At 39.6% G+C, this 43,832-nt stretch carries 30 protein-coding genes; 17 read left to right on the top strand and 13 right to left on the bottom strand.

The annotated features are described in order from the left end of the window. Positions 1–175 precede the first annotated feature (175 nt). Entirely contained in the window at positions 176–631 is a 456-nt protein-coding gene (gene nrdR, locus AC1EKT_RS06210) for a transcriptional regulator NrdR (RefSeq protein ID WP_004119918.1), read from the top strand. A 61-nt stretch (positions 632–692) separates the two neighbouring features. On the opposite strand, the gene AC1EKT_RS06205 is transcribed toward nrdR, so the two are convergent. Beyond that, complete coding sequence (locus tag AC1EKT_RS06205) at positions 693–2,969, bottom strand: HelD family protein (protein WP_415687787.1); 2,277 nt, start codon at positions 2,967–2,969, stop codon at positions 693–695. Between the two features lie 112 nt (positions 2,970–3,081). Next, complete coding sequence (locus tag AC1EKT_RS06200; RefSeq protein WP_415686940.1) at positions 3,082–4,008, bottom strand: hemagglutinin; 927 nt, start codon at positions 4,006–4,008, stop codon at positions 3,082–3,084. Positions 4,009–4,260: 252 nt separating this feature from the next. Between AC1EKT_RS06200 and AC1EKT_RS06195 the strand changes: the two genes are divergently transcribed. Continuing rightward, positions 4,261–5,703 carry an MFS transporter gene (locus AC1EKT_RS06195; protein ID WP_481616016.1) on the top strand — a complete coding sequence of 481 codons (1,443 nt, stop codon included), beginning with the start codon at positions 4,261–4,263 and terminating at the stop codon, positions 5,701–5,703. Between the two features lie 159 nt (positions 5,704–5,862). Here the strand turns inward: AC1EKT_RS06195 and hrpA are convergent, their stop codons facing one another. Together hrpA and AC1EKT_RS06185 are read right to left on the bottom strand one after the other, a co-directional pair. After that, complete coding sequence (gene hrpA, locus AC1EKT_RS06190; protein WP_481616084.1) at positions 5,863–9,987, bottom strand: ATP-dependent RNA helicase HrpA; 4,125 nt, start codon at positions 9,985–9,987, stop codon at positions 5,863–5,865. A gap of 48 nt (positions 9,988–10,035) precedes the next feature. After that, complete coding sequence (locus tag AC1EKT_RS06185; RefSeq protein WP_415686938.1) at positions 10,036–10,737, bottom strand: class I SAM-dependent methyltransferase; 702 nt, start codon at positions 10,735–10,737, stop codon at positions 10,036–10,038. A 263-nt stretch (positions 10,738–11,000) separates the two neighbouring features. On the opposite strand from AC1EKT_RS06185, the gene hflX reads away from it, so the two are divergent. From hflX to AC1EKT_RS06165, 4 genes are all read left to right on the top strand, one after another. Beyond that, positions 11,001–12,455, top strand: coding sequence for a GTPase HflX (gene hflX / locus AC1EKT_RS06180; protein WP_481616083.1), 1,455 nt, complete (start codon positions 11,001–11,003; stop codon positions 12,453–12,455). A gap of 140 nt (positions 12,456–12,595) precedes the next feature. Then, positions 12,596–13,558, top strand: a complete 963-nt coding sequence (locus AC1EKT_RS06175) for an L-lactate dehydrogenase (protein WP_004107125.1) — start codon at positions 12,596–12,598, stop codon at positions 13,556–13,558. A gap of 124 nt (positions 13,559–13,682) precedes the next feature. Further along, a complete protein-coding gene (locus AC1EKT_RS06170) occupies positions 13,683–15,167 on the top strand; it encodes a sensor histidine kinase (protein ID WP_415686937.1) in 1,485 nt (494 codons plus the stop codon). Positions 15,168–15,354: 187 nt separating this feature from the next. After that, entirely contained in the window at positions 15,355–15,627 is a 273-nt protein-coding gene (locus tag AC1EKT_RS06165; RefSeq protein WP_415686936.1) for a WhiB family transcriptional regulator, read from the top strand. Between the two features lie 7 nt (positions 15,628–15,634). Here AC1EKT_RS06165 and AC1EKT_RS06160 read toward each other — a convergent pair whose 3' ends face one another. From AC1EKT_RS06160 to AC1EKT_RS06150, 3 genes are all read right to left on the bottom strand, one after another. After that, positions 15,635–17,458, bottom strand: a complete 1,824-nt coding sequence (locus AC1EKT_RS06160) for an FtsK/SpoIIIE domain-containing protein (RefSeq protein WP_481616082.1) — start codon at positions 17,456–17,458, stop codon at positions 15,635–15,637. 235 nt (positions 17,459–17,693) lie between these two features. Further along, positions 17,694–18,992: an LCP family protein gene (locus AC1EKT_RS06155; RefSeq protein ID WP_481616015.1), complete on the bottom strand. Its 1,299-nt coding sequence runs from the start codon at positions 18,990–18,992 to the stop codon at positions 17,694–17,696. A 113-nt stretch (positions 18,993–19,105) separates the two neighbouring features. Further along, positions 19,106–20,539, bottom strand: coding sequence for an LCP family protein (locus AC1EKT_RS06150; protein ID WP_481616014.1), 1,434 nt, complete (start codon positions 20,537–20,539; stop codon positions 19,106–19,108). A gap of 322 nt (positions 20,540–20,861) precedes the next feature. Here AC1EKT_RS06150 and AC1EKT_RS06145 point away from each other — a divergent pair, with 322 nt between their 5' ends. Then, on the top strand, positions 20,862–24,263 hold the full coding sequence (locus AC1EKT_RS06145; protein WP_481616013.1) for a glycosyltransferase family 2 protein: 3,402 nt from the start codon (positions 20,862–20,864) through the stop codon (positions 24,261–24,263). Beyond that, complete coding sequence (locus tag AC1EKT_RS06140; protein ID WP_481616012.1) at positions 24,250–25,836, top strand: DUF5719 family protein; 1,587 nt, start codon at positions 24,250–24,252, stop codon at positions 25,834–25,836. Before AC1EKT_RS06145 ends, AC1EKT_RS06140 begins: the two co-directional genes overlap by 14 nt. 76 nt (positions 25,837–25,912) lie before the next feature. On the opposite strand, the gene AC1EKT_RS06135 is transcribed toward AC1EKT_RS06140, so the two are convergent. Next, a complete protein-coding gene (locus tag AC1EKT_RS06135) occupies positions 25,913–26,341 on the bottom strand; it encodes a metallopeptidase family protein (RefSeq protein WP_004119868.1) in 429 nt (142 codons plus the stop codon). A 119-nt stretch (positions 26,342–26,460) separates the two neighbouring features. On the opposite strand from AC1EKT_RS06135, the gene AC1EKT_RS06130 reads away from it, so the two are divergent. Both AC1EKT_RS06130 and AC1EKT_RS06125 read left to right on the top strand, forming a co-directional pair. Then, positions 26,461–27,282 carry an HAD-IIB family hydrolase gene (locus AC1EKT_RS06130; RefSeq protein ID WP_415683503.1) on the top strand — a complete coding sequence of 274 codons (822 nt, stop codon included), beginning with the start codon at positions 26,461–26,463 and terminating at the stop codon, positions 27,280–27,282. 91 nt (positions 27,283–27,373) lie between these two features. Continuing rightward, positions 27,374–28,267, top strand: coding sequence for a ComF family protein (locus tag AC1EKT_RS06125; protein WP_481616011.1), 894 nt, complete (start codon positions 27,374–27,376; stop codon positions 28,265–28,267). Between the two features lie 4 nt (positions 28,268–28,271). Here the strand turns inward: AC1EKT_RS06125 and AC1EKT_RS06120 are convergent, their stop codons facing one another. The 3 genes from AC1EKT_RS06120 to glgB form a co-directional block, all read right to left on the bottom strand. Next, positions 28,272–29,450, bottom strand: coding sequence for a sensor histidine kinase (locus AC1EKT_RS06120; RefSeq protein ID WP_481616010.1), 1,179 nt, complete (start codon positions 29,448–29,450; stop codon positions 28,272–28,274). A gap of 61 nt (positions 29,451–29,511) precedes the next feature. Continuing rightward, positions 29,512–30,264, bottom strand: coding sequence for a response regulator transcription factor (locus AC1EKT_RS06115; RefSeq protein WP_415683509.1), 753 nt, complete (start codon positions 30,262–30,264; stop codon positions 29,512–29,514). Positions 30,265–30,280: 16 nt separating this feature from the next. Next, positions 30,281–32,554, bottom strand: coding sequence for a 1,4-alpha-glucan branching protein GlgB (gene glgB / locus AC1EKT_RS06110; RefSeq protein ID WP_415683510.1), 2,274 nt, complete (start codon positions 32,552–32,554; stop codon positions 30,281–30,283). Positions 32,555–32,688: 134 nt separating this feature from the next. Here glgB and AC1EKT_RS06105 point away from each other — a divergent pair, with 134 nt between their 5' ends. Next, on the top strand, positions 32,689–33,285 hold the full coding sequence (locus AC1EKT_RS06105; protein WP_415683589.1) for a CarD family transcriptional regulator: 597 nt from the start codon (positions 32,689–32,691) through the stop codon (positions 33,283–33,285). Between the two features lie 116 nt (positions 33,286–33,401). Here AC1EKT_RS06105 and AC1EKT_RS06100 read toward each other — a convergent pair whose 3' ends face one another. Continuing rightward, positions 33,402–34,454 carry a metal ABC transporter solute-binding protein, Zn/Mn family gene (locus tag AC1EKT_RS06100; RefSeq protein WP_415683590.1) on the bottom strand — a complete coding sequence of 351 codons (1,053 nt, stop codon included), beginning with the start codon at positions 34,452–34,454 and terminating at the stop codon, positions 33,402–33,404. A 123-nt stretch (positions 34,455–34,577) separates the two neighbouring features. On the opposite strand from AC1EKT_RS06100, the gene AC1EKT_RS06095 reads away from it, so the two are divergent. The 6 genes from AC1EKT_RS06095 (at position 34,578) to AC1EKT_RS06070 (ending at position 42,365) form a co-directional block, all read left to right on the top strand. Continuing rightward, positions 34,578–35,462: a bifunctional methylenetetrahydrofolate dehydrogenase/methenyltetrahydrofolate cyclohydrolase gene (locus AC1EKT_RS06095; protein WP_481616009.1), complete on the top strand. Its 885-nt coding sequence runs from the start codon at positions 34,578–34,580 to the stop codon at positions 35,460–35,462. 146 nt (positions 35,463–35,608) lie between these two features. Beyond that, entirely contained in the window at positions 35,609–37,111 is a 1,503-nt protein-coding gene (rpsA, locus tag AC1EKT_RS06090; RefSeq protein ID WP_415683514.1) for a 30S ribosomal protein S1, read from the top strand. A gap of 229 nt (positions 37,112–37,340) precedes the next feature. Further along, a complete protein-coding gene (locus AC1EKT_RS06085; protein ID WP_415683516.1) occupies positions 37,341–37,670 on the top strand; it encodes a TM2 domain-containing protein in 330 nt (109 codons plus the stop codon). Between the two features lie 102 nt (positions 37,671–37,772). Continuing rightward, a complete protein-coding gene (coaE, locus tag AC1EKT_RS06080; protein ID WP_415683518.1) occupies positions 37,773–38,507 on the top strand; it encodes a dephospho-CoA kinase in 735 nt (244 codons plus the stop codon). 22 nt (positions 38,508–38,529) lie between these two features. Further along, positions 38,530–40,644, top strand: coding sequence for an excinuclease ABC subunit UvrB (uvrB, locus tag AC1EKT_RS06075; protein ID WP_415683520.1), 2,115 nt, complete (start codon positions 38,530–38,532; stop codon positions 40,642–40,644). Positions 40,645–40,853: 209 nt separating this feature from the next. Continuing rightward, the gene (locus AC1EKT_RS06070) at positions 40,854–42,365 is read left to right on the top strand and encodes an RNA-binding domain-containing protein (RefSeq protein WP_415686923.1); all 1,512 of its coding nucleotides are present in this window, start codon (positions 40,854–40,856) and stop codon (positions 42,363–42,365) included. A gap of 568 nt (positions 42,366–42,933) precedes the next feature. On the opposite strand, the gene AC1EKT_RS06065 is transcribed toward AC1EKT_RS06070, so the two are convergent. Continuing rightward, positions 42,934–43,832, bottom strand: an 899-nt coding sequence (locus tag AC1EKT_RS06065; protein WP_481616008.1) for a hypothetical protein, incomplete at its 5' end; no start/stop codon positions are given.

The following is a 43,832-nucleotide window of genomic DNA, read 5'->3' as shown; positions in this document are numbered from 1 at the left end:
ATATTTGAAATTGAAACTGATGAGCTAAGTTTTATTGAAAATGATGATGTAATATTCAGTGTGTTTTATGGAGTATTTCGGATTATGGACAATAAAATCGTATAATATTCGGAAATATTTGAATAAAGTGAATAATATTATGTAGTTTTTCGCTATTTTTTAGTATGCTGAATATATGCATTGTCCTTTTTGTAAGAATTCTGATACGAAAGTTATAGATACTCGTATCAGTGAAGATGGTTACTCTATTCGCCGTAGACGTGAATGCCAAGTTTGTGGTAATCGATTTACTACAGTAGAAACAACTCAGTTGCTTGTAATGAAGCGTTCAGGCTCTATTGAACCTTTTGATCGAGCAAAAGTTGTTGCTGGTGTTAGTAAAGCATGTCAAGGACGTCCTATTAATGCTGAAGCGTTAAAGACTATTGGTATGCGAGTAGAAGCTGATTTGCGAGCACGAGGTTTAGCGCAAGTTACATCTGAAGAAGTTGGCAAAGCTATTCTTAAGCCATTGCGTGAATTAGATGAAGTTGCATATCTTCGTTTTGCAAGTGTGTACCAAAACTTCACAGGTCTTGAAGATTTTGAACATGCAATTGAAGATTTAAAGCGCAGTAAAACAGAAGAATAATAATTTTATTGATTATTGTTACAGAATATCTATTTACTGCGCTTTTGCATTATTTTGAGTTCTAGTTCTCAAAATTTGCGTCATCTTTAGTGCGTATTATATGCAATTTTTGAGTTGGTCTAGTCATTGCAACATATAGATTGGCTGCAGCAGCTAGTCTAGATGCAGCTTCCTGCTCAATTTGAGAAGGTTGCAACACTATGACAGCGTCATATTCAAGACCTTTTACTTCCTCAGCTGTGCAAACGCTGCATTGACAATCATCGGCATTTTGTTTGCTTAACTGATTCCATAATTTTTCAGGTAATGCATGTTCTAATGCTTGGTTTACAACCTTTTTAGCATGGCTAACCATGCTGTTAGGAGTAATGATTGCAATACGACCACTACCATCATCAGAGACAAATTTTTCGAATAGTTTTGTACAAGATTCTGCAAGTGCAGTATCGAGTTCATCCTGTGATTCAACCGTTTGCGATACGAGTGAATCAGGTACTGAGCGAACTGCATGAACAGTAGAAATGTATAATCCTGAATCTGTTGCAACTTTGCTTGCTGCTTCAGAAACTTCACTAGGATTTCGATAATTAATTGTTAACTCGTAAAGATCCCAATTTGGTTCTCCAAATAGAGAATTCATATTCTTCTGCCATCTGTGAGTTCCTCCGAGCGCAGAAGTCTGTGCAACATCGCCAACAATAGTAAAGGAGCGTGAAGGACAACGACGAATAAGCATTCTCCAATCCATTGCTGTAAGCTCTTGAGCTTCATCGACAACTACGTGACCATATGTCCACTCGCGGTCAGAAGCTGCTTTACGGGCAAGCATTCCTGCATCGTCGCCTTGCAGATTATCAAGAAGCATATCGGCAGTTACTATGCCATTTCCAATACCAGCTTGTGCTAAAGTGTCAGCTGCAAATTGCTGTTCTTCAAGTTTTTTTGCTTGTGCTGCAGATCTTTGAGCGTCAAGTTTTGGATCAGGACCGAGCAATTCCATAGCTTCATCAAGTAATGGAATATCAGAACGAGTAAGCGGGCTGCCCTTTGGCCTAGTAAGTGAGTTAATGTCTTCGTCGCTTAACCAAGGTGCATATGTACGTAATTTGTCAGGTTTAGCAAAAAGTTGGTCAATGAGCCATTCTCCAGTCATAGGTAACCATGCAAGATTTAAAGTAATGCGCAGTTTATCGTCAAGACGAAGTTGAGAAGTTATATCGTTTAATTCAGCTTGATCTGGAACATAATCAAGTTTTTCCAAATAACGATTTTTCAATATGCTGAGCACGGTTTTTATAAAAGTATTTCGTGCCTGATTATGCGGCTGGTGAGTTCGTTGAGCATCTGATTGAGCTATCTCAATATCTTCTTTTAGAAGAGGAATACTAAATCCTCCAACATGAATTGTTGGAAGATTTTTAGGAACGCGAATACGAGCGGCAATTGCATTCGCAATAACTGTTCGCATACGATACATTCCTTTTAATTTTGCTGCGTATGGAGAATCTTCATCTGTAGCACAAATTCCAGGAATTAAGTCGGAAATAGTTCTACTTACTACACCTGTTTCACCAAGAGAAGGGAGTACTTGATCAATATAACGCAAGAATGCCGAACTTGGACCAACAATAAGAACTCCTGAACGCTCAAGTTTGCGCCTGTGAGTATATAACAAATAAGCTGCTCTGTGCAAAGCAACAGCTGTTTTTCCTGTGCCAGGACCTCCCTGTACAACAATAGTGTGATCAAGAGGAGCGCGAATAATTCGATCTTGTTCTGCTTGAATAGTTGCAACAATATCAGTCATTTTGCCGGTTCTGCGAGAACCTAAAGATGCGAGCAGTGCTCCTTCGCCAGTAAGAGTACCTTGTTGTGAAGCTTTTCCTATTTCATCAGAATGTATGTCAAGTACTTCATCTTCAACACCAATAACGTCTCTGAAACGGAGTGTAATATGACGACGCATAACAATATCGCCATGATGCGAAGGGGTTGCCTCATAAAAAGGTCGTGCAGCTTCAGCGCGCCAATCTGTAAGAATAGGATCATGGTTTTCGCTAAGCAAACCAATGCGACCAATGTATCGCCTAATGCCTTCTGTGTTATCAAGCCTTCCAAAAACAAGACGATCTTCAACAGCTCGTAATTGTGTAAGACGATCTTCGTACATGGTTGCGAATGAGTCGCGCTCTGTGCGCTGTGTTGGTGAACCGTGCGAACCTGACGCGCGCACAGCGTCTAAGCGCGCGCGAATAGTACTACGCAAATCATCTAGACGGCTATAAGCTCGGTCAACAGCCTGTTGTTCTTCGCCAAGTTGTGAGGAATAGGTAGACATACGCATCCATTCTTCGTAAAATACCGCAACCAATTGTGCCAAAAATTAGGCATTTAAGTATACCTCGACGTTTATACACCGAGATTGTATTCCTATGTCGATCTAATGAATATTATTTGCGAGGATCTCCGAACCATGCAGAGTAAATCAATGAAAAATTGCGATTTCCATATGCTGAGCACGAATTTCCTTCGCCGTATCCAGCTTTTAACGATTCTATATTTGGCTGATAAGGAGTATAGATATAAAGCAATGCAGTAGCCTTATTTTCGATATAAACATTGCTAGATCCACATGATTTATTTGGCGAATATTGAATTGTGTTAATCGTGTTAGGGTGGTAGTTATATTGATCGTTATGAAGAAGATAATATCTATATCTTCTTGCAGAACCAATTACTTGTTTAAAGAATCCTGCAAAACGTGGGTTGCAATGAGAATCATCTGGACAATCTAATCCCATAGCTGATTTGTATTGGAAATCGCTAGGATCAGTGTCTGTTACAAGATGTTGTTCTTTTTGCAGCATTGTAAGTAGTACTCGTTGACTGATATGACATGCTTTTGCTGATTTGTATATTATGTCTGCAGAAGATTCTTTGCTTACACCTTGATACTTTGAACATAGTGAATCGGCAGGAATAGTGTGAGTATTAAAGTACGCATTTTTTAAGCAACTTTTACCAGTGCATTTTGCTCCTTTTTTGCGTATAAAATTGCGTACTTCATCTTTACTCATTGCGTTATCGTCAAAAAATTGAGAATCAGAAATAATATTGCCTGGATTAAAATCAAAGCGTGACACAAGTTGTTCTTGTTTGTTGCGAAGATCAGAAACAGTCTGTTCCCAACGTATCCACTGAACAACAGGAATAATAATAGCAATGCCTATGACAGCAATAATAATGTTTCGTAAAATTTTATTGGAGTAAAACTTATGCTTTAATGAACTGTTGTTTTTATTGTGATGAGTACCACTATTATGTTCACTATTTAGGTTGACATGAATAGAATCATGTTTCTTTCTTCTCTGCACCATGTTTCCTCCTACTTAGCTTGTTACATTATAAGTGATATGCGAATCATTTTATTATTATGATTATTTTTTAAAATTGTTCCTAACTTTTATTGTTGATTGTAACTATCAAACTGTAGAATTATCCGATTGAGTAGCTACGCGCGAAGAATTTGTTGCGATTAACTTAGATTGTTATGGCAGATTGATTTATTTGCAGTAGTTTTCTGCATAAATATTGGAATTATTAGGCTGTGGCAGGGGAGTAAGACGGTGATGATTGGGACTAAACGAATTGATTGTTCTTCTGTGGATCCTTATGATGACCCAGAAATGCGCGATAAGGTTGCTGTTCGTGCGTTAATACTACTGCTTATTACATTTGTTATTAGCACTTTGTGCTTGCAAGGTTTCAATCTTGTTTACAAACAAGTTGGTATAGATGTGAAAGCTGTTGATCAAGCGCCCCTTATAACAGGTTTACCTGGCATTATTTTAGGAATCGTATGCTTTATTTATGGTTCTTTAGGCGACTTTGTGTCATTAAAAAAGCTTGTAACTATTGGATTAACATCTTTGTTTATAGGCTCAGTTTTTGGATTTGTAGCTAATTCTTGTTTTGAACCAAATTTGTGGACAGTTATTGCTGCCCGTATTATGCAAACAACTGGTGAACAAGTAGCAGGTTCATCATTCTTAGTAATTGCAACAAAATATTTGCGAAATGATTTGAAAGTTATCTTCTTCGGATTATTTACAGCATCGTACCAGCTTTCTGCATGTATTGGAGTGTTTTCAGCAGGATTGTTAAGCTCTATTGCTTGGCAATATTTATTCTTAATTCCAGCATTAACTATTCTAATATTGCCGTCATTATTACATTATTTGCCAACAAAAAATGGCAACGGTAAAAAAATTGATGTTGTTGGTTTTACAGTCTTTGGATTTGCTGTTGCATCTCTTACATTGTTCATTTCATACGGAAACTTGTTGATGCTTATTTCAGCAATTATATTGTTTATAATTTTTGGTATTTACATTAGTAAAGCTAAAGAGCCGTTTGTTACGCCAGCTTTCTTTAAGAATATTCGTTGGCTTTCAGGCATAATTTTGATGGGTATAATATACTTCACAAATTATTGCATAAGCCCACTGTTCAATAGAGTTGGAAAAACTTTATATAACATGACTACTTCACAAGTAGCTTCTTATTTAGTTTGGGCTTTTATTGTTGCTGCAATATTCGGTTCATGCTCAGGCTTAATAATTAGTCGTATAGGAAGGAAAACGAGTTTATTATTAGCAATATTGTTCATACTTTTCGGATGGATTGGTATTGCAGTATTAATAAATTCTGGATTCTTGGCTATAGCTTTATGTGCATGCGTTTATTATGCAGGTTGTGGAATGGTGTATTCTCCACTTGCTTCAACAATTCTTTCGTCTCTTCCAGTTGAAGAATCTGGCAGAGGATGCGGAATGAATGATTTAGCTATTAGTGTTTCTGCGTCTGTTGGTGTAGTAATTTTTGACGGAATATTAGATAAAAACATGTTGAATGGAGATTCTATAACGGGTGCTTCTGGTATTTCGTCTGGATTTGCAAACATATCTCTTATGTGTGCTGCTGTTGCATTATTAGGAATTATCGTATTTGCATTCAGAAACTTTATTACTAAAGAAAGCAATGCAATCGAAGTAGACGAAGATCAAGAATAAGACCAAAAATAATAGTAAAAGCAAAATCAAAAGCATAGAATTATAATCGACAATAGCTTAACAACATTGCAAATAAAGTTTGCTTGCAACATTATGAGCAATATTGTTTACAACATTGCAATCGCTAAGAAAAATATATGCATATATGCGAAACAGCTTTTACTTTCCGTCAATTATCTTTCTCATGCGTTGTATGCTAATCGGATATGCAGTTCCCAATTCTTGCGCCCAAAGAGACACATAGAATTCTTCAGACATCCAGCGTAATTTCTCAGCGATTATTTGTGACTCGTCATGAGCTGGTCCCGCTGGGATTTTCTGAGCGTCTTCTTGAGATTTTACTACAAGCTTATGTGCTTCATCTGCTTGCCAAGCCCAACGCACGTCACGGTTTTTATCTGCTTTAGCTTTAGTAAGACGAATCACGTCTGCATGCAAGTAGCGTTCAATACGAGGTAGAGAATCAGATGGAGTTTTGGCAATAAATCCTTCGTATACAAGACTTGCAGTGTGTTCGCGTATTGATTGTAACACTGAAAGCAAAGGCAAATCAGCCTTGCCAGAAACAGTTTTACTAACTTCTGCATCACGCTTCAATATTGCGATCACATCGTGCGCTATATCGTATACTGTGTCCTCGTATATTTCAGATACGTTTGCAACAGTTTCGCGTAATAAATTGTCATCAGTAATATTATCTGTGTTCGCAATTAGTCGTTTTACTGCAGCCATTTGCAAGTCTTCTGCTAAAGCATTAGAAGTTGAATAAGGTGCGGCTGCGAGCATTAAAGCTTCAGAACCAAGCCAGCGAGAAGTAATACGCTTATTGTCTAAATGCAACATATTCAATGCACTTTGCCAAACCATTTGCGCGCGCGAAAGGTTTGTAGCACCAGATTTGTGTAATAAATCTGCTCGTTCAATAACATGCCCAGCTTGTGCTGCTTTATTTGCTTTGATATTTACAACTTCTCGCGCGGATTCTTGTGCTTCTTTTGCAAAACGCTGTTGCAATGCAATTAATGATTTGTCGGTACCAAGAATAGTAGGTTTTCCGCGATTAGAATACTTATTACGACCTGCAGGTTTATTGCGATTTTCGTTAGCTTTTCTTTCTTCAACACTAAACGTCATACGCAAGTATGGTGATAGTCTGCTTATTTGCTCGTCGTCGAAAACTTCCGGATGTATTTGCGCTCCAACTACACAAATTGCAGCTTTAGTGAAAACTTCTCTAAAATCTTGCCATTCGCTTTTTATATTGCTTTCCGCTTCTCCAATTCCCGGAAGCTCGTCGTAATGTTCGTCAATCCAAGAGCGAATTTTTTGAGCAGTGTCAGGAGCTGGGACAAACTGTACTCGTAAAGCTTTAGGCAAAGATTTAATCATGCCAATAATAAGCTCATCAAGCAAACCTGGAACATTCCAAGTAAATTCTTCAGGAGTTAAACGCGAAAGTGTGTGAAGAGGCACATGCACAGTTACGCCATCCAAAGGATTAGCTGGATCATACACATAACTTAAACGCAACCTTATAATCTGACCGTCTGTACCAACTGTATTCCAATGGTCAGGATAGTCAGCTAAATCAGTGCTTTGCGTAGTTTGTAAACGTTCCACTTCATCGGGATTAAAGTCTAACTTGTGTGGATCTTCTTCGCGATTATCTTTCCACCATTTTGCAAGAGCTGCAATAGTAGTTGCTTCTTGAGGAATGCGAGTGTCGTAAAAAGTAAATAAATCTTCGTCGTTTACAGTTTCGCTTATTTGACGAGTGCGATTTGCTTGATTATCTGCATCTTCAAGCACATTGTGATTATTTAAAATAAACTCATCGTGTGCAAAACGCTGTTGCACGTCTGCTTCAACTAAGCCTTGACGAATCATAATCATTCGAGCTTCGTAAGGATTAACTCTAGCCCATTGAACTGTGCGATCTTGAACAATAGGCAATCCGTATAGTAATACCTTAGATTTTGCTACAGCAGCACCTTTAGAAGCGCTCCAATGAGCGTCTGAATACGTGATTCTAGTTAGATTTTTAGCAAGAGGCTCAGCCCAAGCAGGATTGATTTGCGCGCAATATCTTGCCCAAAGTCTAGAAGTTTCAACTAATTGCGTACACATAACCCATGAAGGAGTTGTTTTAGAAACAGATGAAGCTGGGAATATTGCGAATCTTCCTCCGCGCGCGCCTTGATAGTCGTTTTTAGCCATTTTTTGAGCGCGTTTCATAGCGCGAATTTTTGCTAATCCATGCAAATTAGCAAAATCTGAAGCTTTCGGTTCGCGCACTACTTGCATTCCCAACATAGAAAGCAAGCCTGCAAGCATCGACGAGTGTATACCTTGCGAATCCCAAGAGCAGCACAAGCTGTGAGCAGCCTGCTGATTATTAGGAAGCTGACGAATTTCCAAAGATGGCCTTTTAGATGGAATAGGCTCGCCAACTTTATAATGCAACTCTTTACACAAGTCTTGAAGTTGATTAACTAAATCTTTCCACTGTTTTAAACGCAAAAAGTGGAAGAATTCCGCTTTACAAAGTTTACGAAGAGCATTATTGCTCATATTTCCGTCTGCTTGGAAAATATAATCCCAAATATTTAAAGCAGTTAAGAAATCGCTTGTTTCATCCGCATAACGATTATGAAGTCTATCTGCTTCTTCACGCTGTTCTTCAGGGCGCTCGCGAGGATCTTGCAAACTCAAAAACGCAACAATTACAAGCACTGCAGCAAGAGTATTCGGAGTAGTTTTACGCGCCGCTTCAATAATCATGCGTCCTAAACGAATGTCAATAGGCAATTTAGAAAGCTCGCGTCCAATATGAGTTAAAGTAATGAAACCTGATTTTCTGCTTATTGCGCCAAGTTCGTTAAGCTCATTAAAACCGTCGCTTACTGCTTTCATATCAGGAGGGTCAATAAAACCGAAATTCGTAATATCTTCGCCAGTTTTAGCAACGCCTACTGAAAGCATGTGTAATACTACTGCTCCAAGCGAAGTGCGAAGAATCTCAGGATCGGTAAAACGAGGGCGAGTTTCGTAATCTTCTCGCGAGTAAAGTCTAATAGCAATACCGTCCGCGATTCGTCCGCATCGTCCAGAACGCTGATCTGCGCTCGCTTGAGAAATCGGTTCTATAGGAAGCCTTTGCACTTTTGCAGACTTAGAATATCTGCTAATTCTCGCAAAACCAGGATCGACAACGTATCGAATCCCAGGAACAGTAAGCGAAGTTTCAGCAACGTTCGTAGCAATAACAATGCGTTGATGAGAGTGGTGTTCAAATACTCGATGCTGATCTTTTGCAGAAAGACGCGCAAAAAGCGGCACTATTTCAATAGCGTCAGCTCGCTTCATATCACTTGCTCGAGTGCCAAAATATGAGCGTAATCCTGATTCAAATTCGCGAATATCGCGCTCGCCGGAAGCGAAAACCATAATGTCGCGCGCGCCTTGCTCGTGGCTTGAATGAATCACTAATTGAGCACATGCGCGAGTTACTGCAGATGTCATATCTTCATCTGTAATATCGTCTCGATTGCTTTCGCTAGATTGGCTTTCTGCAACAGTTTCCTCATCCATTGTTATGTCAGCAAAGCCGGGTACGTGTCGCATAAGTGAAGGAGCGGATCCAAGCGGTTCATAAAGAACTCGCACAGGGTAAGTGCGTCCAGAAACTTCAATAACAGGAACTTTTATGTGTAAAGCTTGTTCAAAATGTTCACGGAATTTTGCAGAATCGATTGTTGCTGAAGTAATAATCAGCTTCAAATCGCGTCTTTGCGGAAGTAAAGTCGTTAAATATCCTAGCAAAAAGTCAATGTTAAGACTGCGCTCGTGAGCTTCGTCAATAATAATCGTGTCGTATTTAGTAAGGAGAGGATCTCGCTGAATTTGCGCAAGTAAAATACCGTCAGTAACAATTCGAAGCTTTGTTTTAGGTGAACTTTCGTCGGTAAATCGCACTTGATAGCCGATTTCTTCGCCCAGTTTTACTTCCAATTCGCTTGCGATTCGCTCAGCAACAGTGCGTGCAGCTAAACGGCGAGGCTGAGTGTGTACGATTTGCTTACCTCTTCCGCCTCTTCCAAGCTCAAGCGCCATTTTTGGGATTTGCGTAGTTTTACCGGAGCCGGTTTGTCCGGAAACAATCACGACTTGTGAAGACTTAATTGCTTCTATTATTTCGTCGTGTGCTGCGCAAATAGGAAGCTCAACAGGGTAGTCGAATTTCATAGTGTATATTTCTTTTCGTAAAATTTTTACTTTTTTGATACTACTTTGGTACTATTTTGGTACTTCTTTAGTACTTTTAGTATTTCTTTAGTTCTTACTTTTTAGTACTTCTATAATTCGGTATCCTTTAGAGCTTGCATATTTTTCAACGCTGTAGTTTTCGCCAAGATTTTCAGCAAGCCAAGGAATAAGCGAGTCTGAACCAAGATTTTTTTGCACAACTAAGTAAGCTGCTCCTCCTACTTTTAAACGCGGAATCCAAGTCATCAAAATGTCGTGCAACATTTCTTTTCCAACGCGAATTGGGGGATTGGACCATATGAGATCAAAATTATTAAATTCCAAAGTATTATTTTCTTTTAAAGCGTCATCTACTAAAGAAGTGCGAATATGCTTTAAGCCAGCGTTTTTTGCGTTTAGTTCAGTAAGCTCTAGCGCTCGCTCATTTACATCTACAGCTATAATCTCAGCTTCTGGAGATTCTAAGCCCATTGCAATGCTTATAGGACCCCATCCGCATCCAATATCAAGGAATCTGCCATTTTCTGGTGGTTTTGGAGCATGTTTTAGTAGCACAGACGTGCCTAAATCAAGCTTAGAAGCACTAAATACTCCGTTTGAGACTTGTATAACAGTTTCATGATTTCTCAAAGTTACATGTAACGTTCTTCGCTCATCGCAAGATGATGGTGTTGCAGAAAAGTATTGTTCGCCACTGATTTTTTGCGCTTTTTCTGATTTTGGTGATTTTGTTTTATCGTATTGTTTAAATTGTTGATGACTTTCCATGATCTCGCTCAAAAATACCGTATTTCGCCTGTAAATTTAAATTTATTAATATACTTTTTACCATTGTATCTTTATTTACATATCATACATATATATTGGTTTATATATTGTCGTCTCAAGTCACCATAATAAGACAAACGTTGTAAAACGCTATTTACAATGAAATAGAGGAGGGACAGTTGGCGGATAGTAATGTGGCATCCGGGCGAGATGATGCGCTTAATTTAAACGATTTTTCCTCCCTCGAAAATGATTCTACTAATATGAATGAGCATAATCTCACCAATAATGCAGTGCTTTATGCTCATTCGGATGTGCTTCTAGACACTACTTCGGACAGTGAAAAGCATGATGAAGCTTGGCAGGAGCGTGAATCTCGTAATGCTTTAAAGCGAGTAGCTGGTCTTGGCGAATTACAAGATGTTACAGAAGTTGAGTATAGAAAGCTTCGTCTTGAGCGCGTTGTGCTAGTAGGAGTGTGGTCTAGCGCAAAAGGAACTCTTGCTCAAGCTGAAGAATCACTGCGTGAGCTTGCAGCGTTGGCGCAGACTGCTGGTGCTGTTGTTTGCGATGGCATGTTGCAACAACGATATAGACCAGATGCTGCAACTTATGTTGGTTCAGGTAAAGCGCGTGAGCTTGCAGCAGTAGTTGCTCAACATGATGCAGATACGATTATTGTTGACGATGATTTACCACCTAGCCAGCGTAGAGCTTTAGAAGATGCAACCAAAGTTAAGGTTGTCGATCGCACTGCTGTTATTTTGGATATTTTTGCTCAGCACGCTACAAGCCGTGAAGGTAAAGCTCAAGTTGAGCTTGCTCAATTGCAATATATGCTTCCGCGATTAAGAGGCTGGGGTGCTGCTCTTTCTAGGCAGGCTGGTGGTAGAGCTGCAGGCGATGCTGGTATTGGTTCTAGAGGTCCTGGCGAAACTAAAATCGAAATGGATCGTCGAGCTATTCGAAATCGTATTTCTAAACTTCGCCACGATATTGCAAATATGGCACCTGCGCGCGATGTAAAACGTGGTTCTCGTAGACGACAAGATATTCCAACTGTAGCTGTTGTTGGATATACGAATGCTGGCAAGTCGTCTATTATAAATCGCCTTACTGGTTCACAAGAATTAGTAGAAAATGCACTGTTTGCAACTCTTGATACTGCAGTACGTCGTTCTCAAACTCAAGATGGTAGAAGCTATACTTTGGTAGATACTGTTGGTTTTGTTCGCAGACTTCCAACTCAATTAGTTGAAGCATTTAAATCCACTTTGGAAGAAGTTGGACAAGCAGATGTTATTTTGCATGTAGTTGACGGTTCGCATCCAGATCCTATTTCGCAAATTAATGCAGTAAACGAAGTTCTCGCTAATATTTCTGGTGTAGAAGATATGCCTCAAATTATGGCATTGAATAAATCAGACATGATGAGTGATGCTGCGCGAGAACGTTTTTCTTCTCTTTATCCTGATGCCGTTATTGTTTCTGCATTTAGTGGCGAAAATTTGCAAATATTGCGCAATCGTTTAGAGGAATTGTTACCGTCTCCTCGTGTTCGTGTAGATGTAACTTTGCCGTACGAATTTGGTGGATTATTATCAAAAGTTCGTGAAAATGGTGTAGTTGAAAAAGCAGAATATGTAGATTCTGGGGTTGAACTTATTGCTTGGGTTGGACCATCGTTAGCTGCAAAACTTATGAAAGTAGCGTTGTAATAATAAATTCCGGTGGTGCGATTAGAGTAAAGGTGTTCATACCAAAAGCTCTTAATGTGAGAGCAGCCCTTAGTAATGCATAAATTAAGTATTTTTATGCGAGTAGGGTTTAATAGGTTGCCGAAAAGAGGTTTTTGCTCATGGTGAGTTCGCAGGTTAAGCCAACTAAGCTTGCAATTATTGGTGCCGGTGCAGTCGGATCTACTCTCGCTTTCGCTGCTGCTCAGCGTGGTGTTGCGCGTGAGATTGTGCTTGAAGATATTGCTAAGGAACGTGTTGAAGCTGAAGTTTTGGATATGCAGCATGGTTCTAGCTTCTATCCTGCAGTTTCTATTGCCGGTTCTGACGATGTAGAAATTTGCCGTGATGCTGACATGGTTGTGATTACTGCTGGCGCTCGCCAGAAGCCAGGTCAGACTCGTTTGGAGCTCGCAGGTGCAACTATCAACATCATGAAGTCAATCATTCCAAACGTTGTGAAGGTTGCTCCTAACGCAATTTACATGTTGATTACTAATCCTGTTGATGTTGTTACGCACGTTTCTATGAAGCTTTCTGGTCTTCCAGCAAACCAAATGTTTGGTTCTGGTACCAACCTTGATTCCGCTCGTCTTCGTTTCTTGATCGCTCAGCACACTGGCGTTAATGTTAAGAACGTTCACGCATACATTGCTGGCGAACACGGTGACTCTGAAGTTCCTCTGTGGGCTTCTGCAACCATCGGTGGTGTTCCAATGTGCGATTGGAACGCTCTTCCAGGCCATGAGCCACTTGATGCTGCTAAGCGTGAAGAGATCCACCAAGAAGTTGTTAACGCTGCTTACAAGATTATTAACGGTAAGGGTGCAACAAACTACGCTATTGCTATGTCTGGTGTAGATATTGTTGAGGCTGTTCTTCGCGACACTAACCGCATTCTTCCAGTGTCTTCTTTGCTTGATGACTTCCACGGCATTTCTGATGTGTGCATGTCTGTGCCAACATTGCTTAATCGCAATGGTGTAAACTCTCGTCTAAACACTCCAGTTTCTGATCGTGAGTTGGCTGCTTTGAAGCGTTCTGCTGAAACTTTGCGCGAAACTGCTGCTAAGTTTGGCTTCTAGTTTTAAAGAATAATTTATAAATTATTAAACCGCTTCTTCTCTTAATTGAGGAGGAGCGGTTTTCTTGTTCAAAACAACAACATGCATCGCAGAATTTTCTGTGAGTCCGATATATTATTACATTATGGCTGATTTTTCTAACATTCTTGCTACTCGTCCTGATTTTAATGACAGTGATCGTGAGTGGCTTCACCATTTGGTGGCAGATTGGCAGGTTATTGCAGATTTGAGTTTCGCAGATTTGCTGCTGATTATTCAAAATGGTGACGGTGATTATGTTGTTGCTGAACAATGTCGTCCTTCAACAGCTATTACTTTGCGTACTGATGATTTGTTAGGTAAAAAATTAGATGATTCTTTAGTGCCTGAGCTTAATGAGGCGATGAAATCTGAGACAAGTTTCCACTCTTCAACCTTACGCTCTATTGGTAGAGCTACCGTGTGCTACGTTTATGCTCCAGTTCGTCATAGGGGTAAAACTCTCGGATTGGTTATGCGCGAAACTAATTTGGCAACGCGTGAATCTAATGGTCGTTATGAAACCGAAAGCATTAATGCTGGTAAAACTTTATTTGACATGATTCCTCGTGAACAATTCCCATATCATGAATCTGTATTAAATCAGCGACATAATGCTCGAGTATCCGATGGTTTTATTGTGCTAGAAGACGATGGAATAGTTCGTTATGCTTCTCCTAATGCCATTAGTTGTTTCCGCAGACTTGGCGGATTAAACACTATGCAAGGTGAATATTTAAGCGAATTTGGCACTAGACTGTTGCATACGAACGACAATGTTCCTGAAAGTTTACCTCTTGTATTAACTGGAAAAGCTGATGTGGATTGCGAACTTGAAGCGAACCATTCTATAGTTTCTATGCGCTCTTTGCCTCTGTGGGGGCCAAATAATCGTGTTGGAGCAGTAGTGTTATGCCGTGATGTTACTGAAGTTTTGCGGCGTGAGCAAGAATTGCGCACTAAGAATGCCACTATTTCTGAAATACACCATCGTGTAAAAAACAATTTACAGGCTGTTTCTGCTCTTTTGCGTTTGCAAGCTCGCAAAACAAAATCTATTGAAGTTAGAAAAGAACTTGAAGAAGCTCAACGTCGTGTGCAAACTATAGCACTAGTTCATGAAGGCTTAAGCCAAACTGCTGACGAAATTGTTGATTTTGACAAAGTTATTTCGAGTTTGTTGAAGATGTCAATTGAGTTGGCATCTCAGAATCAAAATATTGATATTGATTTTGTTGGAAAATTTGGCAGATTAGCAGCTCAGGATGCTACACCATTGTCTCTTGTTTTAACTGAGCTAGTGACGAATGCAGTTGAACATGGTTTTGAAGGTCGTGAAAAAGGTCATATTCGTATTGCAGTTGGTAGAGGCGGAGATAATCTTAATATTGTCGTTGAAGATGATGGAGATGGCATAGATAGCGAGTCTTCTCATGGAATGGCTAAACCATCTGGGTCTGGTCTTGGAACGCAAATCATAAACACATTTGTCACTAACGATTTTGGTGGCACAGTTCGTTGGTCTCCTCGAAGAGAGGGCGGAACTAGGGTAGTGTTAGACATTAAATTGCGCGTATCTGGTATTGAGTAGCTTTACGTAAAAATTGTTTTCCAACATGCATTAAATAATATAAATTTAGTGTAAAAAGTATAGGGAAAATTAAAATTGCTAATAAAGATGCAAAATGCCTTGAAAAAACTTTCTTTTCATGATTTCCTTACATTCAGGGGAACTTCTAAAGCTCACCGTTGTAGGTAAGAAATGAGGATAATAATTCATGAACAACTCGTTTGATTGGCGCACAACAGCAGCATGTAGTGACAAAGATCCTGAACTGTTCTTTCCTCTTGGAAGTGCTGGTACAGCACTTCAACAGCTTGAAGAAGCAAAAGCAGTATGTCGCTCATGTGACGTTGCAACAGAGTGCTTAAGATGCGCATTAGAAACCAACCAAGATTACGGTGTGTGGGGAGGACTAAGCGAGGATGAGCGTAGAACTCTAAAGCGTAGAGCAATGCGCGCACGTAAAAGTCAAGATGAGTCACTATGAATAAATTTTATTCTACGTGCACTATTTGAGTTAAACTTGCTGATCCTGGAGTGATTAAAACACATCGTCCTGGAAGTTGATAGTCTTCAATATCAAAACTTTTAGATAAAGCAGAAGGTATTCCAAGCATTGTATCTGTGCCAATATCTCCTGTTGGAAATATTATCCTCACTGGCGCTTGCTCAGGTAAACGTAAGTAGCGAGAAGTGCTAGTGCTCATAATAACTGGGCATTGTTTACTATTTAATCTTTTTTGAAAAGCAATAGCAGTTTGTTTAGTATTTAGCGGATCAAGCAATTCATCCGCATCGTCAATAATAATTGGCGTATTTTCGTTGTAAATATTATTAATGTTTTGCTCGCATAGTGATTTTCCTGAATATATTGGCAGGTTTAAAGTTTTAGAAATTATTTTTAATATTGTTGTTTTGCCTTGTTTTCTACTACCAATAACAGCTATATTCCCAAGGTGAATTGGCAATAGAGCAGGATATAAGTGTATGGTATCGTCTTGCAAACCAATAATAATATTCTTAGTATTAAATTCTTGAGTACGTAAACTTTGAGATATTTTTTGCTCCGAATTTTTATATTTGTAATTATTTGAATACTCTGCGAGTTGTTTTGATGAAAGAATCGACGGCAATGGTTTGCTAAATAATTCTGGAGAATGATCATGATGGCAGAATCTGCCAGCTAACTGTATTGCTCGTACTAAATGTGCGGTATTGCTGCTTTGAGCACATCGCAAGGATGCTACTCCTTCTCCAATATTGTAATATGCGGCTCCTGGTGTATTTGGGCTTATTTTAGCTGCATGCGCTGTTCCTAATAATTCTTGCGATTGCATTCCGTCTCTAACTCTTAAGCAAATATTAATAGAAATATTAGCTTTCATATCTGCGCTTACTTGTGCGAGTGGATTTTGAGTTCCAGCAATAATATGCATTCCCAAAGATCTGCCTACTGATGCAATTCGTATAAGACGAGGCATATAGTCGGGGAGTTGATCTTTTAAAGCATGAAATTCGTCAATAACAATAAGCAATGAAGGCTCAGCTGGAGTTACTTGTGCAATATTGCTACATCCATTATGAGCTACTAGTCTTTCTCGTCTATCTAGTTCTAGTTCGAGACCTTTTAGAGCGCGTATTGCGTGTTTAAGATTCAAATCTCCTACGTTTCCCATAGCATGTGGGAGTTTAGATAGTATGTCAAAAGTTGCTCCTCCTTTAAAATCCATAAAAACAAACCGTAGCTGCTGTGGGCTGTATTGAAAAGCCAAAGCTAAACACCAAGTCGTAAGAAGTACTGATTTACCAGAACCAGTTGTTCCAGCAACTAAAGCATGTGGCCCATTGTTAATTAAATCTAAATAGCAGTATCCATTATTGCTTATTCCAAGTGGAGCTATAAGGTGTTTAGTTTTTGAATTAGGCAAGTAGTTATAAATATTTGTATTTAGATTTTCCTTAATACTATTAGATTTGTTTTTTGTATCGTATGTTCCTGCATTTTTTAACCATGTTTGCAATACTTCTTTCCAGTGATGCTGCGTATTAGGAATTGCATTTCTTCTCATAAGTAATGTTTCTAAACTAACTGGCGTAATAGCATCTGGCAGACTTTCTACAGTTTGTTGATTATAAGTTAAGTTATTTGACGATTGCGTAGTGTTTAATAATTGAATTTGCTGATCTTGTTGAACACTTTGAACAGAATTTTTCTCAGACATGTATTGAAAAATTTGTGGAATAAGACTTGCTATATACATCATAATGCTTGGAATAATCATGGTTAGCATCATCCAATTATTTTGCATCCATGCCATTATAGCCAACGCTATGTGAGCGAATATTGGAACTATACTCGCTGCCATCTGTACATGCATAAGTACTTTAGTCGTAGACATTCCTGTATTAGATTTGTTACTCATAAATGTATGAGACAATATTTTTGATTTTTGTGCAATACTTATGCAAGATTGTGGTTAAAAGATACGAGTTTAGTGCTTTCTAAGTTATGGTATCTAATTGAAGTGTTGTTTATACAACAATACTTCGAAATTATTGTTGCTCCGCAAGAGTTCCAACTGATCCAGGTTTATGAGTGCCTGATGCAAGTTGGTTGAATAAATCTAAGTTTTTAGCATCATCGAGAAGGACGGATGAACCAACTCCTGGAACTTGATAATCAGGATTCGTCCAATATACTGTTCCAGATATGCCTGACGGCCCAGTTGCTTCTTTGAATGCTTGAGCCATTTCCCATAATGTTCCTGGATTGGTTTTCTCGTCAAAAATAACTGAAGCAAGTCCCGTTTCAGCAAGCTTTTTTACTTTTCCAAAATTCAATAATGTATTGTGATCTAAAGCTTTTTTCATAATAGCTGCAATAACCATTCGTTGACGTGCAGCTCGTCCAAAATCAGATTCTGGATCTGCGTATCGCATTCTAGAAAATGCTAACGCTGTATTTCCATCAACATGATGGCATCCAGAAGTCCAATTTAGTCCGCTAAACTTATCGCTTACTGTACGGTTGTAGCATAAATCAATGCCGTCTATAGCGTTAACAACATTAGTAAGACCGCCAAAACGTATTTCTGCAACATGGTCAATGTGATGACCTGTAATTTTTTCTATTGTTGCTGTTAATGCTTTATTTCCAGCTGCTTGCGCAACGCTATTAATTTTTACTTGTTCGCCATTTAAAGAAACAAGAGAATCTCGAGGAATAGAAATTAGAGAACTGTGACCATTGCTCGGCTTTGTCAATACAAGAATAGTATCTGTTCTAAATCCTGTTATCTCTTTAGCTTCTTCGCCTTCTCTTTGATCGGAGCCAAGAATAAGCCATGCTTTGCCTTGAGTGCTAGGAGTATTAGTAAGCCAAGTAGTGCGGTTAATTCTTGAGTCAATCCAGTTCCATGAATATACTCCAAAACCAGTTGCAGCTACTGCTAGAACAATAAAGATTGCAATAAATGCATGTAAAATTTTGCGCGGTTTGTGTGGTAGTACTTTTGCTGCGCTTCCAACTACATTATTTACATTTGTTGGAATACGCATTTGTGAAATAGAACTTGTGCGCGGTGTTTGTCTTGCTTGCAATTGCGATGCGTAAGAAACAGGTCTAGAAGAAAATTGTTCTGGACTTTTTAAGATTCTTGGTCTTTGAGATGTAGGCGCAAAAGATGGAGCTTGCGTTGGCAGTTGATTAGGATTTGTTTTGTCTTTTTGCGCGCGTTTTGGAGTGAAACTAGGAGGCACGTTTGAGTTAGATGAATCGTTATTATGAGAAGGAGTGAAGATAGGTGGGTTTAGATTATCTTCAGAAGGGTCCTCATACAGTCGCGAATTCATGCATCCTCCAAAATAAGCATATGCGTCATATATCTTCAATGACTATGAGTATATAATATACAAGTCTTATGCTCGTACATTATATACTCATAGATTACATCTTGCTTAATTGTTTACTTTTTTCTAGGCACAGCGCAAAGCACATTGTTTGCATACTTGTCTGCAAAACCAACGTATTGTCCTGTTTGTGAATCACGAATAGTTCCATTTTCAGGATCCACAATTCCTCCAGTATTTGGATCAATAAATTGACCTTGAGAATTTTTTATTAATCCTGTTTTTGGATCAACACGTCCCATTTTCTTTGGATTTGTAGTTTGATTAAGCTTGTTGTTTTCGCTTATATTGTTATCGTCATCTGCGTCTTCATTGTCTTGATCGTTCGCATTTTTAGACGAATTATTGGCATTTTTTTTGTTAGCTCCGTTAGTTTTATGATTTAGCGATAACGGTTTATTTTCGCGCATTAAATCCCAAATATCGTCTGCTTCATCGGACCACACAACACGATTTGAATCATAAGGGTCTGGAATAACAGGAGTAGTACGCGCGTAAATATGTGAAGAATCTAATTTACGCATACTTAATGCCAAACCGACTAAAGTGGTAGGATTTGCCAAGCCTTCACTTATATTTAATGCTCCTAACGATGCTTTTGCAAGCTGATAAAGCTCGCTTGTTTGAGTGAATAAGTTTTTAGACATTGCTTGATGTAAAAGCTGTTTAATCAAGTATTGCTGTCTTGTTGTTCGCATTATGTCAGAGCCATCGCTTGCAGTATCGTGACGCATTCTAGCGTATTGAGTAGCAAGTCGACCATTAAGATGCTGCATTCCTTGCTTGAAATTCACGCCCGTATAAGTATCGCGAGTTGCTGCTGGTATGCATAATGATACGCCGCCAACTGCATCAATCATATTGCTTAATCCGCTAAAGTCAGCGACTATAAAATGATGAATATTTAAACCGGTAAGTGAATTAACAGCTTTTAAGGAGCATGATGCTGCTGAAGCTAAATCTCCGCCTTGTGCATATCCTAAGGCGAAGATCGAATTAAACATCACATGTTTTCTTGCAGGAATATGCCCTTTTGTAGTGTCACATTCTGGTGCGTTTACCATAGAATCTCGTGGAATAGAAACAATATTCATGTATGATCTATCTGCGCTAATTTGAACTACCATAGTAGTATCTGATTGATGATCACCAGTTTCGCCGTCGTGCGTGAAGCTTTGATTGTTTCCATCACGAGAATCTTGGCCTAAAACAAGAAAAGTTACTGGTTTTCCTGCATTGATATCAAGTGCTTGATTAGCTTCTGGATCTTTAGATATAACGCTTACAACTCTGCTGCTTACAGCAGAAGAAAAATCTAACCATACTGCGGCTATTATTGTTGAAAAGAATGTAAGTACTGAAATAACAAACATGCACAGTATCTTGCGCGTGCGGTTAATCATTCTATAACCAAGGCTATGGTGAGGAGTTGAATTCCAATCTTCGCTTGGTTGGTACCGCATGTCTTCATGATACCGTGAAGTTGTCATCGTACCCTCTTTCTCAATAATGAGGAACCTTTTAGGTTGTGGCAATATCGTTTCTTTTTCCATCGAATAAAACCAATATTCAATGGACACATATAACGCGCAATTATAGCACACGGCAATGAGATTTATTGCGTTCGGTTGTGTTGAATGTTATTTGATTTTTTAATGAAAATTTTAATAAGTTTACGCAAATATTCTAATTAAATTTATATGTAATGTGCTGACTAATATGAGCAAAAATATTAATAAAATATGTATAAATTTATTTAAAATTACGACTTGTGTTTTGGCGGATACATACCCCCTGCGTAAACTGGTAAGTATGGATTCGATAACCGCTCATAATCTTACATTTGAAGACGAAGTTTTACAGGTGCTTTCATCCGCAAAAGATGCGCATCCTCATGATGTAGATTCGTCTATTATGGCAATGATGTGTGTGGAGCGAGACACTCGTTTTTATGCTGATACGTTACATGCAGTACTAAGTCAATCAATTCTTCCTGGAACTTTAGTAATAGTCGATTGTGCTAGTCGAGTAAAGCAGACTATGCAAACGAATTTACAAGTAAAAATTAATTCATCTATGCTTACGGGAGAAATTAATACTAGAAAATCATTACTGCAGAATGCTAACAATATCGATTCCAATAATGAAATTGACAACGATTCAAAATATAAACCAAATACTAATAGCGTAAATAATACTCGTGTAAACAATAGTGAAAATAAATCTGTACGTATAATTATTATTCCTATTTCTTCTGCTCATTCTTTTGGAGATGCAATAGAAAAGTCTTTGCGTAAGATTTTGCCTTGTGCAGGAGTTTCTGCATTATGGCTTTTGCATGATGATTCTCGTCCTGCAGACTCTCATTGCTTAGAATATTTGCGCGAAACTTGGCGCAATACTCCGACTGCATCAGTACTGGGAGCTAAACAAGTTGATTGGCAAGGAAATATCTTGCACAACGTTGGAATGTATGCTTGGCGCCACGGTGTTCATACTCTTACAGTTGACGGCGAGCCAGATCAAGAACAGTATGACGGTCGTGGAGATGTATACGCAGTATCGTTGGCAGGTGCTTTAGTTACGCTAACTGCATGGCAGACTTTACGCGGTACACAACCATGGATGACAACTTTTGGTGAATCAAGAGATTTTTGTCGTAGAGTATGTCTATCTGGAGGTCGTGTTGTTGTAGTTCCTTCAGCTCGTATCGCACACAGGCGTGCAAGGTTAGAAGGTATACGTACTCGTAACGGTGATGCTAGAAATCATAATAATTCAGGATCTAAGTATGGTGTAGCCTCTTCTCTCGTGGCTAAGCAGCGTTACAAATACACTGATATTAGTGTTTTTTTGTGGCCTCTCATATGGATTCTTAGTTTGCCTGCTTGTTTAGTTGGTGCTTTGCACTCTCTTTTTGCTAAACATCCTTATATAGCATGGATTCGTTTGCTTTTGCCATGGCTTGCTATTATGCAATTGCCTAGAGCTATTTTTGCTCGCAGAAGGGTTGCAAGGAATACGCGTGTTCCATTAAAGCGACTTGTTCCTCTTATCGCAGATCGTCATCAAGTTGCACGTTGGCGTGATCGTAGTTCTGCTTTCCAAGCTCAACAGCATTTAGTGCTGTTAAGCCCTCTCGCAAAACGCCATTTGCATATTCGAGTGTTGCGTAGGTGGAGTGCTGTTATTCTTGCGGCTCTTCTTCTTTTTGCAGTCATATTGAATTTATATGGTTCTCCATGGCGTGAAATTTTAAGTGGCGCTTCTTGGAACGCGCAGCAATGGTTACCAACGGGCGCAGATTTCAATCAGTTATGGAACTCTGCTATTGGCGCATGGGTTCCTGATGATGGTTTTGGACCTGCAATTCCTCCAGCACCATGGCTAAGTATTTGGGCGATTGCATCAACTGTAGTTGGTGCTAACCCGTTGTTGGCTGTTACGCTAATGTTCTTCTTAGCTGCTCCAGCTATGTGTTTAAGTTTTTGGGCTCTTGCTGGCGTATTTACGCGCTCGGATACTGTACGTGTATGCGCTGGTATTTGCTGGACTATGATTGCTATTGCTTTTGGCTTGTTTGCGCGCGGTGATTTGCCAATGTTAATGACTATGACATTTTTGCCTGCGGCATTTGCTTTTGCATTCCATGCAGTTGGAATGTACGTAACAGAAGATCCTGTGCGTCCTGTTAAATCCACTCAATGTGCAGCATGCGCAGCATTATGCTTTATGGTTCCAGTAGCTGCAGAACCGCAGCTTGTTTTGCCTCTTATTGTTATTTTTATTGCATCGTTTATTATGGTGCGCTCTCATCGTATTATGTTTGCGCTTATGCCTATACCATCGATAATTGTTTTGCTACCTACAATAGGAAGTGCTATTAGATATGGCGAATCTGGAATGTGGCGTCAATTGTTCTCTAGTATGGCTCTGCCGTTTAGAAGTGTACAAGGTGCTCCACGCGTAAGTGATTACGCTGATGTTTTGTTGCACGCTTTTAATATGGCTTCTCCTAATGTTGAAATTAATATGCCATTGATGAGCTTGAGAACAATAATAATGGTAATTTTTGCAATTCTAGCTGTTGTTATGGCTGTTGCGTCATTAACTTTGCCTTTTGCTTTGCGAGTTTCTCGAATGATGTGGGTTGTGATTATTTCCGGAATGTTGCTATCTCTTGTTTCTGCTCGTATTGTAGTTGCATCCGATGTTTCAGGACCCGTTGCTGCAAGCGTTTTGCCTGGAGTTGCATTATCTGCTGTTGGCATTTTATCTTGTATGTGCATGGTTGCTGGTCAAGCTGTTCGTCGCTTTGAGCCACTACGTGCTTCGAAGGAATCTGAATCTAAAACTTTTGAAAACTATAAAACTCGTGCAGATAGGCGTGCTGCAATGCGCCGCTCTGCTGCACGATTGTTGCAGCACATAATTCGCATAGCGCGCGCTGGTCTTGCAAGTGGTATGTTGACTATGGCTGTTCTTTTGGGTCTTTTTGCTGTATTGAGCGGACCGGCTACATCTATTTGCGCAAATAACAATGAGCTTCCTATGGTTGTTTCTGATTATTTGCGAAAAGACGATACTCGACGGATACTTGCTTTAAGAGCTCAAAGTAGTCATGATTTGTCAATTTCTATTATGCGAACATCTAAGGGAGATGCAATAGACGAATCTCCAGCTCTTCGTGTTAGACAAGTAATGTTTGGCGATTCGTCAAGCAATAAAGCAATATATCGCGCATCAGCACAATTGTTATCTCATGCAGATAATGGCGCAATTTCAACGTTAAAGCAACTTGGAATTGGCGGTATTTATATCGTTAATAGTCCGGAAGATAAGAAGGTTCCTCATAAAACTTCTATGTCAATACAACAATTGTTACATCCTTCTGTACAAACTGTAAGTAATGTTAACAAAGAAGCTACTGAACAATTAATTGCACACGTTAACGCTTCTGACGGTACACAATTGGTTGTTTCATCACCGCAAGGAACTTATTGCAGATTTGATGGTGTGCCTGATTCTAAGTCGTTGTCTTCTACATCTCCGTATTATCGATCTAGGCCTCTTGCGTGGAGAGTTCCTTGGATTATTGTTTCTTCTATGGTATTACTGCTGTACTGTATTGTTGCTGTGCCTCGATTTGGCAGACATGCAATGATAGAGCGTTCAGATGACAGACATGAGGAGGAATTAGATGAGCTGGCATAAAAATCCTCATGAGGGCTCTAAGCATGGTGAAGTAAATGCAGATGTAGATATTAATCGCAAGAACAAAATAGTTACTATTGTCTCACTTGCTATCTTTAGTGCAATAATACTCATTGCTTCTGCATGTGTTGTTGCATTATGCCTACCGATGCCTCAACTTGTAGATAATCCTAATACTCCATCTAGTGGCGTTGTAAGTAGTGTTGGTTCTACTCGTTTGCAAACTATTTGCCCTATTCGATTGTCTCTTCCAGATTTGACTCAATATGGTGATAGCGAATATAACGAATCAGAAGGCGATTTACAATCTTCTGCTCGTTATGGTGCTTTTGGGGATGTGTATAGTTCTAGCTTGCGTAACATGCGCGATAGCAATGATCAATCTATTACGTTGAATTCAAAATCAACTGATGATGATACGTCAGCTTTTATTGCTAACAATAATGTAAATCACGACGCTCAAGTTCTAGAAGGACATTTGTCACGAGTTGGATCTGGCACTGGAATATCTGCTTCCATGGTTTCATGGGCTACTAAAGGTGACGTAAAAGGTTTATCTGCAACTACATGTTCAATGCCATCTATGAAACAGACATTCCTAGTTCCAGAATCTGCTGATGGAATTTCTATTCGTTTAGAAGCATTTAATGCTGCTTCAAAATCTACTGTTGTTCGTGTTAAAGCTTGGTCTGCAGAACATGGCAACAATCAATTAAATCTTTCTACAGGAAGTGCTTTTACTGTTCCTGCTCGTTCTCATGCATATTTTGATCTTGCTGCTGCTTCTCCTAAGACTTCTGGATTATACGTGCAAGTTGAAAGCGAGCAGACACCTATAGCATCATTTGTAAAAGTCGTTCATATGAGTGGCTTATCTGTAAAAGGTGTAGATATTGTTCATGAATTAAGCACTCAATCTAACACAAATATTCTTTCAGGTATTAGTGAAGGCGATCAATCTAAGTTATATGTATGGCCAAGTAAAGATGGTAATGTAACACTTTCATGGATGAATGATACAGGTTCTAAAGAAGTAAAGGATTTGACGTTAAAAGCGCACCATTTGCAGGTTGTCGATCTTGGAAAAGTTCCAGAGCATGTTAATGCTTTGAGCGTAAGTGGAGATGTTCCTACTCAAGTAATGATGTCTATTACTAAAGATGGCAAAGATAATCAATCAGATGTAGCTTTTATTACACCATCTAACGTGCAGGGTAGTGGCGCAATTGTTTCACCTGTTTCTGCTAATGAAACAGCTCTATACCTTTCTTCTTCAAGCGATAAAGATAGTTCTGTGCGTTTGCAAGGATTTGATTTAAATGGTGTATTAACTGTTACAAAAAACGTAACGATTCCTGCGAATGCATCTTTAAGAATTCCTGTTTCAGAAATTTCGCACGATGCAGTTATGTTTATTGCGAAATCGCATAGCAAAGTTTCTTTGTCTGCCCGTATTCATAAAGATGAAATCGATAAGGCTGGTATAGCAGGTATTTCTTGGCTTTCTGCGCAATCTTTGCAGCCGCAAGAAATGAATGTATATGTTAAAACTGACAATAGCATTGTGCAATAATACGAATAAAAATATTGCTATAAGCGACTATGAATTAATTAAAATACTTAATAATTTTAATTAATTTAAAAATTGTTTACAGACCCCAATCTGGATCAATTTCTTCTGGCCTGCGACCGTATAGTTCTGCTAAGCGTTGCACAAGCTCATCTCTGATAGCATATTGAAGTTCACTTCTGCTGCTTACATGAGTGCATAGCGGAAGCCTATACAATACAATTCTAGATTGCATACCACGGCTAGCTGGAAAAGCTTGCGAAAGTATTCTGCGGTTTTGCTCCCATAACAGTGGTTGCGAAGGCGGCACATCTTCTACCGCGAATTGAACATCTTTAGTTAATGCTCTCCAAGCGCTGTTAAGACGTCTAATTTGAGCTGCTACCATGGCATCGAACATTCCACTAGCAGTTCTATATTGTGGTAGGCGAGTGCCAAATATTGGTGCCCTAAGGCCTCTACCATGCCTATTTCTATAGTGACGTTCTTCCCAAATTAGACCTGTCATGCTTCCACTTTACGAGAAGGCTAGGGCAATAATATGTAAATAATTAATATGCGGTGTGTGAAATACGCTCACACTATAGAATACTGTATGTATGGTTTTAAAAGTCAGGAGGATTTGTAATGCTCAAACCAATAGTGCATGATTGGAATGAGTTTAATCTTGACTTGAGCATTGCTAAATCGTCTCTTATTGCTTTTGATTTAGATAATACACTGGCATGTTCTAAAAAACCTATGCTTAAATCGATGGCTGAATCATTAAGTAAGCTGATTAATATAATTCCTGTTGCTGTAATAACAGGTGGCTGCCTAGAGTTAGTTAAGAAGCAAATTTTAGATATGCTAGCAACTGGCACTAATCTTAAAAATATTCACATAATGCCGACTAATGGAACTAGTTATTATCGTGTGAATAACGACATGTCATTGCAATGTGTTTATGAGCATAGTATCGATTTTGAGCAAGCGCAATGCGTTATTGATGCAATACGCAACTGTGCAAAAAATATGGGCGTGTGGAAAGAACCTGGCGATCCAATGCTGTGGGGAGAGCAGATAGAGAACCGCGGTAGTCAAATTACTTTTTCGGCACTAGGGCAACTAGCTCCTATTGAATATAAAAAAACTTGGGATCCTAGCGGTTGTTTGAAAGCTCAACTTGCACAAAGTATTTCTCAAGCTTTACCTAATTTTGCTGTACGCGCTGGAGGAGATACTAGCGTCGATATATACAGGCGCGGTGACGATAAAGCTCAAGCTTTGCGAATGTTATCTAAATATTGTGATTTTAATATTGAAAAAATTACTTTTATTGGCGATCGTATGTATCCTGGAGGAAACGATTATCCTACTGCCTTTACAGGAGCTTTAGTTGTTAAAGTAAGTAATCCTTCGGATACTTTAGAACTTTGTAATAAGGTACTTAATATTTTAAAAATATAGAATTTTATTAATTTTTCATTTTAAGATACCTTTTATCCACAATAACATTTTTTATTTGCATAGCTAATAAGCTATCGCATATGCTGTCATTATGGTTGGGAGACGCAAGGTTATAAACCACCAAAACAAAAAGAAGTATAGAAGCGTGACATCTAATGGGGGATTAGCATGTCACGCATCTGTACCTTGTGGTGCATACGAAAACATGTATGTTGATTCTGTAAATTGGCGTTTTGCTAGTTGGAATAATGTAGCGATTGCTTTATTTAATTTATTTTTGCCTCGCGCATGTGCAGGATGCGATACTCCAGATTATATATTGTGTGAAAATTGCAAGAAAGCGTTGCAATGCTGGAAAAGCGCACCATTTGCCAGAACAGTATGTGGATATCGCTACGCGTGTGGTTCGTATTCTACGGTTGTTCGCCGCGCAATATTATTGTGGAAGGATCATTTCGATATTGCATGTGACAAAATATTTGGTGAGCTTATTGGCGATTTAGTAGTAGAAGTTATATCTAAATTTTTGCGCTCGCCTTCTTGTTATATAAGTGAAAATCCTATATTTGTTATACCAGTCCCGTCGTCTAAATATGCATCGAGACATCGTGGTCGTAAGCATATGCTGCCTATTGCAAATTGTGTTGCTAAACGATTGTGTAATAGTGGCATTAGGGCATACGTTTTAGATATTGTAAGTATGGATGCTAGGATTACTGCGAAATCAGTGCAAACTTCCGGTTTTCGCGGAAGGTCTAACAGAATTTCTAAGGCGTTTAGTGTCGATTTCAAAGAATTGAGAAAGCAAAAGTTTGAAAATCAACGCGAGTACAAAGCTATCGTATTGGATGATATTGTAACTACTGGCTCAACTATGAATAGCTGCGTTTCGACTCTACAGAGTAGTGGAATTACTGTTTTGGCATGCTTTTCTTTAGCGTGTGTATGCAATAAGGATGATCGTACAGCAGACTACGAATGTTAGTTTTCTATTGTATTTCTATTGTATTTCTATAGTTTAGCGGAAGCGCAACTTCAAAGTTTGGACCACGCTTATCGTCTACTACTTTTACAGTTCCATGGTGCAATTGTGCAGCCCAACGAGCAATTGACAATCCCAATCCTGTTCCTCCTGATTCTGTGCCGATTCGCTGATTTCCTTTAACAAATCTTCTGAAAATATCTGCACGATCCTCTTGAGGAATTTGTTCTCCAAAATTCACAACATTACATATTACAGAGTTTTGGCTGTGGTTAATATGAGCACTTATAAGAACACGAGTTCCATCATCTGAATGTTTTAGAGCGTTAGAAATAATATTAGTAAAAAGTTGCGAAAGGCGAGCTTGATCTCCTGTTAATTCAATCTCATCATTAATTTGAACTTCAATATTATGATTGTGACCTGAATCTGCTATTTCTAGTGGCTCGATAATTTCGTCAATAAAGTCTGTGAAATTAAATGAAGTTATATTAAGGCTTTCAGCACCTGCTTCAACTCTAGATAAATCAAGAAGGAAAGTAATAAGATCAGCAAGTCTATGAGTTTGGTTTAATATAGCTTCCATATTAGATGGAGTAGGATCAACAACTCCGTCTGCAAGATTTTCAAGCATCGCTTGTAAAGCAGAAACAGGAGTGCGCAGTTCGTGGCTTACGTTTGCTATAAGCTCTCTACGCATTTGATCTGCATGTTCAAGTTCTTCTGCCATTTCATTAAATGCAAGAGTTAATTTACCTACTTCGTCACGACGATTTTCTACAGCAACTCGCACAGAATAGTCGCCATCAGACATAGCTTCTGCAGCATTTTTCATTTGACGAAGTGGTGCTGTAAGTCCTCTAGAAAAAATGTATGTAATTCCCAGAGCAACAATAAGTGTTAATGGCATTGCAATCCAGCCATTTAGACCAGTTTTAAGTAAAAACCATGCCATTACGAAAGCAATTGCTGTTGCAAAAACAATAATTGCCGAAAGTTCAATTTTTAGAGATGAAAAAAATCCGACAGGTCGATTTGGATAATTATGTTTTACAGAAGAATTTGTAAATCGCATTTTTGGCTTATTCTTAAGTTGAGCATTTGAGTTTTTATTTAACAAATTACGTTGTTTAGTATTTTTATATTGCTCAGAATTAGCATTATCTATTTTATTTTTTAATACCATTTACGAATTTTCCGAAGCTAAAGTGTTGTAATTATTTACTATTTATAAAAGTAGTAATTATTTATGAAACCTGTGATTGTAGAACTTTGTCGTAATCACTAATAGGTGGCTCGAATGCGTATCCTATTCCGTGTACAGTACGAATCCATTCCGATCCAATTTTATGCCTCAAAGACTTAATGTGTGAATCTACTGTGCGAGTTCCAGAAGCATCTGGCCAATCCCACACCTCTTCAAGTAACTTTTCACGCTTAAATACAGTATGAGGATGACGAGCTAGAGTAGCGAGCAAGTCAAACTCAGTTGGAGTAAAATGTACCTCTTCGTCGTTTAGAGTTACAAGTCTTTGGCGAGGTCTAATAATAAGCGATCCAAAATTAATTGTGCGTTCATGTTCCATTGTTTTTGCTATTTGCGCTGCGCGTTCTACGCGTCTCAACAATGCTGCGCAACGAGCAATTAACTCACGTGGCGAAAATGGTTTAGTCATGTAATCATCTGCGCCTGCGCTTAAGCCAACAATTTTATCTGCTTCTGCATCGCGCGCTGTTAACATGAGGATAGGAACGGGCATTTTGGAGATAATTCGTCGAGTTGCTTCAATCCCATCCATAATAGGAAGCATAATATCCATAATTATTAGATCGGGTTTTAGTTGTTCAGCAGCTCTAACAGCAGACGCTCCATCTGCAGCGACTCTTGCTCTCCAGCCTTGTGCAGTAATGCGTTGTGCAATTGCTGTAGCAAGATCTGGCTCATCCTCAACAACGAGAATTGTACGAGCATTTACGCTAGCTGATGGAGCGTTTAGCATATTTTAAAAAGACCTTTCAGTGTTGTACTGGCTTCAAGAATACCGCACCTAACGCTGGAACAGTGATTCTTGCAGAGTATGGTCGAGAATGATACTCTTCAGCAGCAGCAGTGAATGTGCCGTTGTGAATATTAGATCCGCAATACTTTGCATCATCAGTTGTGAGTATCTCTTCCCACTGTCCGCCTTTTGGTAACGCAACCTGATAGTCTTGCCATGCTTGACCTGAGAAGTTTACTACTACAACGATTTCTTCTCCGTCGTCGCCAATACGAATGTAGCTTAAAGTATTGTGATCGGAATCGTCGCTTGTAAGCCACTGGAAACCATCAGGAGTAAAGTCTTGACTCCAGAATGCGCGAGAGCTCTTATACAGAGTATTCAAATCTGCAACAAGCTTTTGCACGCCTTGATGGAACGGCCATTGCAGCTCATTCCAGTTAAGCGAAGTATTGAAGTTCCATTCGCTAGACTGTCCAATTTCTCCACCCATGAACAGAAGGTTCTTGCCTGGATGAGACCACTGGTATGCAAGCAATGCGCGTAATCCTGCGAACTGTTGCCATTCGTCGCCTGGCATCTTTCCAAGTAACGAACCCTTACCGTACACAACTTCATCGTGGCTTAATGGCAACACATAATGCTCAGAGTATGCATAAACCATTGAGAATGTAATTTCGTTATGATGCCAACGACGATTAATTGGCTCCTCTTTAAGGTATTGCAAAGTGTCGTGCATCCAGCCCATATTCCACTTCAAGCCGAATCCTAAGCCACCCATATCGGTTGGTGCAGTTACGCCTTGGTAAGCAGTGGACTCCTCAGCAATCATCATGATGCCAGGATTATTCTTGTATGCAGTTGCGTTTGCTTCCTTAATAAAGTCAATTGCTTCAAGATTTTCGCGTCCGCCGTAGATGTTTGGTCTCCACTGTCCTGCTTCACGGCTGTAATCCAAGTAAAGCATTGAGGATACTGCATCAACGCGCAACGCGTCAACATGGTATTCATCAAGCCAGAAGCAAGCATTAGCAACCAAGAAGTTACGAACTTCATGACGACCAAAGTTGAAGATGTAAGTACCCCAATCAGGATGCTCGCCTCGCATAGGATCAGGATCCTCATACAACGCTGTGCCATCAAAACGACCAAGTGCAAAGTCATCCTTAGGGAAGTGAGCTGGAACCCAATCCATAATGACGCCAATGCCTGCTTTGTGGAGTTTATCCACCAAGTACTTAAAGTCATCAGGGGAGCCAAGGCGAGAATCTACTGCATAGTAACCTGTTACTTGATATCCCCAAGATCCAGAGAATGGATATTGTGTCAACGGCATAAACTCGACGTGAGTAAAGCCTTCTCTTTGCACATAATCAACTAAATGATCAGCAAGTTCGCGATAATTACCCAAATCGCGATTCCAGCTGTTAGCTTGTACTTCGTAAATGCTTATTGGACCATTGTGAGCATCTGTTTTTGCGCGCTTATCCATCCAATCGGTATCGTGCCACTTAAACTCAGAATCAACAACAACAGATCCTGTGTTTGGTGGAACTTCATGAGAGCGCTCCATTGGATCGGCTTTCATAATCCAATTGCCAGATTGCGTAAGAATTTCGTACTTGTATACTTCTCCTGCTGTAACTCCTGGAATAAAAAGTTCCCAAATGCCAGAAGAGCCGAGTGAGCGCATAGCGTGGCGACGACCATTCCAGTAATTAAAGTTACCAACTACGCGTACTGCACGAGCATTTGGTGCCCACACTGAGAAAGCAGTACCAGTAACTTTCTTTACCATCTTTCCAGTTTCAGGAGATATAAGTCCCCATGAATCTGTTATCGTTTTGACGTGTGCGCCTAATGCTTCCCAAAGACGTTCATGACGACCTTCTCCAAACAAGTACATGTCAAGTTCGCCGACTTGAGGCAAATAACGGTAAGGATCGTCATCTGTGGATTCAGAGCCGTCTATTTCCACAGTGTAAACACGATAACTAGGAACAGACCAAGACTTTGTTTTTGTGTGCTTTACGGCAGGAATAACAGCTGTAAAAATGCCGTTATATTCGTGTTTAGCTTCGTATTCACCGTTCTTAGTAAGAATAACAACTTTCTTTGCCATAGGGCGCAATACGCGGATGGTTACAGTGTCGGCACCTTTGCCAGTTCCAAGGTGACCTCCAAGAACCTCATGTGGATTGTAATATTCTGCATTGCTCACCGCAGCTAATACGTCCTGTCGGACTGGGACTGCGACTGCATCTTCATTGATGTTAGTAACTGTACTCATGGTGACTATCATACATGCTTTATTGCTGTAAGTCGCGTGTGTTTCGCGCTATTGTGAAAAAAATATGAAAATTTTTTCAAGTCGTGACCTTATGGGAAACTGTTATGAGTTTTTCTGTGCATACGGAGGGTTCTGTGGAATATCAAGTCGGCGATATGGTCGTCTATCCTCGTCATGGTGCGGCTCGTGTTGAAGAAATTAGTGAGCGCACCGTAAAAGGTGTAACTCGTCAATATTTACGATTGGTAGTGTTATCGTCTGATGGTTTGGAAATTAACGTACCTGTCGATAATGTTAAAAAAGTTGGCGTGCGAGACATTGTTGGAGCGCAAGAAGTTGCAAAAGTTTTTGAGATTTTGCGTACTCCAATAGTTGAAAAAGAGATGAATTGGTCTAGACGCTACAAGCTTAATGTAGAGAAGATTGCTACTGGCGATGTTAACAATATTGCTGAAGTAGTTCGTGATTTATCTCAGCGAGATGTTGATGAACATGGTTTATCTGCAGGAGAAAAGCGAATGCTTGCTCGCGCTCGCAGTATTTTAATTTCCGAAATTGCTTTGTCTGAAAAGATTGATGAGATTGAGGCGGAGCGACTTTTAGATGTGAATCTTGGATATAAGGCGCCTCAAGAAGGCGATGAAGATCACCATACTGTAGCTCCAGAAGAGCCTGCATCGCGAACTTTAGCGCTGTTAGAAGAGCGTAGCAAGAAATCTAAGAAAAAATGATTTGCAATAAATTTGCTTTTGCTTGTTATTAAAATTGCTCTTTCTTAAAACAGGTAATAAAAAATCCTTGCACTTACAAAATGCAAGGATTTTTATTTTAACAGATTCACCTAAATTTACTTACCTGGATCTTGCTGACCTTGGTTAGAATTTTTAGGATCGGTATTCTTTGCTACATGTGGCTTCTCAGTGATTGGCTTTTTTTGAGGCTCTTTTTCATCAATGTCTTTACGCATATCCTTTGTTGTTTTTACAGCATTATGTAGGTCGTCACAAATCTTCATAATCCATTTATCAAGCTGGTCTGCGTATTTTGGCATAAGTTCGCTTACTTGCACTGTAGACGTGTAGCTTCGTCCTGCAATTCCATTTAGCAAGTTCAAAACATCGCTTCCTTGTTGACTATCGCTAATCAACACATCGATTTTGCGGCTTTCAATAAGCTTCTGAAACTCCTCAACACTTGAATGTTCTGGTTCGTTATTGTTATTTACTGCGTCAGCATATTCTTTAGGCGAACTATCTTTCAAATTGGTATCAGACATTAGCCAGAAAAGAATAGGGGATGTAGAAGCATACTTTGCGTTGCTATTTTCTTTAGAGAAATCGCTTAAGTAGGTGGTTAATTTCTTTTCCTTTTCTTGCCATTGAGCTAGTCGCTTAGAAAAAGCTTGCTTTTTTGATGGCAAAACTTTAGAGAAAGTATCAGCCATAGCAGATGCCATTGCATCCCTAGCATCATGAGAGAACCAGAGATATGGATTGTCTCCTTTAAGTGCTCCTACAGTACCTGCTGCACTAAGTACTTCCGCTTTAGCTGGGTGTACTTTGCTTGCCCAATCATCGTAGCCTGCACCATTTGTAATCAATACTTGCGCATTCTGCATGTTCTTTAAATCTTTTGAGCTAGGCTTGAATGACGATATGTCTGTGTCTGAGCCAGTCATAACTGATTCAACTTTGACATCAGAGCCACCGATCTCTTTAGCTAAGCTACCCCAGGTGTCAACAGTGGATACAACAGAAATATTTGCTGCAGCTTTTGGTTTTTCTTTTGGTTTTTCTTCTGTTTTTCCACAAGCTGCAAATCCAAGTATTACTGCAGAAGCAATAAGGCATGTTATGGCAGTTTTTCCAAACTTCTTTACTGCACAAAGAACGGTACGCATCACTGTGACTCCTCCCGTGATAATGGTGCGTCGGCGCACACAAAATTGTTAGTCGACCCATATCTTCTATACTTCACGATAGCCTATCCTTACGAATTGTGCGAGTTGGGAGGAAAATTTTTTATGGCTATTGTGTTAGACGGTAAAGCTTTAGCTAGTAAAATTAAAAAAGATTTGGCAACGCGTGTTGCTGTTTTGCATGAAAAAGGTATTAATCCTGGTCTGGGTACGTTACTTGTAGGTAGCGATCCTGGTTCGTTAAAGTATGTTGCTGGTAAGCATAGCGATTGCGAAGAAGTGGGGATTAATTCTATTCGTTGCGATTTACCAGAAGATGCTAGTGAAGATGAAATTCTTGCTGCTGTACAGAAATTGAATAATGACCCTCTCTGTACTGGATTTATTGTGCAACTGCCATTGCCAAAAGGTATTGATTCTCAAAAAGTTATTGCGTCAATTGATCCTAAAAAAGATTGCGACGGAATGCACCCATATAATTTAGGTGAACTTGTTACTCATATTTCTGGAGATATTACAACGCCTTTGCCGTGTACGCCGCGTGGAATTTTAGCTTTGCTCGATGAATACGGTATTGAACTTTCTGGTAAGGAAGTTTGTGTGCTTGGTCGTGGCATTACGGTTGGACGTACTATTGGTCTTCTTTTAACGCGCAGGGGAGTAGATGCAACTGTTACGTTATGCCATACTCATACTCGAAATGTTCAAGAGATTATGCGCCGTTCTGATGTAATAATTGCAGCAATGGGTTGTGCTGGTTTTGTTAAGCCAGAAGATATTAAACCTGGTGCTGTTCTTGTTGATGTTGGCGTATCTCGTGTTTTTGATGAAGAAGCAGGTAGATACCGCGTAAAAGGTGATGTCGATTCAGCTTGTCGCGAAATTGCTGGAGCTTATTCTCCAAATCCTGGTGGAGTAGGTCCGATGACTCGAGCTATGTTGCTTGCGAATGTTGTAGATATGGCTGAGCGAGCAGCTAATTGCAAATAAAATGCGACACGCCCGAAGTAAAACGTAAGTTTTGGCTATGCCTGTATATAAAATCGACAGAGCGTGTGCATAGTATGCGCGCGTAACGTAAATACATAATTAAATATCGAGTAATATCCACCCCAAGAAGAAACCACTAATAACTAATGGCAGAGAATAATAACGAAGTCGCCAAGGTTGCGATTAATGATATTGGCACCGAAGAAGACTTCATCAAGGCAGTCGATTCAACCATCAAGAATTTTGATGATGGTGATTTAGTTGAAGGTACAGTCGTAAAGATTGATCACGACGAAGTATTGCTGGACATCGGCTACAAAACTGAAGGTGTAATTCCTTCCCGTGAACTTTCCATCAAAAAAGACGTTGATCCAGATGATGTTGTCGAGGTTGGCGACACCATTGAAGCCCTTGTTGTAACTAAGGAAGACAAGGAAGGACGTCTTATTCTCTCCAAGAAGCGTGCACAGTATGAGCGCGCTTGGGGTGACATCGAGAAGATTAAGGATGCAGACGGCATCGTTGAAGGTACCGTTATTGAGGCTGTTAAGGGCGGCTTGATCGTAGACATCGGTTTGCGTGGCTTCTTGCCAGCTTCCTTGGTTGAAATGCGTCGCGTTCGCGATCTTTCCCCATACATTGGTCAGAAGATCAAGGCTAAGATTCTCGAGCTCGATAAGAACCGCAACAACGTTGTACTTTCTCGTCGTCAGTTCCTTGAGGAGACTCAGTCTGAAGTTCGTGAAACCTTCCTCTCTCAGCTTAAGAAGGGTCAGATTCGTGAAGGCGTTGTGTCTTCTATCGTAAACTTCGGTGCATTCGTTGATCTCGGCGGAGTTGACGGTCTCATTCACGTTTCTGAGCTTTCCTGGAAGCATATCGATCACCCATCTGAAGTTGTTAAGGTTGGCGATAAGGTTACCGTTGAGGTTCTCGACGTTGATCTCGATCGCGAACGCATCTCCCTTTCCCTTAAGGCAACTCAGGAAGATCCATGGCAGCGCTTCGCTCGTACCCATGTTCCTGGACAGGTTGTTAAGGGCAAGGTTACCAAGATCGTTCAGTTCGGCGTGTTCATCTCCGTTGAAGATGGCATTGAGGGCTTGGTCCACATTTCTGAGCTTGCAAACCGTCACGTAGAGAACCCAGAGACTGTTGTTAAGGGTGGCGAAGAGGTATTCGTGAAGGTTATCGACGTTGATCTCGATCGTCGTCGCATCTCCCTCTCCTTGAAGCAGGCTACTGAAGCTGTCGATCCAAATTCTGAAGATTTCGATCCAGCTCTCTATGGCATGCCAGCTGAATACGATGCTGAAGGCAACTACAAGTACCCAGAAGGCTTCGATCCAAACACTAACGAGTGGATGGCTGGTTACGAGCAGCAGCGTGAAGAGTGGGAAGCTCAGTATGCTGCAGCTCACGAGCTTTGGGAAGAACACAAGGCTTTCGCTGCTAAGGAACTTGCAGCTGCAGCTGAATCTGCTGCCGCTGACGGTCAGAGCGAAGAAGCTGAAAAGAAGCCAACTAAGGAAGAAAAGAAGGAAGAAGTTGCTTCCAACTATTCTTCTGAAGCAACTAGTGAAGGTGCTTTAGCTGATTCTGATCAGCTCGCAGCTTTGCGCGAACAGCTTTTGAGCGAAAAGAAGTAGTTTTATCTACTAAAAGCTTATGAACAAGATGCCCTGGTGAGTAATCATTGGGGCATCTTGTGTATTCGAATCTTGTGTATTTCGATTATTACATTGAGCTCTAAATGATTCGATTTTGTAACTTATATTCTGTAATTAAATGTGAGTACAACGAATTTTCTTTTAAAAAGCAAGATTATATGATTTTATTAAATCATTAATTGAGTTATTAAAAGGATTGGTAAAAATTATGAGTACGTTTGATAACAATCAGAATAATACTCAGTTTCCTTCATACGATGGAAATAATTCAATGAATACTAATGCTACTTTAGTAAGTTCTCGGCATAAGCTTGCTGCTGGTCTTATGGCGATTTTTGTAGGCGGTTTAGGAATTCACAATTTCTACCTTGGTTTTAAGGGCAAGGCTATTGCACAATTGTTGATTTCTGTTCTCTCTATTGGCTTGCTTGCATGCATTTCGATTATATGGTCATGTGTTGAAGGAATTTGCATTCTTTGCTCACAGCCTGGAACTAAGTGGCATAAAGATTTTGATGGTGCAGAATTACAAGATTAACCATTTATTTTCTTTTAATAATAATGCTCTGGTAATTATTTACTGGAGCATTATTTATAGTTGTTGCTGAAGTTTTATAAGAGGATTATTTATAATCAAAGTATGACAATAATGCGGATTGCTGTAACGGGCGGAATTGCAGCCGGAAAATCTACTGTAGTAAGCTATTTGCGTTCGCGTGGCGCGTTTGTTATTGATTACGATGTTTTAGCGCGTAAAGTAGTAGAACCGGGAAGCGCAGTATTACAACAAATAGTAGGCATTTTTGGGGAAAATGCTGTTAAGAATGATGGTTCTTTAAATCGTGCGTTTATTGCGGAGCGTATTTTTGGGGATGGTGATGAACGTAAGCAAGCGTTAAGTAAGATTGAGTCTATAATTCATCCTGCTATTTATGATTACGCAAAGCTTTTAGAAAGCGAATATAAAAGCGAGTATGAAAGCGAGTATGCTAGTAAAATCTCTAAGGAAAATTGCAATGCTAAAGAAAATCGCAATGAGATAAGCAGCATAAGCTCAGTTATTGTGCACGATATTCCACTTCTTGCGCAAGTAATCGACAGCATTCCATTTAGTTTTGATCATATTATTACTGTTGAAGCGCCTCAAGAAATTCGCGTTAAACGAATGATAAGCGAGCGAAATATGACTGAGAATCAGGCTTTGGCGCGCATAAATAGTCAACTTCCAAGTAAAGTTCGAAAAGCTATGGCAGATTTTGTAGTTGATTCCACTAAACCAATGGAATCTATGTTTAACAGTGTTGACGATACGTTGAAATCATGGTTGTGCGAAATAAGCAATAAAAGCGCCGAAATGGCAAAACTGGGGAAGTAAAAAACTAGGGAAGTAAAAAATCATGTCGAATAAAATTCAGCGCACAAACAAGCCTTTTGTAGTAAAAGCGCCATACAAGCCTTCAGGAGACCAGCCGCAAGCAATCGAAGAGCTGGCAAATCGCATTGAAAACGGCGAAAATGACGTTGTTTTAATGGGTGCTACGGGAACTGGTAAAACTGCTACAACCGCTTGGCTTATTGAGCGTTTGCAACGACCGACACTTATTATTGAACCGAATAAAACTTTGGCAGCTCAGCTTTGTGCTGAGTTTCGTGAACTTATGCCAGATAATGCTGTGAGCTATTTTGTGTCTTACTACGATTACTATCAGCCGGAAGCGTATATTCCACAAACAGACACGTATATTGAAAAAGACTCGAATATTAACGATGATGTTGAGCGTCTTCGTCACGCAGCCACAGCGAATTTGCTTACGCGACGTGATTGCGTTGTTGTTGCTACTGTTTCGTGCATTTATGGACTTGGTACTCCAGAGGAGTATGCCGAGCGAATGCTTATGTTAAGCGTTGGCGAGCAGCTTGAGCGAGACGATTTATTGCGTCAATTTGTGAGCATGCAATACAAGCGCAATGACATTGCGTTTACTCGTGGAACTTTTAGAGTGCGCGGTGACACTGTTGAGATTATTCCAGTGTACGAAGAATTAGCTGTGAGAATTGAGTTCTTTGGTGACGAAATCGACAGAATTACAATGTTGCATCCGCTTACAGGAGAAGTAATTCGACAGGAGAGTAGTGTTCATATTTTCCCAGCATCTCACTATATTGCAGGTCCTGAGCGCATGGAACGCGCGTTAGAGGCGATTGAAAAAGAGCGTGACGAGAGAGTAGCACAGCTTAAAAAGCAGAATAAATTGCTGGAAGCTCAGCGTTTGGAAATGCGAACTACGTACGATTTGGAGATGCTGCGACAGGTTGGAGTGTGCCCTGGAGTGGAAAATTATTCTAGGCATTTTGACGGCCGCGCGGCTGGTACACCTCCGCATACTTTGCTTGACTTTTTCCCAGACGACTTTTTGCTAGTTTTAGACGAGTCGCACGTAACAGTGCCGCAAATTGGAGCTATGTATGAGGGAGATGCTTCGCGCAAAAGAACGCTTGTAGAGCATGGTTTTAGGCTTCCTTCTGCAATGGATAACCGCCCGTTAAAGTGGAAAGAATTTTTGGAGCATGTTGGTCAAACTGTGTATCTTTCTGCAACTCCTGGAGATTACGAGCTTGGGCTTTCAGATGGCGTAGTTGAACAGATTATTAGGCCTACAGGTTTGCTTGATCCTAAGATTGAGGTTCGCCCTGTAGAAGGTCAGGTTGACGATTTGCTTGCGGAAATCAAGGCGCGAGTAGCAAAAGATGAGCGCGTGCTTGTTACTACGCTTACGAAGAAAATGGCGGAAGACTTAACTGATTACTTCCTTGAGCTTGGTATTAAAGTTGAGTACTTGCATTCGGATGTTGATACTTTGCGCAGAGTTGAGCTTTTGCGCGAGCTTCGCGAAGGCAAAATTGATGTGATTGTTGGCATTAATTTGCTTCGTGAGGGTTTGGATTTGCCGGAGGTTTCGCTTGTTGCGATTTTGGATGCAGATAAGGAAGGCTTCTTAAGATCTTACCGTTCGCTTATTCAGACGATTGGTCGTGCTGCTCGTAACGTTTCTGGAACTGTGCTTATGTATGCGGATACTGTTACGGATGCTATGAGTAAGGCGATTAGTGAGACAGAGCGCCGCCGTGAAAAGCAAATCGCGTATAACAAGGCTCATGGAATTGATCCTAAGCCTTTGCGAAAGAAGATTAGCGATGTGAACGATATGCTTTCTAAAGAGGATGTTGATACGCAAACTTTGCTAGCGGGCGGTTACAGAAATGCTAATAAGGCTGGGAACTCGCATTATGGCGTGCCAAAAGAGCCGAATCTTGGGCAGAAAAGCAAAGAAAAGCGTATGGCGAATATCTCTGCGTTGCCACAAGATGAGATTATTTCTTTAATTAAAAATTTGAGCGAGCAAATGCATACGGCGGCAGAACAGTTGCAATTTGAGCTTGCAGCGCGTTTGCGCGACGAAATACGTGATCTAAAGAAAGAGTTGCGGCAAATGGATGCGGCTAATAAGTGAAGCTAATAAGTGAGCATGATTAATCGTGAGTTAATCGTGCGTTAATCGTGCGAAATTTGTGTTTTTATTTTGTGAAATGCGTGGAAAATAAGAGTTTTTGGTATAATTAATCGTGAGTTAATCGTGCGAAATTTGTGTTTTTATTTTGTGAAATGCGTGGAAAATAAGAGTTTGTATAACGTTAATTAGAGTGTATTGGGGGATTATAGATGAAAAGTATAGATGAAATTTTCAATATGAGAGAAGACAGTAGGGTAGAATTCAAGAAAGCTGAAAATGGCTTTCCTAAATCATTTTGGGAGACATATTCAGCATTCGCAAATACTGATGGTGGAATTGTAGTTTTTGGATTCGATGAGAAAAACAATAAGGTAACTGGCGTTGCGGATCCGTATAGGCTTAGGGATGAATTATTTAATACAGTTAACAATCCTGGGAAAGTAAGTGCAAATGTTATCTCGAATGATTCTGTAAAAATTGATATCTATAATGGGTTGAATGTTTTAATAGTGGAAATTCCAGAAGCACATTATTCGTTAAAGCCGGTCTATCTAAATGCCAATCCTCGTGAAGCATACGAAAGACTTGGTGAAGGGGATAGAAAATTATCAGACGAAAAATATAAATCATTAATAGTTGGATCTCAAAAAGAAACAGATAATTATTTGTTGGAAAAGTATGATATTGATGATTTGAATCTTGATTCATTATTGAAATATAGGAATGAATTATATCTTCGCACAGGAAATGAAAAATATAAAAACATAGATTTTACAGATATGCTTATTGAAATAGGAGCGATGCGAAGAGATAGACATGGAAATGGTAAATATCTTTTAACAGTTGGTGGCCTGCTATTCTTTGGTAAATATAATTCTATAACTGATAGATTCCCGGGTTTTCAATTAGATTATTTTGAAAAGGAATCATCTTTGAGTACTATCTGGTTAGATAGAGTATCTTCTGGTGATGGTGAATATTCAGATATTAACGTATATGAATTCTTTAAAATCGTGTTGGATAAATTAAATCTAACAATTAAAGATGAGTTTTCTTTAGAAGAAGGCAGTAAGACTAGAGTTCCATACAAATCTGATTTGTTGACATCTCTTAGGGAAGCATTAGTAAATTCACTAATGCATGCATATTATGATTCAAACAAGCCTATAGTTATTACTGCATATCCTGACTATTATGAATTTAAGAATCCTGGGAAGATGCGTATCACAGTTGATGAATTTGTCCATGGCGGAACGTCTGATATTAGAAATCATACAATGTCTTCCATTATGAGACGAGTAGGAATATCTGAGAAAGCCGGTAGCGGCGGTCCGAGAATATTTGATATATCAGAAAAATACAATCTGAAAATTCCAGAAGTAATGAGAAATCAATATGATACATTTTTGAGAATTTGGAAAGTGGATTTGAAAAAATTTGTAGAAGAAAAATATGATGGAGACAAGAGAAATATAATTCTTTATCTTATTGATAACATGTTTATAAGTAAAAGAGATGCCCAAAGTGAACTTTGCATAGATAGTTATCACTTTAGAGTGGCTATTAATAGTTTATTAGAAGATAAAGTTGTTGAATTTGTAGGTAAAGGTAGATCTACTGTATATACCTTAAAAATGAATACAACTGAGTATGCTTATAGCATGAAAGGATTATTGAGACAAACAGAAGATTTTATGATTAATAATCATAAAAAGTCTTGAGCTTTAAAGTGTAAAGAGTTCTAAGACCTATTCGTGTGAATGTGTTTTATTACGCTACAGATTGTATATTAGGTTGTTTAGTAGTATGTCGAATTCAGACATTCCGTTCGCAATAGTTTTTGATAAAAGTTTTTCGTTTGATTTAATATTTTTGATTTGCGCGACGAAATACGCGATCTAAAGAAAGAGTTGCGGCAAATGGATGCGGCTAATAAGTGAAGCTAATAGAGGAAACATGTCGACGCTCTAGGGTCGAGTGCACAGGATGTTAATGTTAAAAGGTGCACACACCTTGCAACCACCTGTTTATGTTCGGAAATGTGGTTTAAGAACAATTTTTATATCGCAGTTTTGTCAAAAATTGTTTTTATTGATTTTATTATCGTTTATTTGAATATATTCAAAGATGGTTCTTCTTAAATAAGATATGTTTTGAATCACAATACAAGAGTTCGTATGTGTGAGTGAGCAGTGATATAGAAAAAGGAGCTGGGTTTGTGGCTCAGCTCCTTTTTCTAATTATTTTCAATTATTAGTTTACTTTTGTTTAATTTTGCAGGTGAACTTTTTACTCGCGATTCTTCTTGCGAGAGAAGAATGCTGCTGCAGCTCCCAGTACACCAATCATTGCGCTGATCAATCCTACTCGTTCCACTTCAGCACCAGTCTTTATTAATTGGGACGAATGCTTTGCAGGAACCTTGTTGCCGGACTTATTAGATGCGTTGGAACCTGAAGCACCAGTGGATGCGTTACCAGCGTTGCTGTTGCCAGCATTACCGGTTTCAGCGTTACCAGCGTTGTTAGCATTGTCGGCGCTACTTGATTCGTTGGTGCTATTTTGAGCACCGGAATCTGTAGAGCTGCTATCACCAGTAGTAGATCCGCTAGCTGAACCACCATTGTTAGGCGTGGAATCATTACCCGAATCAGATCCAGAACCGGAACCTGTTCCAGAACCAGAACCTGTTCCTGGAGTAGTTGGGTTGTTTCCGGCTTTACCAGTGGTTTCGTCGGAAGCGGTGTTACCCTTCTTATCTTTAGCTTTTACAGTACTACCGTCTTCGACTTTGTTTGCTGGAATAGTGACTTTACCAGTGGTTTTATCAACGGTTACGCCGTCTGGAGTTTGACCAGTCCAGTTTCCATCATTGCCTTTCGTGACAGTGAAGGTCTTCTCGTTGGTTTCACCTTCTGGCGTATAAGTGATTTCCAGAGTATCAGTACCGTCTGCTGGTGTTACGTCAACAGAACCATTGTCTTGAGGCGTGACGGTTGGAGCATCTGGTGTAGTTGCTGGAGTAGTTGGGTTGTTTTTGGCTTTACCAGTGGTTTCGCTGGAAGTGTTGTTACCCTTCTTATCTTTAGCTTTTACAGTACTACCGTCTTCGACTTTGTTTGCTGGAATAGTGACTTTACCAGTGGTTTTATCAACGGTTACGCCGTCTGGAGTTTGACCAGTCCAGT

The sequence above is a fragment of the Bifidobacterium sp. C0047B3 genome, assembly GCF_056590535.1.
This window is presented reverse-complemented; position numbering and strand designations above follow the sequence as displayed.

What these genes read in the sequence shown, in the direction of transcription:
- nrdR (WP_004119918.1), top strand. Translation starts at nt 176, where the DNA reads ATGCATTGTCCTTTTTGTAAGAATTCTGATACGAAAGTTATAGATACT.
- AC1EKT_RS06205 (WP_415687787.1), bottom strand. Translation starts at nt 2,969, where the DNA reads ATGTCTACCTATTCCTCACAACTTGGCGAAGAACAACAGGCTGTTGAC.
- AC1EKT_RS06200 (WP_415686940.1), bottom strand. Translation starts at nt 4,008, where the DNA reads ATGGTGCAGAGAAGAAAGAAACATGATTCTATTCATGTCAACCTAAAT.
- AC1EKT_RS06195 (WP_481616016.1), top strand. Translation starts at nt 4,261, where the DNA reads ATGATTGGGACTAAACGAATTGATTGTTCTTCTGTGGATCCTTATGAT.
- AC1EKT_RS06185 (WP_415686938.1), bottom strand. Translation starts at nt 10,737, where the DNA reads ATGGAAAGTCATCAACAATTTAAACAATACGATAAAACAAAATCACCA.
- hflX (WP_481616083.1), top strand. Translation starts at nt 11,001, where the DNA reads ATGAATGAGCATAATCTCACCAATAATGCAGTGCTTTATGCTCATTCG.
- AC1EKT_RS06175 (WP_004107125.1), top strand. Translation starts at nt 12,596, where the DNA reads ATGGTGAGTTCGCAGGTTAAGCCAACTAAGCTTGCAATTATTGGTGCC.
- AC1EKT_RS06170 (WP_415686937.1), top strand. Translation starts at nt 13,683, where the DNA reads ATGGCTGATTTTTCTAACATTCTTGCTACTCGTCCTGATTTTAATGAC.
- AC1EKT_RS06165 (WP_415686936.1), top strand. Translation starts at nt 15,355, where the DNA reads ATGAACAACTCGTTTGATTGGCGCACAACAGCAGCATGTAGTGACAAA.
- AC1EKT_RS06160 (WP_481616082.1), bottom strand. Translation starts at nt 17,458, where the DNA reads ATGGCATGGATGCAAAATAATTGGATGATGCTAACCATGATTATTCCA.
- AC1EKT_RS06155 (WP_481616015.1), bottom strand. Translation starts at nt 18,992, where the DNA reads ATGAATTCGCGACTGTATGAGGACCCTTCTGAAGATAATCTAAACCCA.
- AC1EKT_RS06150 (WP_481616014.1), bottom strand. Translation starts at nt 20,539, where the DNA reads ATGACAACTTCACGGTATCATGAAGACATGCGGTACCAACCAAGCGAA.
- AC1EKT_RS06145 (WP_481616013.1), top strand. Translation starts at nt 20,862, where the DNA reads ATGGATTCGATAACCGCTCATAATCTTACATTTGAAGACGAAGTTTTA.
- AC1EKT_RS06140 (WP_481616012.1), top strand. Translation starts at nt 24,250, where the DNA reads ATGAGCTGGCATAAAAATCCTCATGAGGGCTCTAAGCATGGTGAAGTA.
- AC1EKT_RS06135 (WP_004119868.1), bottom strand. Translation starts at nt 26,341, where the DNA reads ATGACAGGTCTAATTTGGGAAGAACGTCACTATAGAAATAGGCATGGT.
- AC1EKT_RS06130 (WP_415683503.1), top strand. Translation starts at nt 26,461, where the DNA reads ATGCTCAAACCAATAGTGCATGATTGGAATGAGTTTAATCTTGACTTG.
- AC1EKT_RS06125 (WP_481616011.1), top strand. Translation starts at nt 27,374, where the DNA reads ATGGTTGGGAGACGCAAGGTTATAAACCACCAAAACAAAAAGAAGTAT.
- AC1EKT_RS06120 (WP_481616010.1), bottom strand. Translation starts at nt 29,450, where the DNA reads ATGGTATTAAAAAATAAAATAGATAATGCTAATTCTGAGCAATATAAA.
- AC1EKT_RS06115 (WP_415683509.1), bottom strand. Translation starts at nt 30,264, where the DNA reads ATGCTAAACGCTCCATCAGCTAGCGTAAATGCTCGTACAATTCTCGTT.
- glgB (WP_415683510.1), bottom strand. Translation starts at nt 32,554, where the DNA reads ATGAGTACAGTTACTAACATCAATGAAGATGCAGTCGCAGTCCCAGTC.
- AC1EKT_RS06100 (WP_415683590.1), bottom strand. Translation starts at nt 34,454, where the DNA reads ATGCGTACCGTTCTTTGTGCAGTAAAGAAGTTTGGAAAAACTGCCATA.
- AC1EKT_RS06095 (WP_481616009.1), top strand. Translation starts at nt 34,578, where the DNA reads ATGGCTATTGTGTTAGACGGTAAAGCTTTAGCTAGTAAAATTAAAAAA.
- rpsA (WP_415683514.1), top strand. Translation starts at nt 35,609, where the DNA reads ATGGCAGAGAATAATAACGAAGTCGCCAAGGTTGCGATTAATGATATT.
- AC1EKT_RS06085 (WP_415683516.1), top strand. Translation starts at nt 37,341, where the DNA reads ATGAGTACGTTTGATAACAATCAGAATAATACTCAGTTTCCTTCATAC.
- coaE (WP_415683518.1), top strand. Translation starts at nt 37,773, where the DNA reads ATGACAATAATGCGGATTGCTGTAACGGGCGGAATTGCAGCCGGAAAA.
- uvrB (WP_415683520.1), top strand. Translation starts at nt 38,530, where the DNA reads ATGTCGAATAAAATTCAGCGCACAAACAAGCCTTTTGTAGTAAAAGCG.
- AC1EKT_RS06070 (WP_415686923.1), top strand. Translation starts at nt 40,854, where the DNA reads ATGAAAAGTATAGATGAAATTTTCAATATGAGAGAAGACAGTAGGGTA.